Genomic DNA, 57671 nt, shown 5'->3' on the forward strand with positions numbered 1-57671 from the left:
CACTTTCACCGTTTACAACCACTTTCCTGCTTGCGTAGTGAGTAAAGCCTGCTGTTTGCTTATCTTTGCCTTAGCACGGTTTTTGGAACCTTTTTTGGTTCTTGACAAACGACGTTGAAGACGTTTAAGTGCTTTTTCTGATTTACGGAAGTGACGGGGGTTTTCAACAGTTGCACCATTTGAATCGGTGTAGAAGTGGGTCAACCCGACATCAATCCCAAGGGTTTTGCCTGTTGGTTCTCTTTTCTCTAATCGGTCTTGGTCAAGACAAAATTGTGCATAATAACCATCAGCGCGACGAACCACACGTACCCGTTTAATCTGCTTTAACTGATAGAAATGGAGGTCACGAGTTCCCCACATTTTAAAAGTTCCGGCTTTAAAACCATCAGTAAATGTGATGTGTCTTCTATCTTCAGATAACTTCCAACCCGTGGTTTTGTATTCAACAGAACCATGTGTTTGATGTTTTTTAAAGCGTGGATACCCTTTTTTACCCGGTATGCGCTTTTTACAGTTGTCGTAAAACCGGGCAATTGCAGACCATGCACGTTCGCCGGAAGCTTGACGTGCCATCGAGTTTAACGATCCTGCAAACTCAAACTGTTGTGCCAGTATTGCAGTGTATGCACTAATTTCGTTCTTCCCTACCCCACGGTTATCCATCCAGTATTTTAGGCATGAGTTACGAATAAACCTAGCTGTACGAATAGCTTCATCCAGCAAACTATATTGTTCGTTTGTTCCTTCTAACTTTGCCTCGAACACCAACATGGATAACCTCACCTCCTTTGTAAATCTTACTATGTCGAGTATAGTATAAACTTCATGTGTGCGCCTATTAATTCCGGAAAAAATCAATATGTACTTGCAGTATCACTGATGCCTAAAGGCATTCTGCTTGCTTTCATCCCCTGCCTAAAGGCTAGGGGCTTTCAGCTTTGCTTTGTTGTAAACCATTGGTTTACTAATTTTGTATTTCAATCCTAATAGAGGTTTGTATAACTTGCAACTAGCGCAACTGCGATCTCAAGGGCTAAGTGTTTCAATCCCTGATAGGGATTAGTATAAGTTGCCACCAGTGACAACTGGCATCTATTAGAAGGAGAAGTGGTGTTTCAATCCCTGATAGGGATTAGTATAAGTTGCCACTGGGCTTTGTAGATCAGTTCCTGCTGGTAGGCAGTGTTGTTTCAATCCCTGATAGGGATTAGTATAAGTTGCCACTTCGCAGAAGCTTGCAGAGAAGCTATCGCAAATCAAATGTTTCAATCCCTGATAGGGATTAGTATAAGTTGCCACTTCCGACTTTTATTGAAGTGAATTCTGGTACAAGAAGTTTCAATCCCTGATAGGGATTAGTATAAGTTGCCACCTCTTACGTCTTGCAGCAACCGTCCAAGTAAAGTTTCAATCCCTGATAGGGATTAGTATAAGTTGCCACCTGGTTGGTTTGTCTCCTGTTTGCTGGAGATGTTTTAAGTTTCAATCCCTGATAGGGATTAGTATAAGTTGCCACTCGTGTTCATAACCTCAGGTATCTCTCAAATTTTATTGTGTTTCAATCCCTGATAGGGATTAGTATAAGTTGCCACCCCTCCGCCTCCGCCACCTCAAGCGCTTGCTCGAGGTTTCAATCCCTGATAGGGATTAGTATAAGTTGCCACAGTACCCTTACCAATAGGATAGGCGATAGCGTATTCGTTTCAATCCCTGATAGGGATTAGTATAAGTTGCCACCTAGTTCTTCATCTCTTAGTGAATCTGGAGTGAATGTTTCAATCCCTGATAGGGATTAGTATAAGTTGCCACCGGGGGTCGCGATCGTAAGTGGATCTGCGACCTACAAGTTTCAATCCCTGATAGGGATTAGTATAAGTTGCCACTACCCTGACGCATGGAAAGTTTTTGATTTCGCCCGTTTCAATCCCTGATAGGGATTAGTATAAGTTGCCACCTTTTGGTACTTATGGATTTGAGAGTGAATTGTATGATGTTTCAATCCCTGATAGGGATTAGTATAAGTTGCCACGTTGTTGGAAACGACCATGATTTTGGCTTTGATGATGTTTCAATCCCTGATAGGGATTAGTATAAGTTGCCACGTTGATTTCAGTCGCAATATCAAAGCACTTAAGGTTTCAATCCCTGATAGGGATTAGTATAAGTTGCCACGAGCAACGTTAGCGGGGTCGAGGGTCGCGTACCATTCGTTTCAATCCCTGATAGGGATTAGTATAAGTTGCCACAAGCTAGCCGAAGCTGAATCTTCGCGTCAAATTAAGTTTCAATCCCTGATAGGGATTAGTATAAGTTGCCACCTTAATTTTCGATATCACTTATTTAAGAATGCTAGGGGTTTCAATCCCTGATAGGGATTAGTATAAGTTGCCACCACGAAATCCTCACTTATGCTCAGTTATTGTTTATTTCTGGTTTCAATCCCTGATAGGGATTAGTATAAGTTGCCACTTTCCTCTCTCTACCTGCGGTGAGAGTTCCGCTGTTTCAATCCCTGATAGGGATTAGTATAAGTTGCCACCCGTCGCCCTGTCCCCGCCAGCGATTATTAAGTATTGTTTCAATCCCTGATAGGGATTAGTATAAGTTGCCACGGCTGCCACTGGAGATGTTGAGCCTATGTAGTTTTCAAGGTACAGTAGCGCGGATGGCATTATCATATCACGATTCAGCGTAGTAGTAGCAAGAGAAAATGGCTGAAATCCTTACCAGGTAAGGAGCGCGGATGGTTTATTGTTAGAATGAGCTTGGAACCCTTATACACCAAGGACTTGAGGCACTTTTTCCAGTAACTTAATTTTAAACAGCCACCCATCCGCGCAAACAAGAAATTTTTCTTGTGGCATGGAAGTCTCGCCATCCTTACTTCAAAACAGAAAAGAGACTCATCCCACAAGAACTGCACTGCAGGCAACTGCAAAATCTAAGGCGTTCCTAGCGCCCCAGAATAAACTAAGCCGCGTTGTAAATCCATTGTCAAAATCGCGCCATCCCGAATAACTTGCGTTGCTTGTTTTACACCGACAATAACGGGAACACCGAGGCGCAAACCAATCACCGCTGCATGACTGGCGAGACTTTCATCTTCAGTAATAATTCCGGCAGCCTTACGTATTGCCTCCACATAATCAGCACTTGTGGTGGAAGCAACCAAGATATCTCCGTGATTGAAATTACTAACATCGGTGGGAGTGTGGGCAACTCGTGCGCGACCACTGACAGAACCTTGACCCAGTCCAATTCCCTGACCGAGAACCGCTGTCACAACTTCAACTTTGATCAAATCAGTTGAGCCAGAAACGCCTTGGAGAGTTCCAGCGCTCATAACTACCAAATCTCCCTCAGACAATAGTCCCCGTTCTTGAGCAACGTTCATAGCTGCTTGGAATGTCTGACCGGTGGAAGGGAGTTCCAACATCAACAAAGGATTGACTCCCCAAACAAGCTGTAACTGGCGTGCCACATTTACGTGAGGTGTAACGGCTAGGATAGGTGTCTGGGGACGGAATTTTGACACATTTCGCGCTGTTGCTCCTGTCTGTGTCAAGGTCATAATTGCTGCTGCGCCCAATTGTTCGGCGATTTGACCGACAGCTTGGCTAATGGCATTGGGAATGGAACGCTTGGGATCTCTGGTTTGGCGGGTATTGTTGTTTTGCGCCTCCTCTTGTTCAATACGTTCGGCAATTCGTGCCATCGTAGCAACAGCTTCCACTGGAAACTTCCCAACTGCGGTTTCATTTGAGAGCATAACCGCATCTGTACCATCTAAAATCGCATTTGCTACGTCTGAAACTTCAGCGCGAGTCGGACGGGGGTTACTTACCATGCTGTCCAACATTTGGGTAGCAGTGATGATGGGAATACCCAGACGATTGGCAGTAGCAATCAGTCGCTTTTGGAGGATTGGTACATCTTCGGCTGGTAGTTCTACGCCCAAGTCTCCTCTTGCTACCATCACTCCATCACACAACGCCAGAACTGCTTCCATTTGTTCGATGGCTTCGTGCTTTTCAATTTTGGCAATGACTGGGACTTGCTTACCGGTGGTGGAAATAAGCTCTTTAATCTCAATCATATCTTGGGGATTGCGGACAAAGGAAAGTGCTACCCAGTCCACACCCTGGTCGAGACCGAACATCAAGTCTTCCCGGTCTTTTTCGGTCATTGCCTTAATCGACAGGTAGACTCCGGGAAAGTTCACACCTTTATTATTTGAAAGTGTCCCGCCTACGGTGACTCGGCAATGCAAATCACCTTTATCTCGATTCACTTTCTCGACAAGCATTTCTACCCGCCCGTCATCAAGGAGGATTTTTGAACCTGCGGGTACTTCTTCTGCTAAATAATCGTAGGTCACGCAGCTGATGTCCTGCATGCCAACAACTGGGCGATTGGTCAAGGTGAAGGGATCGCCTTTTGCTAAAACTATAGATCCGTTTTCAAATTTTCCCAAACGAATCTTTGGGCCTTGCAAATCTTGCAGGATTGCTACTGGTTTATTGAGTTCAAAAGCAGTTTGCCGAATTAGGCGGATGTTGCGCTGATGGTCGGCATGGCTCCCATGGGAGAAGTTAAGCCGCAGCGTTGTTGCACCAGCTTCAATAATGGCTTTGAGCATTTCTGGGCTGCTGGTTGCGGGACCAATTGTGGCGACAATTTTTGTTCGGCGTAGGGAATCTTTTAGTTGCATAAAAGCTGAACTTAGGGAGCTACTCAGGCAATCATCCTAGATGAGGAAGCATCTTTTGTCTGTCGCTGCTGAGTCAATCGCGGATGCGAAAGCAGGGATAGCGTTGTCTGGAGTTAGTTAGAAGCTGAAAGCCTTGTCTGAAATCATATCGTTATTCTGTAGCTTATATATCAAAATCACAATAAATATTGCTATACAAAACTTTATGTTCTGCAATTTTGTCTCGCAAAACTTCACTTTTGCTTGGAGAAAAGTGGCATTATCTATATAATCGATTGACTAAATAAGGAGTTTACGATGCTGACGTCGGAGGCAACGAAGCCACTGACAGTCCCCCCAAAGGAATTTTTAGCGCCTCCGGGTGATTTCAATCCGACGCTGCTGATGTTTCTGGCTGCGGTGACAATCCTGGTATTATCTAATTTTGGTTATTGGGTTTGGGAATGGCAGCACTGGGTGTGCTTTACTGCAAACACTCTTGCTTTACACATGGCAGGTACAGTGATTCATGATGCTTGTCACCAGTCTGCCCATCGCAACCGCATCATTAACGCTATGTTGGGACATGGTAGTGCTCTGATGCTCGCTTTTGCCTTTCCTGTTTTTACACGGGTACACTTGCAGCATCACGCCCATGTCAATGACCCTAAAGATGACCCCGATCATTATGTCTCTACAGGTGGTCCGTTGTGGTTGATTGCTGTCCGGTTCTTATACCACGAGGTGTTTTTCTTCAAGCGGCAACTGTGGCGGAAGTACGAATTACTGGAATGGTTTATCAGTAGATTGATTGTAGTTTCAATCTTTTATATTTCCATTCAGTATCACTTTTTAGGCTACATTCTCAACTTCTGGTTTATTCCAGCCTTCATTGTTGGTATAGCACTGGGTCTGTTTTTTGATTATCTACCCCATCGTCCTTTTGTTGAGCGCGATCGCTGGAAAAATGCTCGCGTTTATCCCAACCCAATTTTAAATGTTCTCATTATGGGGCAAAATTACCACTTAATCCATCATTTGTGGCCTTCCATTCCCTGGTATAATTACCAGCCCACTTACTACCTTATGAAGCCTCTTTTAGATACAAAAGGTTGCTATCAGTCAACAGGGCTGCTTCAAAAGAAAGACTTTTTTGATTTTGTGTATGACATTTTTTTAGGAATTCGGTTTGGTCATCATAATTAAATAGCTATCAGCTATCAGCTATCAGCTATCAGCTATTAGCTGAGTGCTGAGTGCTGAGTGCTGAGTGCTTATCATCATCGCGATGGCTGTAGTGGCTGAGGTAGACTCCAGTCAGGACGTAAATTTTTGGCGTGACGCAGATAGATATGCTGTGTTGGTGTCGAAGCAGGAAGGTAGACGTGAACCAAAAACCGGATACAGCGCTCTAAACTACCATCAACGTGCATCTGCTGTACATCTAGCATGGGTACATTATCCCAATACGGACGCTCTCGTGCGATCGCAGCTGGAAAGGTAGCACTCAAATCGCTTGTTACAGAAAATGTCACGCTAATAATATCTGTTGGATGCAGTCGATTCCGTTGTTCGAGTTCATCCAGTATTTCCATTACAGCCTCTCGCATTGCTTTCACCGTATTTTCAGGAACGGTCGTTGCTCCGCGAATTGCCCGCATTCGCCACTCCACGTCGTCTTCCTCCTTAATTAGTCATTAGTCATTCATTAGTCATTAGTTATTAATCATTGTCTCAGACAAATGAGAAAGGACAAATGACGATTATTTAGTTAAGGTCTATATAACCATAAAGGTAGACCACTTGTCTTCATTTCAAATTCGACCCAATCCAGCCCAGCCCCCAGTCCTGGTGAAACTTGAAGATTGCCTTGTAAAAGACGGTTCAGCAGAGGTTTCCGTTCTTCTAGGGTGTATACCGGAGTTTTTTCGGGATCGAGATTAACCAATTCACAAGCCCAACGACGAGCATCTTCCTCTGTGCCCAGTCTGTCTACAATTCCCAGATCTAATGCTTGCTGTCCGGTAAAAATTCGACCATCAGCAAAACTTCTCACTTTTTCCACTGCTAGGGAACGCGCATCAGCTACAGTTTGCACGAACTGTTGGTAACTTGTGTCAATCAATTCTTGCAAAATGTTTTGTTCCGGTTCTGTCAGTTCCCGGTCAAAAGCCAAGATGTCTTTGTAGGGACCAGATTTAATGACTTTAAAGGAAACACCAACTTTTTGCAATAAGCGTTCCAAATTGTTACCACGCAAAATTACACCAATGCTACCTGTAATTGTTCCTGGATTAGCCATGATGTGTTCTGCTCCCATACCGATGTAAACACCACCAGAAGCAGAAATATTGCCAAAACTAGCTACTATTTTCACTTTTTCACGCAACCGTTTCAAGGCACTGTAGATTTCTTGCGAATCTCCTACCGTACCGCCAGGGCTGTCAATACGTAGCAGTAGTGCTGGAAACTTTTTTTCTTCTACTGTTTTGAGTGCTTCTAACACCCGCTTGCGAGTAGCACTGGCAATTGCACCAGTAATTTCAATCCGAGCAATTTGTTTGCGAAACTTGGGCTTAAAAGGCCAAACCATGAGTAGTTAAAAAACCTCGTAACATATCTAACATAAGATGCGAAGCGTACACGATGCCTGCTTTTCCATATTAAGAAAAACTAAGGGGTTTTGTGTTCTTCACAATTTTCATAAAACTTTTAGAATTATCTTATATTGTATGTAACTTTGTTTGTTATTATTTAACTCAGGAGTAACAAAACGCTAAATGAAGCCCTTAGCAGTAGATTTAGGTTAAGTCAAAAAAACCGAGCTTAACCCTGGAAAGCTTGAGGCAAAGGGTATACAAAGTCTAAATCTGGACAAGACAAGATGAGCCGCACCTGTGTTTGATAAAATAGGTCGAACAGTTATAAGAAGATTTTATTGTAAATAGATTTTTGTAAAGCTCTCACTGAGAAATGAGAAGGGAATAGAATAATTATACCTACCGCAATATTTGGCACCTGTAATAGACGTACATATCAAACAGTGCTCCAACAACACTAAAAGTTAAGCAAATCACAAAGAGACCGCCAAGAGGAGTACCGCTACCGAAAATAGTGAGAAATTCCATGATAGGGGTAGCGATCGCATCAGTGATTTCTTGCAAACCGGGAAGATAAGCGATCGCAGAGACAAGGAGCAAGAAACCCCCGATCAGAACCATCGGAGCAATAAAGCTGAAAATAATCGATAAAACTAGGGAGCGGAGAAAGTTGGTGAAAAGAGACATTTGAGGCAATTTTCCGTAACGAAAGGTCAAGAACGTAATTTATTGGTCATTATCTACGATAAGCGCGATTGCCTTGACTCAGGCAAGAGTTCAAAAATCTTAAGTTTACATTAAAATACATACACAATTTTTCTAAAATATGTATTCCAATCCCAAAGTAGAATAAACTCCTGCAATCCAATCAGGGTCTAACTTTGACTGCAAATTCCAGATTGCAGCTTGGGTAAGTGCGATACAAAAAGCCATTTTAATTTCTGAAACGAGCTTTAAACTTAGTTAACTTAAACCTATAGGATGCGGGGGACTGCGGGGACTGAGGAGATAAGGAAGAAAGACCAATGACCAAGGACAAATGACTTTTGACCAATAACTTTTGACCAATGACTAACAACTAACGACTCGTAATTCGCTATTATGACGGCAGTTAGTCAGTTAATTAGTTAATCAAATTGAGAGAGACTACATCCAAATTTAGTTTAGAACTATGGAGCCGACGGTTACTGGCTGCCATTTTCTTAGGTGGGCAAGTTACAGTTCATTTACTGAGGGGAAAAATCCATAAGCGGAACACTCTAGAGCAAATGGCAACCGTCGGACCAGATTCCCTATTCATTGCCCTGTTAACAGCTATCTTTGTAGGTGCGGTGTTCACCATTCAGGTAGCAAGAGAGTTCATTACCTTTGGTGCAGGCAATGTTGTTGGTGGAGTCCTAGCTGTAGCGTTGACAAGAGAACTCTCACCCGTATTAACAGCCGTGATTTTAGCGGGGCGAGTTGGTTCGGCATTTGCAGCAGAAATTGGGACGATGCGAGTCACCGAACAAATCGATGCTCTTTTGATGCTAAAAACAGATCCGATTGACTATCTTGTCATCCCTCGGGTAATTGCTTGCTGCATTATGCTGCCCATTCTCACACTTCTATCCTTGCTAACGGGAATGCTCGGGGGATTGCTTGTTGCAACAAATCTATATAAACTTTCAGATACAGTTTTTCTGGACTCAGCCCGTAATTTTCTTGCTACCTGGGACATTGTCAGTGCAATAATTAAAGCCTGTTGCTTTGGGATTTTAATAGCCGTTATTGGATGTAACTGGGGTTTGACGACAACGGGAGGAGCAAAAGGAGTAGGACAATCCACCACAACAGCAGTTGTAACTGCTTTATTAATTATATTTGTAAGCAACTTCTTTCTTTCTTGGATAATGTTCCAAGGCACTGGTATTGCATTAATGCAAGGGTTTTAGTCATTTGTCATTTGTCATTTGTCATTTGTTTTGCTCCTCGCCTTCAACCAAATATCCAATAATGCAGGAATGCTGCGCTACACTTCTGGTGGTAACTTTAAAATCCCAATGGTCATTCGCGGTCCCGGCGGCGTGGGAAGACAGTTAGGAGCAGAGCACTCTCAGCGTCTGGAGGCATACTTTCAAGCAGTTCCGGGTTTAAAGATAGTTGCTTGCTCTACACCATACAATGCCAAAGGTCTTTTAAAATCCGCAATTCGTGATGATAATCCTGTATTATTTTTTGAGCACGTCTTGCTATACAACTTGAAAGAAGACTTGCCCGAAAAGGAATATTTGCTGCCGTTGGATAAAGCAGAAGTGGTTCGTCGCGGAAAAGATGTTACAATTTTGACTTATTCGCGGATGCGCCATCATGTTATTCAAGCAGTAAAAACCATAGAGAAAAAGGGCTACGACCCAGAAGTCATTGATTTGATATCACTCAAACCGCTAGATTTTGATACTATTGGTGCGTCTGTAAGAAAAACCCATCGCGTGATTATTGTGGAAGAGTGCATGCGAACAGGAGGCATTGCAGCAGAACTTATCGCCTCAATTAACGAACGTTTGTTTGATGAATTAGATGCGCCTGTACTGCGGCTTTCTTCCCAGGATATTCCCACACCCTATAACGGTGCTTTGGAAAGACTGACAATCGTCCAACCAGAACAAATCGTTGAAGCAGTGGAAAAAATGATGGCTCTACAGGTGTAAGAAAAGGAACTAGGGATGGGGAATTCGTTTCTTGGAAGGGTGTCATATCCTCAGTATAATTTTACCCAATTCCAAATTCGGGATTCCGAATCCCTATTACCTATGAAACAGCGCTATCATAGCCTTTGTCGCAGCAATTGAGAGTATGCAAAGACAGCGATCGCTACTACTGTTGATATCTATTTTGGTTATTGCCGCCATTGCGGTGATAGCATCAATTCCCGTGCCTTTGGGGCTGGATTTACGCGGAGGTTCCCAGCTGACAATTGAGGTGAAAACAACACCAGAAATTCAGCAAATCACTGAAAGAGAGTTGGCAGCTGTAAAAAGTGTTGTTGAAGGTCGGATCAACGGTTTGGGAGTTTCCGAACCAATCATCCAAACTGTAGGTACAGATAAAATATTAGTGCAACTGCCTGGAGTTAATGACCCAGAACAAGCGGAACGAGTGCTGGGCGGTACAGCGGAGTTAGAATTTCGCACGCAAAAGCCCAATACAGAAGCACAATTGTTTGCTCTTCAATCTTCAAGATTGCAAATGAAGGCAAAACAGGAAGAACTTAGGAAGAGCCCAGATAAAGCTGCAATTGAGAAAAACCAAGCGGATTTAAAAAATAATGCCAGTGCCATTGCGGAATTATTTGAAAGCACAAATCCACCTTTAACTGGTAAATACCTTAAGGACGCCTACGGCGAACCAACTCAGGGAAATGACTGGAATGTTGCCATTCGCTTCGATGATAAGGGCGGTCTATTGTTTGCCGAACTGACAAAAAAACTAGCAGGTACCGGACGGAGTATAGGTATTTTCTTAGATAACGAACTCATTAGTGCTCCCACCGTAGGACCGGAATTTGCTACAGCTGGTATTACTGGTGGCGCAGCCGTGATTACAGGTCGTTTTACGCCGCAACAAGCCAATGATTTGGGTGTACAACTTCGTGGAGGCGCATTACCAGTACCAGTACAAATCGGTGAAATCCGGACAGTTGGGGCAACCTTGGGGAAAGATAGTATACAAAGCAGTATTTACGCGGGAATCGGTGGTTTAAGCTTAGTATTAATATTTATGGTGGTGTATTATAGGCTACCAGGAGCTATTGCTGATATATCACTATTGATATACTCTCTCCTTAGTTGGGCTTCTTTTGCTCTGTTAGGAGTTACACTCACATTACCAGGTATTGCCGGCTTCATCCTCAGTATCGGTATGGCAGTTGATGCTAACGTCCTGATTTTTGAGCGGACTCGAGAAGAATTGCGAGCTGGTAAATCTTTGTATCGTTCTGTAGAATCCGGTTTTTATCGCGCATTCTCCAGTATTTTAGATAGCAACGTCACAACATGGATTGCCTGTGCTGCACTGTTCTGGCTGGGTTCTGGCTTGGTCAAAGGCTTTGCCCTCACCTTAGCGTTGGGAGTGGCTGTAAGTCTGTTCACGGCAATCACCTGCAGTCGCACGTTCATGTTTTTGGCAATTTCTATCCCCTCGCTGCGGAAACCGGAACTTTTTTGTCCGAACCTGCCAGTGACAAATAAGGCAGAGGTGGCTCAACAATGAAACTCAGTATCAACAAATCAAGAGGGATTTGGTGGCTCGTTTCTTCCCTCGTTATTCTTGCCGGAATCATCTCAATGGTGATTTCTTGGCAGCAAATTGGTTCCCCCCTGCGTCCGAGTCTGGATTTTGTGGGTGGTACGCGCTTGCAGTTTGAACGGGATTGTTCTCAACCGGGTAACTGCGATCGGCCAATTGATATCAATGTGGTTCGAGACGTTGCAAAAGCCCAAGGGTTGGGTGATAGCAGTATCCAAGCGATCGCCGACAAGGACACGCGCAAAGAGAATGGTGTCTTGATTCGGACAAAGGCCCTAACTCCCGAACAGCGCACTCAGTTGCAAAACGCTATCAGTGAGAAAATTGGTGCTTTTGACCCGCAGAAAAATCAAATTGACACGGTAGGTCCTGCCATTGGGCAAGAACTGTTCAGATCCGGTATTATCGCTCTGGTAGTGTCCTTTGTAGGTATCGTTGTCTATATGGCTGTCCGCTTCCAATGGGATTATGCCTTATTTGCCATCGTTGCTCTCTTTCATGATGTGTTAATTACAATCGGGATTTTCTCGATTTTGGGCTTGGTTGCAGGTACGGAAGCGGATAGTCTTTTCATTGTTGCCCTACTAACAATTACGGGTTTTTCGGTCAACGATACTGTGGTTATTTACGATCGCATTCGCGAAACCCTGAAAACAAATCCCAACCGTTCTTTTGCCCAAATTGTAGATGATGCAGTCAATCAAACTCTGGCACGGTCAATTAACACAACACTGACCGTACTGCTGACATTGCTTGCTATCTTTCTATTTGGGGGAGAAACACTCAGAAATTTCGCTTTAGCATTAATCATTGGTTTCACAGCAGGGGCTTACTCAAGTATTTTTATTGCCAGTACTCTCCTGTGTCTGTGGCGAGAACGGAATGGAGAATCAGTAGTACCCAAACATGCCGATTCTGTAGATGCTTCAGCTGATAGTTAGTGATTTGTTAGTTGTCAACATTCTGAGGTCAATAATGAGTTATATTTATCAGTTGTTAAAAAGTACTTTTAAGCCACTAACAACTAACAATTAACCACTAACTCTCCTATGGATAAGCAACCATCAAAGCCCGACTGGGAAATTGATAACACCGACCCCCATTTTGCTCAACAAGTGCAAAGACTACACCAGCTTCAGGTAGGTGCTCGATGGTTGTTTGTTAGCTTTTTATGGTTGACTCTTGCCCCTATTTGTTTGTGGAATTTGCGTGAAGAAATTGTGCTGTGGCGGCAGTACTTTACTTGGGTGGCTGTACGATATGGGCTTTACTATCATCCATTGTCTACCCTTGGTCTCTCTTTTTGTGTTGGTATGCTCCTTGCTGTCTTGATTTGGCAAAGTCGGAATATCTTGTTTGGAGTACCGGATGCGGAAAAACAACGCCTCGAACAACAGGTTTTCCGGATTCGCCAGCAAGGACCAAGCCATCCTCTTTGGAAATGGGTTTGTGGTTAAAATAAAATTGTAAATTTTTTGAATATTAACAGCAGGGAAACTCTTAACAGGGAGGAAAAACCTGTTATCTGCTTCGTTCTAAATAAAATCCAGGGGTTTAAGCCTCCACCATATGCAGTCTCTCTTCCCTTTGACTCTGATACAATTTTGTCGCTATCCCTACGATCCAATCTAGGTTGGGGAGCCACTGCGTTGTGGGGGTTCCCCCCATTGAAGCAAGTGGCGTTTGAGGAACTCTACCCAACAAAATCGGTCTGAACCATATTGTCCTATAATGGGTTGAGTTAGTGAATATACACGTCTCTTCAGTAAAATTCATGAAACCCACTCAGATTCGATTTAGCGATCGCAAGTCTGAAGTTGACCTTTTCCAACTCCAGCAGCTCCTAAACATTTCGGCTTTCTGGGCACAAGGACGCAGTATTGAGGATTTGGGCATAGCCATTGAAAATAGTGACCCCGTCATTACTGTTTGGGATGGAGAACAGCTTGTTGGCTTTTCCAGAGCTACTTCTGATGGTATTTACCGCGCTACTATTTGGGATGTTGTCATGCACCCAGAATACCAGGGTATTGGACTCGGCAGTAAGTTGGTGGAAACCATTTTGAGCCATCCTCGAATGAACCGCGTTGAGCGTGTCTATGTAATGACTACTCACAAACAACGGTTCTATGAAAAGATTGGTTTCCAATCAAATTCTACGACGACAATGGTACTGTACAACAGTTCTAATTTTGCTTCGCTGCCTGCATCTGAAATTCATCTTCAGGAATCACTCGGGGGGTAGAAATTTGTATCCTTGTATACGTATCTGATTGTTCTTGATGTGCGGGAGAAGAAATGATTTCTAATTTTCCCGCCATCGCTTCTAGTAAAGTTTGATTGAGTAGTAACTTCATTCCTGGTGATAAAGAAGCTTTTACCCCAAGAGCCTCAGAAAATTTTTCTTCAGTAGCAACTAAATCTATGTTCTCTTTAAGCGGAACAGCATGAGTCGGAACATCCAGCCAAATATAAAGGTTATTCTGTTTGGGAGAAGCCCCAACAGAAATACGGATACTACCTTCCTCCATCTGATGGATACAAGTGTCTACCAAGCTGACCAACACATAACGCAGCCAATAGGGGTCTGCCAAAACATAAATTTCTGGATCTGGTGGTAATACTTGAAAAGGATAATTGCGATTTTCCGCCAGCATATACGTGACGTCATGAACGTGCTGTAAAATATCAGCTATTGATATGGGCTGGATGTTTAATTTGTTAGTACCGTATTCTGCCCTGGCAATATTGAGAATTTCATCTATTAGTTTTAAAAGCTTCAATGCTCGCTCATGAGCTTGGGAGATAAATTCTCGCTCTTCTTCTGGATTTTCACATAAATTGGATAATATTAACTGGTGTAGCCCTATTAAACCATTAAGGGGCGATCGCAGCACATGGGTTGTTCGCGCCAGAAACCCTGCCTTAAACTGGCTAGTTTCCAGCGCCATATGGTACGCCCACTGCGTTTGCTTCATTTCTTGTAGAAGCGCCGCCTGATTTTGCCCATCTACGGGTGACACAACAGAGGAGCTAGATGGTACTTTCCGCCCTGGCAGTAAACCGCGAATACCGATCCCCAGTGCTAACCCTGCTCCTAGATATACCCAGTTGCTCCAATTCATAAATCTGCAATTTTAAACTTATTAATTGACCTTAAAGGTACAAAATAAAGTTCCGGAGTTCCCAAGTTTGAGTTGAAAAGAATTCTCCAGTCGTGAGTTTTCTAGCTGCAAGAGGCACCCGCTCATTTTGACTTTAAATTTCTAACTTTATAGCACCTTGTCGCAAAATCTGCCAATTTTTCCCAGTCCATTTGGCAACAGTAGAAGGTAGACCCGTACCCTGTACTTCGCTATCATATTCTGTTTCTGCCAGATTTAGAACATCGGGAAACTGTGCTTCAATTTCCGCGAGCGTGAGTAAGGGAGGCTGACCTGATAAATTGGCACTTGTGGTGGCTAGTGGCCCTGTTTGTGCTAAAATCTTGCGTGCGATCGCACTCTTGGGTACTCGTATTCCAACTGTCAAAGGGATATCAGATTGCTGTGCTTGTTGGTTTAAATTTTCATCATCAGTGGGGATCATCTCTTTTGGTACTTGTGATGAAGCTGGTAAGACCAAAGTGAGGGCTCCCGGCCAGTACTTCGTTGCTATTTCATGCCAAATTTTATACTCTTCCTTGCTGCCTTGGACAAAAGACCAAACTTCGTCCGCGCTAGATGCCATCAATATCAAAGGTTTGTCCCGACTGCGTTGCTTTGCTGTGTAGATCGATGTCCCTTTTTCTGGTAACGAGGCCAACGCAGGAACTGTATCTGTAGGAAAGCTAACTAATTTTCCGGCACGTGCGCCAGCTATCAGGGCATCTAGAAAAACAAACATGAATTCAGGGGGTAAGAGTGAAGCTAATTAATAATTCGCAGTCAGAATCGCAACTACGAACTATTAATTATTTTATGTAGGCAAGGGCAAATCTGTGAATACCAGCCAGATCGGCGTGAATTTGGATGTTGCAATAGCTACCGTGAGTTTGCAACATATCTCGTACTGTATCTGCTTGCCCTGCCATCATCTCAATTAGCCACACTCCACCCGGTTGCAAATAGGTAGGGGAAACTTCTACTAAATGGCGGATGCAGTCTAAGCCGTCAGCGCCACCATCTAAAGCTAGATGTGGTTCGTGGTCAACAACTTCTCTTTGCAGAGTCGGTATAATACTTGTAGGTATATAGGGTGGATTTGATACCATTCCACTAAACTGACCCTTAAGAGATTCCAAGGGACTCCACCAAGAACCTTGATAAAACCGAATCCGGTCTTCAAAACCCATGCTTCGAGCATTTGCCATTGCAACTTCTAGCGCATCGTAACTGGAATCAACAGCATGAATTGTAGCGGTTGTAAATGCATCTGCCAGTCCTAGTGCGATAGCGCCACTACCAGTCCCCAAATCAGCCCAATGTGCTTGTTGTGAGGGTAATAGGGAGGCAGCAGCCATCACAGCCAAATCTATTAAGTATTCTGTTTCTGGTCTTGGAATTAAAACCGCCTTTGACACTGCTAGTTTAAACTTTCTCCAAGGAGTTACTTTAGCAATGTACTGCACTGGCAGGCGTTCCTTTAATCGCTTTTGCCACAGTTTGTCTAAATCTTCCAGTGGTAACTCCAGTTGAATTTGTGGTTTATCTTTGAAGGATTCCAAAAGCAGTGACAAGCGATCTAATCCGGCTATCTCTTGTAGCAACCAATCTACTTCAGCAGCCGGGACATGACTGGCGTTAGCAGCTATCATCGCCGCATTACGCCACTGCCAAAGTTGTAAACCAGTGACGACTGAGTGTCTGTCCGCCATCCCTTAACCTATGACAAAACCCGTTGTTATTTTTTCGGTGCAGGTGCTGCAGCAGGCTTAGCATTACCTCGCTTGCTAACAACATACTGCATAGTTTCTGTAGAGGGCACTATGGCAACTTGATTAAGCCATGCATCATTTTTCTCGCGTAGAGTTTTAATGACGTTGTCTATATCCACGACTTGAATATCAGCTTTGGGAACTTGTGTCTTCACCTGCTGTAATAAAGCCTGTGCATCTTTTTTACTTAAAAACAGAGGGATAACTTCCTTATTGTCAGTTTTGCGTTTTACTGATACATACCCTTTGTCTGGTGATCTCACAATGAAAACTGGTACGCTGGCAATTTCCTTCACATCTTTACCAGTTTGGCGCAATAATGTCATTGCCCCTTGAACTTCTTGCTTTGCAGGTTCAAAGACAAATAGCGGGCGGTCTGGTTTATTAGCACTTTCCTGGAGTCTCTGATAAATCATACCCAATGGTACTGGTGTCACCTGCAGGTCTTTTACAACCTCAGCCAACTTCGGGTCTTTCTTTTTTGCATCAGACAACTGGTTGACAATTGTTTGAGCTTCTTGCCCGTTCATAAAAACGTTAATAACCGACACAGTTTTTGGCGTGTTTTGCCCATTTTGCCCGTTCTGAGCATTAGTAGGTAAAGTACGAGTTAAGGGTATACCTTTGTTGTTAGTAATCAAAAACACTGGCACTTGATCTAATTTTTCTTTAATTTGCTGCTCTGTCAATGCCAGCACTGAAGCATTTCCGCCAAAAATTGTTGCCAGCAGGGTACTTCCTACTAAACTGACCGTTGTACCCCAACGAACAAATGATTTCATAACTTCTCCTCGCACTAAACGTTGCCTCAATCAAGTTTGATAAGCTGTTAGACTAACACAGTCCTAACTACTAGTTTTAGTTATAGTATCTACTTTCCCAATTGACCGTGCTGTTTTTTGTATGTCAATAGCGCTTTTTGCTGGAATTGCGCTTGGACTGTAGATGCATTCGTGTATGTTAACAAGAGTGGCGAAAGATTACCTCTTGGGTAAGGTGCCAAATGTCATTTTATTGGACTTTCCTAAAAATAGGTGACGCTGATAAATAGTGAATCGTTCCTATTGCAGAAGCGTAAAAATGTCTCAATGCTTACACAATATCTATAACTTTTCAAGTATGTCTTGCTGCAATTGAGTTTATCCAATCGCAATTAAATAGCAGAACAGTAAAATTGCTGTACTCCGCAAAAATAGGTAAACTAATGTAGGTCAATTTACACAAATAAGCAATAAGTTCAGCACATCCAAATTTTGATTTCTCAGGAATTAAACAAAAAACCCTAGTTCGAGAAAAAGAACTAGGGTTTTATGGTTATTTTTGTATAAGTCGGGATGACAGGATTTGAACCTGCGGCATCCTGCTCCCAAAGCAGGCGCGCTACCAAGCTGCGCTACATCCCGACATCCTAGCAAATAACAGCTTTTCCATGTAACCTTGGAGTCGCTGTTGCTTAACCTTTATCATTATAGATAAGTTTGCTGGATTTGGCTACTTCTTTTTTAAAAATTTAGTGAGGATACCAAAACATACCTTTAATGCCTTCCGGATCTGACATAAAACCCAAATGCCGATAGAAATCTACAACATGAGGGTCGGCAAAAAGAGTAACATTGCTAATTTCTTCACTCCTCAATTTTTTGAGGACGTACTTCATTAATGCTTTGCCGAATCCTTTGCCTTGAAATTCCGGATGAACTACCACATCCCAAATCGTAGCGTTAAACGCATGGTCTGAGGTAGCACGGGCAAAACCAATGAGCCTCCTTTTGTTTCCTTTGACTTGCCACATAGAGGCAACAAGAAAACTGTGCTCAATTGCTTTTTTGACTTTTCTTAGGGGGCGACGCGACCAACCGACAGCATCACAGAGTTCCTCTAGTTCATACAGGTCGATGTCTCGCTCCGTACTAAATACTATACGTGGCTCCTGGGAAGGAGATCCGCTAACACCGCTGGAACCGGAGTTACCCGTAGTGTCGGTGCTTATCTCCTCAAAGGGGCTTGTTTTTGCTGTTGCGGTTGTATCTGATGTACTAAACCAAGTTTTCCAAAAACCCATGCCGCAAGAATCCAAGCAACGTGGGCTAATGCGGTAGTTCGACCGACTCCCCCTTTAAAAGAATAAAATGTTACTGTTCTCGGCATACGCGGTTCGCGCAATGAAGTTTGAGATTGATTTTGAGGATTTGCTGCTTGTAGAGCTAAATCTTGCCAAGTATATACCGAGGGAACTTTAACAACCTGCGGGGACGAGAGATTAAGAGATTCAGCTTCCTGAAGTGTATGGAGGGAGAGGAAACCAGGAGAGAAATGAGGAACTTGCGCTTGGTTGAGGAAATTCAAGACCTGCTCTTTGCGTTCAGGTATAGATAGACCTGCAAAGCGATCGCTTACAATGGTTAAGTTCAACAAGCCCGAGGTGGAAAAATTAACGTCAACCCACTCTCGTGAATTTTGCACGTACTCGTTTGTCATCCGCTGCTTGAGCGTTCCTTGCCAAGTCTCCTGCATTTTCATTCTCCCTAAAGTTGAGTGGCTTGCTTTTGTAACCACCCTCTAAGCCTATGGTATGTTTCCAGCCAACGTTTATAACTTGCATCATCAGGCTCACTGCAAGAATAGCCCATATTTATGAAATGTTGGCTTGGATTTTCAACTTCATTGAGCCATTTCATCACCTCCGGAAACTTTTGGATTCTGGATTGGAGGCGATTGTGCCGTTTTAGTGCCTCAATATAGCTATGTCCTGGATTAGTGATGGTATGTCCGGGATTATTAAACTCTGTCTTCCATTCCTGAGTTGCACCTTTTGGCAAAGCAGCGAAAATCATTGATTTTAAGTAAACATTCAATGGTGATACCACCAAAATGCATGGCACCTATTTTTCTTTTAGCATTACATAAGGTTTCAGTATCCATATGCCGCTGTATGAATGCTGCCTGGTAATCTTCCATAGTTAGTTAAAATAACGTCATTTATTTTAAATTTCAGTATAGAAGTATAGTATTTTTTTGGTTGGATAGTCATACTGGTAATCTATAAGTGTTTGCTGGTGAAAATCTAAAGAGGAATGAAACAATTCGATTCAATGTTGGGCTTCAACTAAATCAATGTTGGGTTTTGTTCCGCAATTGAATGAATGTTGGGTTTTGTTCCGCAATTGAATGAATGTTGGGTTTCGTTCCTCAACCCAACATACGTCTAACTCCCTTCCAGACGTATAGCTACACTACCGCCATGAGCGGGCAAACCCTCAGCTTCTGCTAATATTACGGCTGCTTTGCCTATGGTTTGCAATGCCTGTTCGCTGCATTCTAAATAGGTGATTCGCTTGAGAAAATCGTAAACACTTAAACCGGAAGCATAGCGGGCAGAACGTGCGGTAGGCAATACGTGATTGGGTCCACCTACATAATCGCCAATGGCTTCTGGTGTGTGGCGTCCTAAAAATAAACTGCCAGCACAAGTAATTTTACTAGCAAGCGATCGCGGTTCATCTACACATAATTCCACATGCTCTGGTGCGAGTTGGTTGAGTAGGGGAATCCCTTGCTCTATGTTCTCAACCAAAATCACAGCACCGTGCTTTTCCCAACTTGCACTTGCAACTTCTTTAGTAGATAAGGTTGCGAGAACTTGCTCAACAGCATTGATAACTTTTTGAGCGAAGGTTTCAGAATCAGTAATCAGAATAGATTGAGCGCTTGGATCGTGTTCGGCTTGTGACAACAAATCCCATGCAATCCAGTCTGGATTGTTTTTGCTATCTGCTACAACTAAAATTTCTGACGGACCTGCAACACTGTCAATCCCAACAGTACCAAATACTTGTCGTTTTGCTTCGGCAACATAGGCATTACCCGGACCAACAATTTTATCCACGGGGGTAATCGTTTCTGTTCCATAAGCAAGGGCAGCGATCGCTTGTGCCCCACCAATACAGTATATTTCAGAGACACCAGCAATTTGGGCAGCTGCGAGCACTGCTGGATTAATCTCCCCCTTTGGCATTGGCACTGTCATGACTATCCGATGCACGCCAGCAATTTTAGCAGGCAGGGCATTCATTAACATCGAACTTGGATAACTAGCTCGTCCTCCGGGTACGTAGATTCCCACCTGAGACAAAGCAAACCAATTTAATCCCAGTCTGACACCTGCTGCATCTGTATAGACAAAGCCTTGCGGTAGCTGCTTTTGATGAAAAGCAGTAATGCGTGAAGCCGCCAGTTCCAGTGCTTCCCTAACAGATGCAGGGCATTGGGCTGCTTTTTCGTGAATAAAAGAATCGCTCAGGCGTAATGATTGCGGGCTATATCGGTCAAAGCGAGTCGTATACTCCTTCACTGCAGCATCACCGCGCATTTTGACATCACTGATAATTTCCCGAACTGTCCCACTGACATCAACGGTTGCTTCTCTTCTCTCGTTGACTAATATCCTGAATTTGTCAGCGAAATCGTTATCGGTTGCTTTCAGTACCTGCATGGACGGTCTCTCAATTCGTCAGTTGATGTCAAACTTAATTTTTGCACTAAACCTGGAGCTAAAGAAAGAGGCAGGCAACTTCTGCATAGCTACCTTCTCTTTACTACCGCCACCCATTGCAGAATGCTACAATTTCAACTACTGCTATAAATCTTTTTAAAATTATTAATAATACTTGAAACTTCCATCATGACCTGATTTACAGCACTTGAGGTTTGCGTTTGATTTTCTAGGTCTTGTGTAATTTCCCCTAATAAGAGGTCTATTTTAGTATCGATAGTAGCAACTCGGTCAAGTTTTTCCTGAGTGGTCTCTACCAATTGAGTTCCGGCAGTGAGTTCCTCTGTAACCATCCCAATAACCTCAAACACCTCCTGGATTTCTAACTGAATTTTCGCTACAAGACCTTCGGTTTCTTCAATGTTTCCTTTCAACTGCCGCGTCATAACGAGAACTTTATCTGCCAGAGCAACACGCTCTTGCTCGGTGCTGCCTCGGGTTACCTTAAGCGCTACGTTCATTGCTTGTAAATTCAGTTCGGACACAGCATTACTGACAAGCAGCACTGTTGAGGAAAGGTTTTGAGATATCCCGTTTAAAAGTTCCAGCTTTTCGGCAGCATTCAAAATCACTTGTTGGATTGTAACAATGTTGGTTGTGACCTGCTCTATCTTCTCTTGACCCGTTTGTACTTCCCGATCCACTTGTTGCCGTTGGAGTTTCAATTGTTGAAGAGTTGCATCCATACCCCGAACAACGTTAGCCATTGCTTGAATGCGATCGTATCCAGTTTGGAGAGACTCCATCTGTCTTGATGCTTCAACTTCTATCGTTTGGATAACTGTTTCTCGCTCTCTCAAGAGTTCTAATACTTGGTGCTCCAGCACGTCTTTTTGTTGGTACAGGTCAATAGAAGCGGTTTCAGCAGCTTGGTAGGCTTGCTCTATCTGATTCACAAGTCGGGCATGGTCGAGAGCAAATCCCACTTGTGCAGCCACTTGGGCAAATAAATCAATTTCTACCTGTTGCCAGTTACGAGGTTCAGAGCATTGATGGGCAATCAATAAACCAAATAACTTATCATCTTTAAGTATGGGGGCAACTAAATTCGCTTTAACCGCAAAGGGTTCCAGTTGACCGATATGACAGGGGCTCAAACCAGCTTCATAGACATTGTTGGTGGCTCGAACCCGTCCTGCTTGATACTGGTCTACGTAGCCCTCTGCAAAACAGGGGTCTTTAATGTTAGCTCGCAACGCCTTTGGAAAACCTGGAAGCACAGCTTCTGCAAGAACAGTTCCATACCAATCTTCGTCAAAGCCAAAAACAATCACTCTGTCGGTTCTAAGTTCCTTGCGAGTTTCTTCCACTGTCGTTTTCAGGATATCTTCTTCATGCAGGGACGCACGTATCCGTCGGGTAATATCGATAAAGACTTGACGTCGATCCGCTTTCTCATCCACCTGTTCTAGCAACTTAGCATGGTCAAGGGCAAACCCCACTTGAGCACCTAACTGAGCAAATAAATCAATTTCAATCTGCTGCCACAATCGAGGACTAGAGCACTGGTGGGCAATGAATAAACCGTATAGCTGGTTATTTGTGATAATCGGAGCAATCAGATTCGCTTTAACAGCAAATCGCTCTAACAACCCAATGTGACAATCATTCAGACCAGCTTGGTAAATATTGTCAATCGCACGAACGCGCCCCTGAAGATATTTTTCCACATAATCTGAAGCAAAACAGGGCTCGTTGATTGTAGACCACAAAGCTTTTGGCCAACCGGGTGCTACTGATTCTTCTACAAAGGTTCCATTCCAGTCGGCGTCGAAGCGGAAAACGGCTACGCGGTCAGTTTTAAAAACTTGGCGAACTTCTTCAACAGCAGTTCTGAGGACATCTTCTTCAGAACGTGCTCCCCAAATGCGGTGACTGACGCTTATCAATACTTGAGAGAGTTCCGCAGATGCTTCGTGTTTCCATAGCAATTCTGGAAGCTGCTCTTCTATTAATTTGAGATTTGCTTCTAAAGCCACCAGTTCATCTTTTCCACCTGAGCGATCGCGAGTACTTATTTCTTCCCGATACAATCTATTCACTACAGTTGTCGAAGTTGCAGTCGCATTAAGCACTTGACGAAGGGCACGATTCATTACAAAAGCAGCAATTGCACCTACCGATACTGCTGTTATGAGAGTGCTAATTAACAGAAATTCCCCTTGTTTTTGTAGGGCAAGTTTTGTTGCTGCTTCATTTTTCGCCTGTTGTGTCATTTGCTGCTGAGCCAACTGACTACCAAAATAGGTAGCTGTACCCATTGTCAGTACGGGAAGCACACTGACAGCCAGTGCTAAAGCCGTTGCTTTATACTTCAAACTCCATTGCTGCCCTTTTTTTCCTGAAGGAAGACTTGGTAGCTTGCTAATATTAGTAGCGTTGGAATCATAACTTGTGGGAACAGTTTTGCCCGGTCGGGGTTCAGGGGATGGGGGTTGAGTCATGAACGAATCTTCCGATTATGTCACTGGCTAGCCAAAACTGTAGATGCCCAAGATTTAGATACCAAAATATTGGTAAGCTATTTCGTATGTAAATTTATTTACCATACTGTGTTAGATATTCACAGTATTTACTGTCTGTTCAGGATAAAAGAGAAAGGGTGAAGGATGAAATCTAAGTTGATAGATACTTGCCCTTAAATTGCTTGATGAATTTTACTTCATACTTTATACTTTTGTAATTTATACTTTATACTTCATCCTTCATACTTTACATTGAATCTAACCGCTGACGTAGCTTGCTACTTAAAGCATCAATCACCGTAACAACAACTGATAATATCAAAATCATCGTAGTAGCTTTGGTGTACTCAAACCCATCAATATAACTCTTCAATTCAAAACCAAAACCACCTGCGCCGACTGCGCCAAGAACTGATGCTGCCCGAATGTTATACTCGAACATCCACAAAGTGTAACCCAATATCAAAGGCAGCACTTGAGGTAATATACCGTACTGAACAATTTGCAAGCTAGATGCACCAGCAACTTGTAAAGATTCTATAGAACGGGGATCGACCGCTTCAATCGCTTGTTGATAAAATTTTGCTAGATAGCCAATAGTGTAAATGCCTAAAGCTAAAGTTCCTGCAACTGGACCCAGCCCGGTTGCGGCTACAAATAACAATCCAAGAATAATCGAAGGAACAGAACGAACGGCATTTTGCAGAAAATTAGCCAGCCATTGCAGCCAGAGAGGGGCTATATTACGAGCGCTAGCAATAGCAATCGGTAGAGACAGCAATGCTCCAATCGTGGTTCCCAAAACAGACATTTGTACAGTTTCTACCAGTGCTTTAGCTGTTTTTTGCAGAATATCCCAACTAGTATTTGGGGGAAACAACCGCGAAATAAAGTCAATAATGTGGAACCAGCTATCCTTTAAGAGTTGAAAATCTACTTTCAGACCTTGCAACGCCCAACCATAAACCGTAACAACAATAAGCAGAATGAGTAGGCGACTCACCCAAGAAAAGCGTTTCCAAAGACGAAAAAGATTTTTCATACAATTTACTATTGAGGCTAAATACTGAGGATTGGGAATGAAAAATTAAACCCAGTTCCCCTGTTTTCGCCCCCGGTTTTCTAAATTTAGTAAGCAAATTGGGCTTGCAGGTTTTTGTCACAACACCCGTCATAAATCACGCGTCCAGCATCCAGAATAATCGCTCGTTGTGCGTACTCTGCGGCTATTCCTAAATCGTGCAAAACTGTGACAATTGTCATACCGTGTTGAGAGTGGAGTTGAGCTAAAGTTTCCATCACCTGTTTGGATGCTATTATGTCCAAGCCCGTAATGGGTTCATCAGCAAGGAGAATCTCTGGGGATTGAATTAATGCACGGGCTATTGCTACCCGTTGCTGCTGTCCTCCACTGAGATTACCAGTTTTCTGATAAGCGTGCTCACTCAAACCTAACCGCTCTAACAATTCTAAAGCTTGACGGCGATCGCTTTTAGGAAATCCAAACAGTGTTTGCCAAGTTGTCCTGACACCAAAGCGCCCGCACAAAACATTTTCGATGGCTGGTAACTGACGAATCAACCCGCCGCCCTGAAATAACATCCCAACATTACGTCGAATTTCAGGAAGGGTGCGTCCGTTCATTGGCATGCCATTCACCTGAATCGATCCCCTTACCAATGGAACTAACCCGACAAGCGATCGCAACAGGGTAGACTTACCTGCACCGTTTAGACCTAACAAAACGACAAATTCACCTCGATTAATCTCACAATTAATCTGATTTAAAATCGGACGGTTCAAAGCCTTGGAATAAGCTGTCTCTACGTCCTGACACTGAATTACTGGATGAGTCATAAGTAGGTCGGGACAAATTAACGTCACTGGTAAGGGTCGTCCTCAGCCATTTGTTATTGGTCACAAAGGACAAATGACTATTATGGATCTACTCCAGCATTCTTAAGGGCTTCACGAACTGGCCCCAAATGAGTATTATGGTCAACTTTTACCAGTTCTGTGGAGTTGTAAAGGTTTTTCAGCAGCTGGTTGTTTTGCGGCTGATTGAGCTTGAGCATAGCGTTGATAATCTTTTCACGTGTAGGTGCGGGAACATCATCATCAATAGCTACACCGTGTGCTGGAACTCCAGAGATTTTATAAAGAACCCGTAATTGATTTTTTTCAGCTGCTGTAATGTATGGTGGGTTCAAAGCATATTCTGATACTGCAGCGACATCTGCTTGACCGCGTAAAACTGCTTGCAATGCCTTGCTGTAATTACCACCATAGCTTACTTGACCGAAGAAACTGTCAAGGCGATCGCGATTTTTTACTAGTTCTTGCTTAACCAACTCACTTGTGGGGAAAATAAACCCCGAACCTGAAGTCGGCGAGGTAAACGCCATTCTCTTACCGCGCAGTTGTTCCAAAGTTGCTTTACCGGAATTCAAAGTTTTAAGGGCGCTGGCTTTGGGAACCACAAACACTGAGTTATATGTATATTTTCCAGAATAAGTGGGGCGTACCTCAGCAAGATACAAGCGAGAATTTGCTAATTGTTCGGCTTTCAAAGCTGGACGGCTGCTTAAGAAAGCGACATCAGCTTTGTTTGCTCTCAAAGCTTCCACAGCTGCAGTATCATCACCTACTTGAGCTTGAACCGGCATTCCTAATTCTTTGGACAAAAATGCTGCCACTGCATTAGCTTTATTTTGCAAGTCGGTAGAATCAGACCTGCTCGGAAAAATAATTGTTAAAGATTTTTGTTCCCCTTGGGCGAGTAAAGTTGCTTGCTTGTGACCGGGTTTTGAATTAGCGACTGCTTGTAAACTACCAAAGCTACCTGCAACTAGACCAGTCAGAGCTAGGAAGGCTGCACTAGCTCCTAGCAAACTCTTCTGCCTCACACTCATTTGCCGCTCTCCGTTAAAAAACTTTCTTATTAATTTTGCAATTCTATCTCAATAAGATGCTTATTAAGAAAGACTAGTATTAAAATTCAAGCTTTTTTATTAAAAAGTCAATAAAAACTTCTGATGCAAGTCTTCAAGTATTTGACTATTCAAGCATCTTGACTAAAGAACTTTTTTATGGATTAAACCTGATAATAATTTTCAATAAATCATGATATCATGAGGTGTTGCCCAAACACCCAGACACAGATGTAGACGTAGGGCGGGCACCACCTACCACCAGCTAACCGTAGACGTAGGGTGGGCGCTGCCCACCACTAGCTAACCGTGGACAGAGACATTGGAAGGGCTATGCCGCACAGCAGTTCACAAAAATTGGTAATTTGAGAACGGAAAAGAAGTAACTCAATAGGAATTGCTATCAGCACCAGTTAATGGTGGGCAGTGCCCACCCTAAAACTACAACAATTGGTAACTTTTGATGAAAGTGCTACAAAAATTAGTAACTTTACCACTATTTTTAGTGAAACAACTTTAAATTACCGCAATACATTCAATCTCTACCAAAACATCCTTAGGCAAACGCGATACTTCAACACAAGCACGGGCTGGGGCTGAGTCTTCCGAGAAATACTTGGAATAAACCGCGTTCATTGCACCGAAATTATTGAGATCGGATAGAAATACAGTAGTTTTCACCACGTTTTGGAAAGTAGCACCTGCTGCTGTCAGAATGGCTTCAATATTCGCCATCACCTGCTCGGTCTGCTTTGCCACATCATCAGTATAAAGAACATCACCCAGTCTGGGATCGATTGGAATTTGCCCAGCAACAAAAATCATTTGACCGGAGGCAACAATTGCTTGATTGTACGGTCCTACTGGTGCGGGTGCTTTATCAGTGCGAATTACTTGACGATTCATACGATATTACTTTTTCCGAAATATGTTCTGCGCTAACTTTCCCATCTGGCATTATCGCACCTGTTAGGTTCGCGTTTTTAAAGCTGATTCCGTAGATATTTGCTTCAGTTAAGTCAGCCTTTAAGTTGCTTGCCCTCCCCTATTCTTTCTTCGCGCCCTTTGCGTCTTAGCGGTTCAAACCTAACCTAACCTCGGACGTATCCCATAATGCCGATAACGCCAATAATCACGCAGAATCTTATCGTGGTCAAAACATAAGTCTTTAGGTATTTCCCAAGGCTCAAAAATCCCTATACCCTTAGCATCATCCCCCGCTAGGGGTTCACCAGTTGCCGTTGCCAAAAACACAACACTGAGAGTGTGCTTGCGAGGATCGCGACTGGGATCGGAATAAACGTGAAATTGCTCGACCAACTCCACTTGCACGCCCGTCTCTTCTAAAGCCTCGCGTTGCGCCGCATTTTCAACAGATTCACCGTAATCTACAAAACCACCGGGGATAGCCCAACCTAAAGGTGGATTGTGTCGCTCAGAAATCCAGATGCAGTTTCTGGAGGAAGCGAATGATTATCTCAATACCCTGGAAGGGGTATTGTTAGAACTGAACGGAAGCAATCGCATTTCTCCAGAAAAAATTAATGCTGCACTTAGGGCTGCCCATTCCATTAAAGGCGGCGCAGGGATGATGGGATTTCGGTCTCTAAGTGATTTAGCTCACCGTTTAGAAGATTCATTTAAAGTTTTAAAAACTAGGAAAAACTCCTTAGAGATTGATACGGAGTTGCAAAGTTTGCTGTTAACAGCAGTAGATTGGCTGCGCCAGATAGTGGAATTGCTATCACAAGGCGGTGAGGTAGACGAGCAATGGTTGGGTACCTTCTGTTACCCAGTCTTTGATGAGTTGCACCAACGCTTGGGAGACCCAACTCCTGAAGATGCCGCAACCATGCTGTCTCCAGAAGATGGGCAAGACATCATACCTTTGCTATTTGAAACGGAAGTGGAAGGGTGTTTGCAGCGCCTTGAATCCGTTCTGGCAGATAGCGAACAGCCCTGTCTGAAAGAAGAAGTTGCTATCATGGCAGCGGAATTGGGCGGGTTGGGGGAAATGCTTCAACTGCAGGCATTTTCTCAACTGTGTATGTCAATAGCAAATTACGTGGAAGTGGCTGAGCCCCCACAGGTGGAAACAGTGGCTCGTGCAGCATTGGAAGCATGGCGGCGATCGCAAGCTTTGGTGCTGACAAACCAACTGGAAAACCTGCCCACAGAATTACACCTTGATGACATGGCAGTTGAAACAGCAGCCCATGCCCCAACAGAACTGCTCGCAGTAGAACCAGTCCCAACGAACGAACTAGAAACAGAATCTATAGAAGCAGGAATTCTGCAACCAGAAGAAACTGAAGAATCATGGCTGGATCGAGAAATCATTGCAGCCGATTTTGAAGCGTTGGAAGCAGCTTTTGCTGAAGAAATTAACGCTCCAGTTGAAGAACCAGAACCAGCTACAGTACCTTCTAGAGAAATTCCTACACCAAATTACAAATTTACCGAACGCAAAGCCGAACAAACTGTTGGTAGCAGTAAGAGCGAAACTCAGGAAAACACAGTCCGAGTTCCCAGCAGGCAACTAGAGCAAATTAACGATTTATTTGGAGAACTCATTATTCAGCGCAACGGGATGAATTTGCAACTCGAAAGGTTACGCAAACTCATTCGCAGTCTTAACCAACGAGTACAAATCCTGGAGCGAGAAAACCAACAACTCCGTACAGCCTACGATAAAATAGCAACTCAAAGTGTAGTGCCATCTGGAGTTCCATTCATAGCCTTACCACCTGCCGATACGCTAGAACAACCCCCTGCATCTTCGGATGATAACGACCAAGCAAATGGTGTGGAAGGTGGGTTTGATTCCCTAGAAATGGATAGCTATAATGAACTCAACCTGCTATCCCAGGAAGTGATGGAAACTATCGTTCAAGTGCAAGAGGTCACCACTGACATTCAACTTGGCATTGACGATACAGACCAATTTGCCCGCAAACTTACCAAAACATCCAAGCAACTGCAGAGAAAGCTCACGCAAATCAGGATGCGACCGCTATCCGATATTGTGGATCGCTTTCCCAGAGCTTTGCGCGACTTGTGCGTGGAATACGGCAAAAACGTACAGTTGAAAATTGAAGGCGCTAGCACCTTAATTGAACGCAGCATCTTGGAAGCTTTGAACGAGCCTTTGATGCACTTAGTCAGGAACGCCTTCGACCACGGTATTGAAGACCCAGCAACACGCCGTGCTTCAGGTAAACCCGAACAAGGGTTGATAGAAATTGCAGCAACCCACCAAGGGAACCGTACAATTATCACTATCCGAGATGATGGGCGCGGCATTTCCCTAGAGAAAATTCGCTCCCGTGCCATTGCGATGGGGCTAGAACCTACTTTATTGGCGCAAGCAACAGATGAAGAACTGCTATCGCTGATTTTTGAACCGGGGTTTAGTACCTCCGATCAAGTCACAACCCTCTCTGGTCGTGGCGTGGGCATGGATGTTGTGCGTAACAACCTCAAATTAGTCCGGGGCGATGTTAAAGTTGATACTAACCTGGGAATGGGAACCACATTTACCCTGTCAGTACCATTCACCCTCTCAGTAGCACGAGTTCTGCTGGTAGAAACCAATCGCATGCTTTTGGCATTCCCCACAGATGTGGTATCCGAGATATTCCTGCTTAATGAAGAGCATATCTTCCCAATGGCTACCAGCGAAGTCCTGAATTGGCAGGGTACCATGCTTCCCTTGGTTCGCTTGGGTCGTCACCTGGAGTTTAATTGTCCCCGATACGATAATCCAACCCTAGAAACTCCCCCTGCAATCAACGCTTCCAGCATTCTCATTGTCAGTCAGGGCAATCAGCCAGTCGCCGTGCAAGTGGATAGGTGTTGGGGTGAGCAAGAAGTCGCTATCCGTCGGGTAGAAGGAAATATTCCTTTACCCAGTGGTTTCAGCAACTGTACGATTTTGGGTGATGGTCGGGTCGTACCCTTAGTAAATGCCAGCGAAATGCTCTATTGGATTGCTACCAATGAGCGGGTACCCAGAACTTCACAACTTCCATCAGCCAAGTTAAAGACTGTTTTCCTTGCACCAACCGATGACAAACAAGCAGCGCTTCCCGGTCATCACAAAGGCACAATTTTGATTGTGGATGACTCAATTAATGTCCGGCGCTTCCTAGCATTAACTCTTGAAAAGGGAGGATATCAAGTTGAACAAGCCAAAGATGGTCAAGATGCTTTGGAAAAACTTCAAAGTGGTTTGAAGGTTCAGGCTGTGATTTGCGATATTGAAATGCCTCGCATTGATGGTTATGGTTTCTTGGGTCGTGTTAAATCAAATACCGACTTTAAAGATATACCAATCGCCATGCTTACCTCTCGCAGTAGCGATAAACATCGCCAACTTGCAATGCAATTGGGTGCGCGAGCTTATTTCTCTAAACCTTACAACGAGCAAGAATTGTTGCGAACTTTAGATGACATTATCTTTCCTTTCGCAGGGGCAGCGAAATGAAAGGATAAAGGATAAAGGGTAAAGGATGAAAAATTGGTTGATAGATACACGCAAACCCCTCAATTTATTGATGGGGTTTACGGCTTGCTGAATTTTGCAGTTGACATAATTTATTGAAGAAATCTTGGAAAAGATCCAGTTATTCTGTGAGCGAAAGAAATTTCTATCCTACCGAATATTTCTGATTTTTATTTTTAATAATCACCTTTTACACAGCTTGCGATCGCAGGCTTTTTTTATTATGCGAATCAACCCAACATTACCAAAATTTGACAAGCGCCTTTAAATAAACCGCGAAGACGCTCACGTAGGTTGGGTTGAGGCACGAAACCCAACATTACCAAAATCTTTAAATAAACCGCGAAGACGCAAAGAACACGAAGAAAGTAGGGTGGGCACTGCCCACCGTGCCACCATTGTGCGGCAGCTTACGACAGTCTTCACAGTTTTAGCCAATGCAAAATGCGTGCGATCGCTATTTTGGTAATTGCTGATTCTTGTGCCATATCCTTATCGGGGGAAGGTTCTTTGGCTTGCACTCAACCCAACCTACAACTCTCGTTAACAAAACAGTGTTGTTTTACAGACCCCTCTACTTACTCTTTGCACTGGGGTCTCATTATGTTTGGCAATGCGATCGCATTTTTGTGATAAGGAATGAAAATTGCTGTGAAAATTAAAAGTTTCCTCGGTCCTTCTAAGATTTCAGAGTTCTATAAAGCACTAGGGCAATTTATTGCATATCGAGCAGCTTTACGAGTACAAGAATCAGAGCGGGTTTTGTATCTAGCTGTATCGAGTGATATTTATGAGCGTTTCTTTACTAATCCATTTATTCAAGACCTTGTTGGATAAAACCAACTTTACTTACTGACATACAATATTGATTTGGAGGTAATTGAGCGATGGCTACCGTCGATGAATACCGTCGATACATCCAACACTTGTTAAGCGAACATGCGAAACTGACTTGGGATAATCGCATCCAAGCACAAACTATTTTTGACACCGAACGAGACCACTACCAACTCGTTTATGTTGGTTGGCGGGGATCGAAGCGACTCTATGGTACTGTCCTTCACCTTGACAATCATTAATAACATCACTGTAAATGTGGATAGCAGTGGTAATGCGACTGCTGAAGGGAATGGAGACCGATTGAGTAAGCAGTTGAAGAACGCAATTGTTTCGACTATTATTACTGAACGTAGACCAGGCGGAAGCTTGTATAACGTTTAATCCCTTTTTGTTGCTCGGAACCATCGCTTAGATGGTTTCCCTCCCTCTCCCTTCTCAATGCGGCACTCAAGCCCAAATTGTAGATATTCTTCGGGCGACAATTTTCTAAACCCCTCCCACCCCAGTAAGCGACTGGCTTCAATATATTTTTACTAATTTAATAGGAATATGGTATCTATTCGTCAAATTGATTTTACCAAAATCTCAGATATAGGTTTTGACATCTATTTATTGATAGGTCAGTCAAACGCTCAAGGTTGGGGCAATACATTAGATGCCAACTTTGATTTTACCAGCGATCGCATTTATCAATATCCTAGCTCTGGAACATATCTAAATAAAATAATTCAAGCAAAAGAACCTTTGTTTCATAGTGAACAAATGTCAAACCAGATTGGTTTTTGTATGTCTTTCGCCAGAGAAGTATTATTAGTTACGCCAAACTATAGAAAAATTCTTGTAGTTCCGTGTGCTGTGGCAGGCACAGGGTTCTCTGATAATAGATGGAATCCTGGAAACGATTTGTATAATTTTGCAGTACAACAATGTAACGCAGCTAAAGCTTTAAATTCTAATAATAGGTTAAAAGCTATATTATGGCATCAAGGCGAGCAAGATGTAGAAATGACCAAAACGGCTTATTCTGCTGCTTTAGATGCAATGATTACATCTTTAAGAAATGCATTGAATGCTGACACAGTTCCGTTTATATTAGGTGAATTAGTAAGGGAATGGGTAGGTTCAACACAAGCAAGAATTAATATTTTACAAGCAATTCAAGAAGCTCCTACTAGGTTAAGTAATGTAAAAGTTGCTTCCAGTTTAGGATTGGCAGGTAATTCAGGGGATAATGTTCATTTTTCAGCAGATAGTCAAAGAATACTGGGTCAAAGATATTTTGATAAATACTTAGACTTTCTTAATGGTGCTGTCGGTTCTAATACAGCATTTTATGTATAATGAATTACACTTGTAGGGGCGAACGGTTGTTCGCCCTTACAATTAGGTGTACCTCATGCATATAAAAACCGCTGTATCTTGAGGGCGGGCGAGGACGCCCACCCCACAAGAGTTTGTGTTTAATTCAGTTGTAGATTGCTATGTTTAGCAGTTGTTTGGAAAGTGCCTGAGTTCATTCAGTTACAGTTCCATCAAGATTGTGGCTACTTAATTGCACTACCAACTTGCTTTTGTTCTGCACTGGCTGCTTGATAAGACTTTTCCAGACGCATGATTTGTTTTGCTTGGATGGATAAGGAACTAGCATCCAGCCAGTTGGCAATCAAGGCATCAGTGGAGAACAGACCTGCACCGTTGATGGTGAAGAAGAGAAAGCAAGCCGCATAAATTGAAGATAGCTCTAGGTAAGAAAGGTTGAAGCCAGCAGCTAGGATGTGATGGTAGATGGCAACGCACATCGTCGCGAATAAACCCAAAGATGCTGGACGAGTCAGAAAACCAATTGCTAGCAGTGGTGAACCAATTAATTCGGTTAAAGCCGCTACGTAGCTAAAAAATATCGGAAACGGTAGACCAATAAACTCGACATAGGCTTGGGAAAAGCTTTCGATGTTAGCTAGTTTGTCCAAGCCGTTGTGAATCATTACGATACCAACGATAAATCGTAGGGTTGCCCAAGCTGTTTGCGACCAGAAGTTGGGGCTGACATTGGGTTTGAAGATGTTGGTCAGAAAGGCTGTAGTCGTCATGCTTTCAGCTTTGCTATGAGTTATTTTAGGATTGCATATTAAAATAATTAACATTTATATTAATTTATGTAAATAATCTTAATTTACAAATACAGTATTTTTTTAGAAATGCACTGGTCTTGTGTCCCCAAACTTACCTGGATTGCATGCAAGGGAGAGGCGCTAGATTCCCGCCTGTTTACCAATGCAAAGATTCAGTGTCAGTGAAAACCCCTGTATAAGCAGAAACTACTAGATACTTTTTCCGTATTTATATCGTGGCAGAATTTATAGAAAATATATTTATTATTGTGAAGCTAAGTAGGTCGGCAGAATTAAATATGACTGTGTTGTCTGTCATTATTCATTAGTTATTTGTCCTTTGGTCAAGACAAATGAATAATGGCTGAGGACTACTCTCACCGCTTAACTGGGTTTGTACTGATTTGCTAGGTGTAAATTAATGCAAAAATAATTTGTTTTTTGTCTTCATAAGGTCTTCATAATTTCTTGTAAAAATTCCTATTTGGTTAGGTAAGGTTTATCCGTTGCCTAAATAAATATGATTTTTTGTATTTTTGCATTTACCAAATCGAGGTGTTTTGTTTATGCTTAATAAATTTAATAGTAATAACAAAGTTGTGATTTCAGGCTTACAGAATTCTAAATCTAAATCTCAGGTCAAAAAGTCACAATTAGTTCAATTTAATGAGCAAAAAAACAAAGCATCTTTAATACAAAACTTTTATAATTTACCTATTAGTAGCAAACAGTTGATTGGTCTCATAAGCTGTGAGTTAGTATCTGTTGTGGGAATAGGTGTTGGCGGTATACTAATTCTTAATCAAGGGCTGCAAAATCAATTATTAGAACAAGTTAAGTCGGAATTGGCGGTTACAAACAATAATTACGAGACTCAAATCAATCAAATTAGTTCTATATTTCAAGAAAAGGCAATCGATTCTGGAATTATTAATGCTGCGATCGCTCATAACTCCGGTCAAATCTTAAGTACCAGTTTAAAAAATAATGTCAAAAAGACTCTGGAACACGAAGCCCAAAATAGAAAAATTGAGTATGCAACGTTAGTTGGGAAAGATTTTAAGATTATTGCCAATGCTAACAATGACCGCCAAGGTGAGATTTTCAACCCCGATAACCTGGTAAGTGAGGCAATTGAAAAATCTCAAGAAATTAAAGCCACTAGCGTCATCACATGGTCGGAATTAAACCAAGAGTCACCTTCTTTGCCAGAAGGTTTTAAACATCAAGATGCTCTGATTAACTATACAGTCACACCTGTTAGAGATGAAAAAAACCAAACCGTTGTGGGTGCTCTCATATCAGGAGAGATTGTGAATGGAAAAGATGCGATCGCCAAACAAACTTTAGCAACTCTTGAAAGTGGTTACAGTGCTGTTTATTACCGCAAACTTAATGGAGAGTTTGCCCTTGCCACCTCATTATACCATGAGAACTTAACTCAATCCAAACAGAACCTGCCATTACCTAAAGAAGGGTTATCTTTACTGAATACAATAGTCAAGAAATCTGCAGAAAAAACAGTCACTCAACGCCTAGTTTTAGGTAATAAAGCACATGCAATAGCAGCAAAGGCTATTCCTAACAAAATTATTGAAGATGGCAATGGCAATCAAACTGTCTCTGGGGAACAACCGGTTGCTATTTTGGTTCGGGGGACTCCGGAAACTGGTTTAAATGATTTACTAAGATACAGTTGGCAAAGACAAGCGCTTGTTATTGTTGTGGGATTGCTGCTAATTTCAATTTGGACATTGATTGTTGCACGAGCAATTCTCAGACCAATAAAAAACCTACAGCAAACAGCGCAAAAATTTACTGCAGGTCAGGCTTCCTCTCGTTCTCGTGTTTTTGCAACGGATGAGGTCGGGCAATTAGCTATGAGTTTTAACTCAATGGCAGATAGTCTTACAGAACAAGCCCACCGTCAGGCAAACCAAGCAAAACTAGCATTTCAACTTAACGATATTACGACTCGCATCCGGTCCGTATTGATTCCCGATAAACTCTTGAAGACGTTAGTATCAACGACCAAAGAAGCGATACAAGCAGATAGAGTTGTTTTCTACCGTTTGGATAATCACTGGCAAGGTAAGATTGTTGCTGAGTCTGTTGATTCCTCTTGGTCACCAGCTTTAGGTACAATCGTTGCTAAACCTTACCAAGCCCAAGAAGATTTTCGAGCATATGAAATAGGGAGTGTCAAGGCAGTTGATAATGTTCAACAAGCTTCTTTGAGTCAGTCTTGCCTGGAACAACTCGAACCTTTGGGTGTCAAAGCATATCTCATCTCGCCTCTATATGTTAATAAAAAGCCATACGGTATATTAGTAGCTCATCAATGCGCCAATCCTCGCAACTGGCAAGATACAGAAATTGACTTGTTTAGACAAGTCGCAGTTCAAGCAGGCTACGCTCTAGAGCAAGCAGAACTTTTGCAACACGTACAAGGTGGCGCGATCGCTTCTTTTCAGGAACAGCAACAACAAGAAACTTTGCAAACACAACTGTCAGAACTGCTAGATAACATTGAATGTGCAGCTCGTGGTGATTTAACAGTGCGTGCTGAGGTGACTGCAGGGGAAATCGGTACCGTCGCTGACTTTTTCAACTCCATCGTTGAAAGTCTGCGGGCTATTGTGACGAAAGTCAAAGAATCGGCATTGCAGGTGAATCAGGCGATAGGGTCAAATGAGGGTGCGGTTCGTCATCTTGCTGAGGAAGCACTCGCTCAAGCCCAAGAGATCAACCGCACTCTTGATGCTGTTGATAACATGACCCGATCCATTCAAGCGGTAGCAGCAACTGCCCATCAAGCAGCCGCAGTTGCTCATAGTGCTGCAGACACTGCTAAAAAGAGTGGTGTAGCAATGGACATAACAGTACAAAACATCTTGCGCTTGCGTGAGACAGTAGGCGACACTGCTAAAAAAGTGAAACGCTTGGGAGAATCAACTCAACATATTTCCCGTGTGGTAGCTTTGATTAACCAGATTTCCATGCAAACCAACCTACTTGCTATTAATGCTGGGATTGAAGCATCCCGTGCTGGTGAAGAAGGTCAGGGTTTTGCGATCGTTGCTGAGGAAGTCGGAGAATTAGCAGTTCAGACTGTGGCTGCAACTCAAGAAATTGAACAAATTGTCGAGAATATCCAACGGGAAACAACTGACGTGGTTCAGGCGATGGAGGTAGGAACTACTCAAGTGACGGAAGGTACGTACATTGTTGAAGATGCCAAGCAAAATCTAAGCCAGATTTTGGAAATTTCGCGACAAATTGATTTATTGGTGCAGTCGATTTCTCAAGCGACAGCGTGGGAGAGGGAGGGGAGTGGGGCAGGGGCAGGTGTAATTCCAACAGTGGAAGCCGATCCTCTGCCATTTTGCTGGGCTGTTGGTTGAACAGTGATATTCGCCGAGGGTAACAGCCCCAATAATGTCACCTCCAACCACAGGCGTGGCTGGGTGGTGTTTTTCAGCTGCACTTCAGTACTACGCAAGAGTTGCTGACCTGCCAAAATTGTTCCTATCTCAAACTTTTGGGCAAAACCAATCAGGGAATCCCAAGTCTGAGGGGTACAAGCAACTAAATCGTTGCGGCTTGGCGCTGTTTTTGCTATCAGCAAATCGCGGTAGAAGCCAGCAAGATTTTGGAGAATAATTAACGGTTCCCGACCTCTATCTAGGATTTGACGGGTATAATCTAAAACAGCTTCGGGGTTGTTAGAGGTAATAGCACCTAGTAAATACAGCAAGTCTCTTTCGCTAACTGAACCGACCAAATCCCAAACGCGGTCTGGCGTGATTTCACTAGATAACAAACTTAACTGGTCGAGGAGACTTTCCGCATCCCGCAGCCCTCCCTGAGAAACTTGAGCTATTAACGTTATGGCTTCGAGGGTAATGCTGATGTTTTCTTTGTAGGCGATATGGTTCAAATGCTTTTCCATCGCCTCTAAATTTATTCTGCGAAAATCAAACCTCTGACACCGGGAAATGATGGTTGGCAATACCCGTTGCGGGTCGGTTGTGGCTAGGACAAAGACAACGTGTTTCGGTGGTTCTTCGAGGGTCTTAAGTAACGAATTGAACGCAGCATTGCTAAGCATGTGACAGTTATGTACTAACAGCCCATTAGCTATAAAGTTATGGTTGTCCGCCACTTCTATGTCATACACTCGTTCTACTCCACCGAGGTGAACAGATTCGACCGTTTTCACATTTGTAGTCCATTGCTGGAATGGAATACTCTTTACACTTACATTTACAGGGGATAGTATCCTCATTCCTGCTTTTATGTCTCTTGCTGGTATCCATCCTCGGTCAGTCCTAATTAAATGATTGCCAGTACATCTAATTTCACGATTCGTCGTTTTTAGAACCAGTGTTTGGCGTTCACCCCGATTTAACCACCTGAGAACTTTTTTGAATTGCCATTCTCCTGTGCAGTCGTTATAACTGAGAACCCGCTTTCCCTTAATGTTGGGGTTATCAATTCTGACAAGACCTTCGCTAGTGACAACCAGCGAATCCCCAGTTAAACACTCGTCTATAACGTAGACCTTATAACGGCACTGAACTGGAGCGAATTGTGCCTTTTCTATAATGTCTCTGACATTTTCGACACCAGTGTTGCTGGCAGCGTCGATTTCAATAACGTCTAAGGAGTATCCTTTGGTGATGCCTTGGCAAACACCACATACGCCACAGGGTTCGGATGTGGGTTTGTCGCTGTTGAGACAATTGAGAGATTTTGCCAGAATACGGGCGCTGGAAGTTTTTCCAGTTCCTCTAGGCCCAGTGAACAGGTAGGCTGGGGCAATTTTAGCTGCACGAATAGCATTGGTAAGGGTGGTGGCTATTGCTTCTTGCCCTACCAATTCAGCAAAACTCTTTGGGCGGTACTTATGGTGCAGCGGTTCGTAGGACATGGATTTGCGATTTCTATGTCTTTATTTTTTCTGAGACGAGTAACACCCAATTGAATTTGGGAGTCGCTAATTCGGTAGAAGCCTCACTCTACCTCACATTAAAGGGGGTAGGTGTGTGGAGCCGTCACAACATTTTAAATGTATAAACTGAAGTTAGGAAGTAAAAGTTTTACTTATATAAGTACAAATATACCATAGGAGGGAAAGAGCGAAAAGAAAAGACGTGTAAATATTTTTAGTTTAAGAAGAGTTAATATTCTACTTGATAGAGGAAAAATTTGTGTTCATACATTTTATTAAATGAGATAGCGCAAACAGCAGTGCAGTCGCTCGACGCGTAGCTGCTTTCTCCATACATCGCTACAATCTTAGGGTAAACACCAACACTTAATGGGTGCGGGAGATGTTCAATCGGCTAGTTCAGTGGCTCAAAACGTTTTTTCAACGCTTATTTGGCAGGAAACAGAAACCAGCCGAAGTAGAAACCCATGTTCAAAAACAGCCACCTCCGCCCCTAACTGATACAGACTTAGAATTTCTCTTTACCCAACTTTTAGAAGGTGTGCATCAAGCACGAGGGCAAGCATGGGCGCAGAAGTGGCTGCATAATATTGAACACAGGGTGCCAACTGAACGTTGGATTGACTGGTTAAGGCGCTTCGGTGACAAACTCCTTGCATCACCTTCACCCAACAATGAGTTAGCTTCCCGATTGGTACAACTTGGAAAGTTAGAAGTTGGAGAAGTGGGCGATGTTGCTTACGATATTGGGATGAAGTTATTAACGCGCAACTCGGGCGAGCCAATATGGGAATATGAAGGACCGGATGTTGCTAGGCAAAACCTGCCAGTATCTACACAAACCTCAAGTGAACAAGAGCACGTCTCTGAGGAGGGAGAAAATTTTCCAGAAGGTGAGTATCAAGAGGTTACATTAGACCAGCTGCTAGAAATGCTACAACAGGATGAAAATCTACGGCAACAAATTGCCCAACAGTTAGGAACTCAAACAGACGATCCAGAAATTCTTATCCAAGAATTGCTCAATCAACTTCAGGCTGCCAATCAATCTAATACAAATCAAGCAGAAGCATAATTTCATACCAAAGTTTATAGCAACATCTGATGCACTATTATCTAATGGAGAGCCACAGCAGTGGAGCCAAAACAAACATATTTGTTGCTTGCTTAACAATAAACTGCTGTAAATGGCGTAAGATTATATGCTCGTGGTAGTGCTATATAATGATAGCTTTGTGCTACTAGGATCGGGTTAGCATCTCAAAAGAACGCTAAAAATTTATGAGAATTCAAGGGGTTTTTACCTAACTCAGAACTCTTTTAACACTGTGATAAGTGTACAATGAACAACATCCAAGAGTCCCCGAAATGCTCAAGTGGCTGATCAAGTGGTTTAATAAAATTTTTCACTTCCCCTTTGCTAAAAAGCAGGCTCGTTCTACTCAACCAATAGGGGAAAACACTGTGCTGCAACCGCCACCTGAACTGACTAATGCCGATTTGGAATTTTTGTTTACCCAGCTGCTTGAAGGTGTACATCAAGCCAGAGGGCAACAGTGGGCAATCAAGTATCTCCAAAGGATGGAAAATCGCATTTCTCTAGAACGCTGGATTGATTGGCTGTTGGATTTTGGAGAGCGATTGTTAACGTCAAGCGCACCAAATATTCAGTTAGCGGAACGGATGGTACAGCTTGGAGAACTTGGTATTGGCACAATTGGAGAACTTTCCTACGATATTGGAATACGGGTATTGACACGCAATCTGGGTGACCCGTACTGGGATACGGAACGGCAAGAAACCGATCCGGCGATCGCTACAGCCCGCTTAACTCCTGTAGAAGAGTTATATCAAAATCAACAAGAGTGGTATTTAGACGACGAAGCGCAACAACAAACCGAAACAGCTACACCCGCAACTAGGTCAAATGCTCTACAGCAAACAGCAGCAAATAATGATGAAATCGTTTGGGAGTACACAAAACCAGATACAAAAATTACAACAGAGGCAAACCACCAGGGAATAATTAATACAAGCAGTCCAGAGAAGATAGCGCAAAGCTTGGAACCAGTCTCTACACAAGAGACAGAAGATGGATCTTTAGCTTCTTTAGAGCCAACTGTAGCCGTAACCCTAGATGAATTGTTGGTTAGATTGGAGCAAAGCACCAGCTTAGTACAACAGCTAGCCTCAGATTTGGGAATTCAGTCCACCGATTCATCAGTTAACAAGAACTCGCCAACCGAAAGACCGCTCAATACTAAGGACAAAGCACAGACATTGTTTTACCAGGGTCTTGCAGCAGCTAAGAACGGCAATTTATCTGAGGCAATTGAACTTTACAATAAAGCTATCGAGATGAGCCCGGAATCTCATGAATATTGGTTTAACCGGGGGTTGACACTTTTTTACATGGGGTATTTTACAGAGGCAATTGCATCTTACGATCGCGCAATTGCACTCAAACCAGATTTTTATAAATGCTGGTACTATCGAGGCGGAACTCTTGGTGAATTGGGACACTATGATGATGCGATCGCCTGCTTCGACAAAGCTATAGAAATTAAGTTCGATTATCCGGAAGCTTGGTCGAGCAAAGGAACAGCATTATTAAAATCAGGGGATCAAATGGAAGCAGTTGCTAGCTTCGATAAAGCCCTGCTACTAGAACCAGAAGACCAAGAAAATTGGTACTACCGAGGAATAGCGCTGGCTCAGGGCGAACGAAGAAATGATGCGATCGCTTCTTACGACCGAGCGATAGAAATTCAACCGGATTTTTATGAAGCTTGGTACAACAGGGGTATAGAACTGTCTAATTTAGAGCGGTATGAAGATGCGGTTGACAGTTTGGTGCAAGCAACTGAAATTCAACCGGATTTTTATGATGCATGGTATGCCTTGGGAAGTGCCCTCGAAAAATTAGGGGAACATGAAAAGGCAATGGCATCATACGACCGAGCGACAGAACTTAAACCCGATTCCTACGAAGTTTGGATAGACCGAGGTGTTCTACTGGCAAGTCTGGGACATTGGGATGAAGCCATTTCATCTTGGGAACAAGCCCTAGAAATTCAACCCGAATTTTACTTAGCTTGGTTTAACCGCGCTGTCGCTTTAGAAAACTTGGAACGCCGTGAAGAAGCCATAGCATCTTATGAAAAAGCTTTAGAAATTAACCCCAACTTTTATTTAGCCTGGTATAATCGAGCTGTGGCACTATTTTACGTGGGTAGATTTGAAGAAGCGATCGCCTCATATGACAACGCTTTAGAAATCCAAATAGATTACTGGGAAGCTTGGATTGGTAGGGGTGCTGCTGCAGGAAGTGCAGTTCGTGACGACGCTCACATGACTTTTATGACTAACATAGCAGCAGCCAATCCATCTCTGTACGCACGAGGTTATGAAGGAAAACTGGCAAGCTATCTTGAAGGGCTGAAATATGTTTTTCAACACACGCAACCAGAAGGTTGGGGCAGACTGCATCTAGTGCTTGGGAATGCTCATTACGAGCAAGGAAGGCGATATCCCGAACCTCATTCTTATTGGCACCAAGCTGTTATTGAATACAATGAAGCACTCAAAACTTTGACAGCAGAAACATTTCCTCAATTGCATTTGGAAGTAGTGCAAAACCTTGTAAAAACATACATAGCCCTAGAGCAAACTGCTGAAGCACAAGAATGGAACCAATATGCGATCGCATTACTGCAACGATTGCTAAGTGAACCTACCCGCTCAAATGACAGTAAAAAACAACTGGTTCTGAGAAATGCAGGTTTTTGGCAATTAGCAGTTGACACAGCCGTACAGTCCGGTGAAATAGCACAAGCACTTGAAATTACCGAATACAGCAAAAATGCTTGCATAACCGGGCTGCTGTCTGGTTGGACAGATGAAATTATTTCACCTAACTACCGCTCATTTCACGAACTGCTCAATCCAACAACTGCTATTATCTATTGGCATATCAGCCCTTGTACCTTGCGTACATTCATCATCAAATATAAATCTCCAGAACCAATTCCCATTTTTACACCCGTACTTAACGTAGAAGCATATGAGGAAATGCCTCTACCTGAATCAGTGAAGCGCCTGGTTGAATTTGAAGATTGGTTAGAAGATTGGAATCAACACGAAGGAGAATATCGCAATCCCATTGCCAATCCACAGAATGAAAGCCATAATTCTTGGCTAGCAGATATGGAAAAGAGACTATTAAAGCTAAAAAGTATTCTGAACATCTCTGCAATTGTCAACGAATTAGAAGACATCACCCATCTAATATTAATTCCTCATCGTGACTTATACAGATTTCCCCTGCACGCCCTTTTTAAACTCTCTTCTCTTGGAGATTCTCAGCAAACACGGTCTGATTTCCAATTTACATATTTGCCCAGCGTGCAAATAGGATTGTCTCTCAAATCTCAACCTTTATGGCGGGTACAAAATTCACCACTCCTGAGCGTAGAACATTCAGATAGCGCAAATACAAGCGCACTGACATTTGCCAAACTTGAATCTGAAGTTATTAGTCAAATGTTTCACCGACGCAAACGCATTCAAGGAGAACAAGCGACTAAAAACCAAGTAGAAAAAGCTTTATCTGGTGATTACAACATACTTCATTTTACCGGATATGTAACTGATAATTTCAGTCAGCCCCAAGAATCTGAATTCTTCTTAGCAGGTGAAGACAGATTAACCATAGCAGAAATTTGTCAAAAGCCGATAGCAAAATATAACCTCATTACCCTCTCGGCTTCCGAAACAGCGATGGTAAATCATTCAGCGATCGCCACTGAATATGTAGGTTTAGCTAGTACTTTTCTCAGCAAAGGAGTTGATTATATAGTCAGCACTCTGTGGACTGTAGAATCATCTGCTAGTGCCTTAGTTATGATAGAGTTTTATAAAAGACTGATGCGCGATTTACCACCAGCAACAGCATTGGCAGAAGCAACACAATGGCTCAAGGAACTCACCGCTGGTGAACTAAAACAATGGTACGATGAAACCCTCAATGCTTTATCTTACGAAGGAACCAGAATAAGAGCAAATTTAGCAACAGAGTTGTATAGAAGCAGTAAATTGCCTGCAGATAGTAAGCTTTACGACCACCCTTTCTATTGGGCAGCTTTTATAATATCTGGTAAGTTTTATTTTTGATTGTAGAAATAGGGTGTGTGAGTGAGTCAGTTATCCGATGAGGAAATTTACCAGTCAGTTGGTAAAATAGTTGCAAATTTTGAACTGTATCAATGTGAAGAATGCGCTATTGCTGTAATGCAATGGTTAAGAGAAAATAGGATATCCGGAAGACTTATTAAAATTCAAACGCGTAATGGTGAGGATTATATAATTAGTACACGTCTAGAAAGGCTCTTAATAAACGATTCAATTACATTGAATGGAATTCATTATGGTGTGGATCTGAAAGAAAGAGTATTTGATAATTTATCAACTGAAGGATTGACTCTTAGTGATTGGCTCAATGATTTTGACTGCCCCAGTGGAGAATTTTTGGTTGACTATTTGGATGAGATTTAGAACTAAATAATTAGAGAAATTTAGTCAGGGAGGATCGAGGAATAAATGAGCAAATTATTTGAAATTTTGTCAAAAATTCAAACGAAGCCAGGGATGTATATTGGACGTGCTTCCGTTAGCGATTTATTTCATTTCATAGTAGGTTTTAAAACGGCTTTTAGAGAATTAGGGGTAGAAGCAACGGCAGAAGAAATGGATTTTTATCGGGAGTTTCAACCTTGGGTACAAAAAAAATATCATGTATCAACTTCTAATTCTTGGGCTAAGATAATTATGCTAAATTGTGGAACCGAACAAGAAGGGTTTAATGCTTTCTACAGGTTGTTGTCTGAGTTTCAAAATAGGAAGAAAAGTTTAGAAGGGGATAAGTTAGGTGAAATAGCTTCTGAGGAGAATAGACCATCAAGTATCAAGGATGAAAAAATAAGTCCGCGTAGGTTGGGTTGAGTCACGAAACCCAACACACAATTCATCATTTCTTAGGAGCAACTTCTACAATACCTTGACACCGGGCATACAACCTTAATTTGCCACCAATGCTTGACGGTGGATGAAATCAAAGTTAAAGTTTCTTACCAGCAGACTGAGTTACCCTTAAGTTATCGCTAACTAAGTTTCATGAGAATTGAGGGCTTATGTTCAACTATAATCCACTAGACTGCCTACCCTCATCGGCAGAATTACCCGATTCTGATGATACACCTGTAGATAACGAACTGCAAATACTAATTCCCAGCTTATTGTTAGCTGTCTTGTCTGCAATTTGGCAAGCCAGAGATGATTGGTTTTTTGGTATTAATATGGGGATTTATTATGCACCCAGTCAACCTGCCATTGTTCCCGATGGTTTTTTGAGTTTAGGTGTAGAACGTTTTGTTGGCGAAAACGGACGTTCCAGCTATGTTCTTTGGGAAGAAGATGGAATTCCTCCGATTTTAGCTTTAGAAGTGGTTTCTCAAACTTACAACGGTGAATACGAACAGAAAAAACTAGATTATGCCCAATTAGGCATTTTGTATTATGTCATTTATGCGCCTACGCGACTGCGTCGTAAGCGTCAACGTTTAGAAGTTTATCGCTTAGTTGAAGGTCAATACGTTTTACAACCAGGAGATAAAGTCTGGATGCCTGAAATCGGTTTAGGTATTGGACGGGAAGAAGGAACTTATCAAGGACGAACACGAGAATGGTTGTTTTGGTATGACGAAAGTGGTAACAGATATCAGACGCTAGAAGAGATAAACGCAGAACAGCAAAAACAACTAGAACAAACTCAACAACAGCTTCAAGAACTTTTAGCCAGATTACAAAAACAAAAAATTGATCTGAAAAGTATGAAGGATGAAGAGTGACTTCATCCTTTAGTGAATATGCCACAAAGTCTACAGACGATTAAAACCACCACAAATATTAATTTTTCTTGAGGGAGGGAGTAGTAACAATTAATATTTTAAGATTTATAAATATAGGTTAAAATTCCTAAATTAGGATAAAGCACTTTACAAGAATTGTGTTCTAGAATTGACACAAGTACTACTGTTTTCAACAAGGCTTTTGGATTATCTCTATACCATCAGGTTAAACCACTATAATTTGAATTTTTTATTACAATGAAAATTTTAGTAGTAGAGGATGACCAGCTTGTTGCCCATGCACTTGCTGCCGTTCTAACTAACCAAAACTATGTTGTTGAAGTTGCTGCGGATGGGGAAGCAGCGTGGGATTTGGTTGAGTCTTTTGATTATGACTTGATATTATTAGACGTTGTTCTGCCAAAAATTGATGGTATCAGCCTTTGCCGTCAAATTCGGTCTAAAGGTTTCCGAATGCCGATTCTATTGTTGACGGGATGCGATAGCAGCCACGAAAAGGCGATTGGGCTGGATGCAGGAGCAGATGATTACCTTGTTAAACCCTTTGATGAAGAAGAACTAGTTGCGCGGATACGAGCGCTCTTGCGTCGCGGTAGTGTAGCAACACAACCCATACTGGCGTGCGGTGATTTGCGGCTTGACCCGACAAGTTGCGAAGTGACCTATGCTGGAGAGCATCTGGCGTTGACTCCAAAAGAATACGGGCTTCTAGAGCTTTTTATGCGAAACAACCGTCGCGTATTTAGCTGTGGCATGATTTTGGAACATCTTTGGTCCAGGAATACTTACCTGCGAGAATAGCTTCAACAACCTGGTCAAACTGTTCGGGATTGATAGCCTTATCTAAATTGCTACTGCTAGACATTTCGTGGTTCATAGTGTTCATGGTTTTGATAGAAATAAACGAGTCTGTTGTCTTTGGTTGTTTGTAGTTGAATTGGGTGCTGTAAGTTGCCTTTACCTTTGAAGCAGATGCTTGATTGGATAGAGCAACATATCAGTTCAGTAATAAGCGGGGCTGTAAAGGAGTTAGTGCAGTGGCTGTTTAATCAACTTTCAATTTGATACTTCGTTTGTTATCTGTAATATAGTTTACAGCCAATGCAACTTTAACTCGATATACCTAACCTAATTTCTTAATAGGTTTAGCATTGGGCACCCTCGACATAGTTCTCTTTGAAATGCTGCGAGAATCTTGGTTGAGATCGGCACCTAGTTCAATTTGCTTATCTTTGTCTTGCTTGATAAAATCTGCTTTTTCCTCAAGAGTAGTTGCCCTTAAAGTGAGAGGTATATTTTGGGGATGATGAGCACTTGTAGAAACGTTTACTTGCTCGCGTTCTAAGTCATTTTTTTGAGCCACCCGAGTAGCAATATCCTCTAGCGTTTTGATTGCAGCACGAGTACGAGCTAGCAAATTCTCTTTGTTTAGAGAACCTTTCCGTTGATGAAAGTTCATTTGGTCGCTGAGTAACTTTTGCTGTTGGTCTTCAATTTCATTCGTCAAGAATTCCCTGTCCAATTCCGCGACGACTTGGACTAGTTTCCACTCTTGACCTGAGTTAACAGCCAGATTAATAACTTTGCCCAAATGAGTTGGCTGCATTTGAGCTTGTTCTCCCAATGCTACAAATTTACTTCGGACTTGACTGACTTGTTCAATCCTTCCTGTCCATGCCCAAACTACAACTGCTGTAAAAAAAGCGATGCTTCTGATTGTAGCTGCAAAAGAGAAGGTTGTAGTTAATTCATTAAGTAACTCCTCAACAGAGATCGACCTATTTTCTGTATTCTTAATTGCTGCTTGAGGGCTTCCAAGTGCAGTGGCGTGACTATTTATAGTTGCTTCTAGTGAAGCACCTGTTTCTAAAGAGGCAAAATTATCCTCATCAATAAATGCCATGTCAGATACTAAATCAATCTCAGGATGCGATTTATAGAAATAAGTCCTTGAGGTATCTGATGGGCTTGAGGTTTCGACTGCATTTGACCTGATGATTCTGTTCATGATCTGTCCTGATGATCGGAAACCTGACTTTTTATTCAAGTCTTTTTACTGCTAAGCCGGAATGTGTTAATTCCCCCTGAAATTTAGTTATCAGTATGTAAGAAGGCAACACCTACACAAAAGACACTATGCAAGTAAGGTGAGTAGATTCTGCACGCTTTTTTGGATACCTATACACGGATAGTGACTTTTCGGTTCTGTTTTGCTTAGCAGTGCCGCAGGCAATTGTTTACCGTTTTTCATGTCACATACATGGCATGAAAAAGTCTCCGTTTGGCTCTTGGTAGATGCAGTTTTGACCTCTTCAAATTTTGCTCATTCCTAATTCCATTTTTTCTCATGGTAAGACTATGTACTTATTTTATACCAAAGGATTAGGAGATAAGTAAAATCGCATACTTTTTAGGGGCGTAGAGAAAATTGTTTCATCCCTAAGCGTTAAGAGTAACATTCGTATTTATACTATTTTTTTGCACAAATGTCATCTGCTAATCTGGGATTTTATCAATAAAATTTACCGAACAGGCTTTGATGTTTGCTTATAGATGCTTTTACTTACCTTTCATTTCTTATTTGTTAGTTATTGGGGGGTGAGACCCCTCATTCATCATCAGTTTAGGACTTCCTCTTTCCCAGCAATTTTGGGATTTTTTACCATTACTATGGTTCCTAACCTTTTAAAAATATAACAGCAAAAGTAGCATTTAGACAATCTTTACTTGTCATGAGCCGCGATCGCAATTTTTACAATTTCTGAAAAATCTCTCATTGCCGTTCCGATAATTATTTTTTCTTTAGATAAAAATCTGTAGTTGAACATACGATTGCAAATTTATCATCAAACTTTTGTAAATCATGCACAAAAATTTCATGTTTTAGTAAAGATGTGAACCTATGAGATGGCAGCTTTATGGTATAATTTCTCAACCACAAACGGTAACACGCGAAAGTTGTACGATCTCGCAAAAAACGTTGCCACAAGATATCTCTACCGTGCATTCTCGATCCAACGCGATGCAAATATTTATCCTGCTTGGGATCTTTATAACAGCAAACCTTTGCATCTATATGACCGAGCTAAGACCGTTAAGAAGTCATTTATAAAGTCAAGATGAAATTTCTGAAGTGTGCATTACTTAAGATTGATTTTATAAATTAGCTTTAAAAGTACAGATTGACTTTCAATTTAAAAAATTGATTTTACTTTTCCTATATACTTGCATAGGTCACTTATAGAGCTCGGGGTGAGACCCTCTATTAAGAACCAGTTATCAGTAAACAGCGATCGATAACTGAAATCTGATAACCGGTCATAAATTCAAAGCTACAAGTTCAATTGCTGCTGAACTAAGTTGTAGTAAAGACCACACGTTGCCATTAATTCATCATGGGTCCCTTGCTCGACAAGAAGACCCCGATCTAAAACAAGGATGCTGTCAGCGTGTCGAATTGTAAAGAGACTATGGGCAATGATAAAGGTAGTGGGGACTTGTCTTTTTGAAGCAACACTGATATAGGTATGGCGAGTTAAATTCTCCAGAAACCGATTTTCAGATTCGACATCTAGGTGGTTAGTTGCTTCGTCTAAAATCAGAATGTGAGGGTTTCTTAAAAGCGCTCGGGCAATGGCAATTTTCTGTCGCTGTCCACTAGAAAGCATCATTCCTCCTTCCCCCACTTGAGCGTTATATCCCAAGGGCAAGGTCTGAATAAAAGAGTGTGCATCAGCCATCTTTGCTGCTGTGATGACTTGCTCTAATGTCCACTGGGAATTGTACAGCGTGATGTTTTCTAAGATGGTTCCTGAAAATAGAAAGCATTCTTGCGATACTATGCTAAGTTGACTTCGCAGCGATCGCAAAGAAACACGAGCAGTATCATGTCCATCAATGAAAATGCGTCCGGTTTGGGGACGATATAAACCAGCAAGCAGATGCATCAAAGTGCTTTTACCGGAACCACTGCAACCCACAATAGCAACCGTCTGTCCTGCTTTTACCCTAAAGGAAATATTTTGCAGGGTATTGCGTTCCTCATAATAATTGAAACGAAAAGTGACATTCTCAAAACGGACATCGCCACGAATTGGGGGCAACACCAATAGAGGTTTTTGAGAGATCTCTTCTGGTGGAGATGTTAAAACATCATTAAGCCGCTCAATGGAAATGACAATTTCTTGAAATTCATCCCACAGTTCTACCAAAGCAAAAACAGGCTTGACAGCAGAACCAATAAGCATATTGAAAGCGACAAATTGACCAAGTGTCATGGAATCCTGAATTACCAGAGTAGCTCCGTACCACAGCACAGCTGTACTACCAAGGCGCTCTATAGAATTATTGGCTAGTTGCAAAATATTAGCTAGCCTGTGACCGCGAAACCGCAGTTTCAATGCGTCGGAGAAGCGTTCCTGCCAACGCGAATATATTGCTTGCTCGGATACCGCAGTTTTTACAGTAGCAACTCCAGTTATGATTTCTACTAACAGAGAATTTTGCTCTGCCCACTTCTTCTGAAATTCTCGCGACGCTGTTTTGAGTTTGGGACTAGCACTAAATATTAGGAGCGCGATCGGCACTATTGAACACACAACCAAGAGAGTCAGTTGCCAATTGTAATAAGCCATCAATCCCAAGTAAGCAACTGCCATCACAGCATCCAATGTGGTATTGACGATTTTACGGGTAAAAAATACTTGGATCTTGTGGTTCTCCTGAAAGCGAGAAATGATATCCCCTACCTGACGAGCAGCAAAAAATTGCAATGGCAACCGCAGTAAGTGGTCTATAAAATTTCCAGCCAAAGTACCATCTATGAGACTGGAAAAACAGTCCAGCAGATATTGACGCACTCCTGTCAGAAGGATTCGCCAAATACCCAGTAAGACTAAGCCGATAGCAAAGACATTCAGTGTAGTTAGACTTTTCTGTGGGATCGCTTGGTCAACAGCCATTTGGGCAATGAGCGGTGTCACCACCCCAAATACTGACAGCAACAACGCAGCAAGAATAATTTGACCTAAAAGCTTGCGATGAGGTAAAAAAGCTTGCCTCAGACCGCTCAAAGAGATTTTTTCGTCTTTAGCAGCGTTAAAACGGTCAGTAGGGGATAAAAGGAGCGCGTATTCTGTCCAGTTCTTTTCAAACTCTTGACGTGTTAGCTCGCGCTGTCCTGTCGCAGGATCGCCAATTAATACGCGCTCCCCTTTCACTTTCCACACAACTACATAGTGAATACCCCCTTGCCAGTGAGCGATCCACGGGTTTGTTTGCAACTCCAACCTACTTAAAGAAGCCCTAACCGATAGGGGTTCGTAGCCCAAATTTTGGGCAGCATCTGATAAAGCAGCTAAAGATGCTCCCATACGATCCGTCTGAGCCAGGTTGCGTAACGTGTTTAGGCTAAAACGTTTGCCCCAATAGCGACTAATCATTGCCAAACACGCTGCACCACAATCAGATGAGCTTTGTTGTTGAACAAAGGGATAACGACGCCATAGACGCGGGAGGGAGGGGGGGAGGGAGGGAGTGTCTGTCTGTCTGAGGGAGTGTCTGTCTGAGGGAGTGTCTGAGGGAGTGTCTGAGGGAGTGTCTGTCTGAGGGAGTGCGGGAGGGAGGGGGGTAAAATTCTTTTCGGTCTCTTGGTCTGGTTGTTTGTCGAGATCCTCCGCATCTTCTTGTTTCCAGCTAGGAAACTCAGAACCTATGCTCATTGCGGATTCCCAATGTTTAGCAGGGAGGTGGTAAATCAGTAAATCTGTTTCAGCAACCCAGGAGAGTTGCTCGGTATTAGGATATCCCCAGCTTTCCCCTACAACTGGCGGCTGAGTGGTGACCTTTTGCGTGTTGATTTTTCCGCTGAAAAGCCAAAAACGCCCATCTCTTGTAGGAACTTTTTCCTCTAAGAGGGAACCGGCGTCTATCTTTTTTTGCTCCAAATAAGGTAGCAATTGCTGTAAATGATGGCTTTTCTGAGAACGTAACTCAGTACAAGTTTTGAAAAAAATCAATGCTTGACGCTCATAGGTTGTCTTTTCTAAATCATTTTGCAGACTGGGTAAGTGTTGCAACCACCCCATGAGTTCAGAAACTTTGACTTGCGCTACAAAACCAGCGCTGGCTGCGACTGCTCGATACGGTAAAGGTTGATGGAAGAATAAATGGTCTGCTCCAAAAGTTTGTTTCGTTAACAGTAACTGAGTTGATACTGAGCGTTGGAGAGTGGTGTCGAATCCAAGCAGACGCACTCGACCTTGACAAACTAAGTATAGAAAATTGCTGGTGTTTTCAGACTCTGTATCCGGGCTGTTACTAACTAAATCGTCACCTAGCTGAAATTCCCGAACAACCCAAAATTGACTAAACTCTGATACTAGATTTGTGTCTCCTGCAACTCGCCTCAAACAGTTGAGCATAGCCGCACGCGATGGGGGAGATTGCTGTCTAGTAAGATAATTTATTTCTCCATGCACTCTTAACGACGAAAAAGAGTTCATCGTTTAATCTCTGATGTCTGGTTAAGCTTGTTAATTTGTATCGGAACTTGTATTTGCATCATAAAAAGCTTTGTCAGTCTTTCACTGATTGGATTTTACAGGGCTCTACAATTTATGAAAAACAAGATTGGTGTATTTTCAATCACTTACTCACTGCCAACTCTTTTTTAGCTGCTATTCATACAGTGAAAGAAGTTTTGAATGTGACATATTGCTAGCCAAACCCACTCTCATTTTCTCTGATGACAGTCATCACCTTCTGTTGCATTCTTATAAAATTTCTCTCAGTTACGTCAAGAATTTATTTGTACTTTATCAAAAGTTTACTGATGCTTTCATTCCTATCGATCCATGTCATGACTCTCTACTAGTATGAATAATCCCATTTATTGAAATGTCAAAACCTTTAAGGCAGAGGTGGAAAAAATAAAATTTTTATAAAATTTGAAAGGGAACTTGTGTATTTCCAGTTATTTTGCCTTGACAAAGGTTGATAAGTTAAATATGAGTAGTTCATGAACATTCCCTTTTTGTGACCATTTCTCTATAGGGGTGAGAGATACAAACATTCCACTAGCAAAAAAGATCTTTGTCCCCGAGTTTCTATAACTTGGGACTGAGAATCTGTATTACATGACCTCTACGAAAACTTTTTTCAGAGGTAAATAGTGGAATTCCGGAAAAATAATTAATCTGTGAAAAAAATATTATACGACAGGTGAAATAAGATTAGCTAGAGGTTAAGAAAATTTTTCGTCTAAAGAGCAAATAAACTTGGCGATAGGAAGGCAGAAGTCAGGGCGCAGGACAAATGACTAATGACCGATGACTAGATAAATACCCCAAATAGCCATAGCCCGTAAATAAGTACTAGCACGGAAAGTCCCAACAGCGGTGATGGCTTCTGGAGTGCGAAACTGTAGCCCGTTATCGTAAATTTGTCTCACTACAGCTTGTGTTAGGTCAAAGGCTTCATCTTTCATTCCCATTTGTACAAGAAGTGCTGCTAACCCAAAATTTATTCCCGTCCAAACTTCCAAAGGATGAGTCGCTTGAGGATTTTCTGGTGAACCATCAGGGCGAACACCGTTAGCAGCGCCAAATTGACCGTGATGAAACTTGAGGAAGCAGGCATCATATACAGTTTTCAAGGCGGAAAAAGCGCAATCAACTGGTACTATATCTGGCAAGCCAAGCAGGCGAGCGTAAAATTGTCCGCAAAGTTGGTCTGCCATGACTACATCAGAACCGCTTTCACTATCTAGCCGATAGTATTGCCCATTCCAAAGTTTTTCTTGGTAAACGGGGCGAGATTGTTCTAACCAAGCTTGATAGATCGATTTTTGAACTGCTACATTGTCAGGATTGTTCTTTGGGTTATTGTGTTTGTAGTCTGTTAAAACCTCACAAATGGCGATCGCTGCTTCTAGCGCAGCCAACCACAACCCACCACAGTAAGCACTGACGCCTTGCAACCGCCAGTCATCAAAAGTTTGGTCTGGCGCACCGGAATTTTCCGGAATACCATCTCCATCTATGTCAAAGGTCTTGAGATAATCCAAAGTTTGGACAACAGCACTCCAACAATCTGCTAAAAATTCCACATCAGAAGCACCTGTTAGGAGAAAGTCTCGGTACACCTGCAAAACAAAATCACAGCCTAAATCCTTCCACAAATTGCAATCTTGGTAACTTGTGTAATTTGTTTTTTCCCAGACGTGTTCATTTGGTGCTCCCAAATCGTGGGGTGTTGCACCTTTAACTTTGCGGACTGCGATTGGACTTTCCGCACCTATTGTATAATAGTATCCAATAACACGAGGAGTTTCATCGCTCTTTGGAATTGCCCGTGCAAAAGCCCTAATCACTGCCTTCTCAAGTTCTGGAAACAGTATTAATAAAGCAAAAGAACCGTAAAGCCTTACGTCTAAGCTTTCATACCACCGATAATCCAAGCATTCAAGTACGGCAAATTGGCCGATAGGATCGCGTTTTGATGCTGCACTCCAGAGAGTTCCACCACTTGTCAGGTCGTAAAGCTCATTGAATAGAGCCATTTTGAACCAATCGGGCAAGTCTTGGCGATCGACAATCGGAATTTGCCAAGACTGAATTTGCGCCTGCCAAGTTTGATATTCTACCAAAGCTGTCGATGCGATCGCCCAAGCATTCTGACCGTTGCAACCAAAAAAATCAGTATACCTCCGGTCATAGGTAACCCCAGCTGCAAATTCTGTCACGGGAAAATCCCAAGCTAGAACAACAGGAAGGTTGAAAGTTTCCCCCGGTTGAAGAGTAAATCGAAGGGCAAGTGCCGCACCAAGCTGCTTGCCCTCAGTCACTGGGGTTTCATCTGTGTTATTTGGCAAAGAACCATCTTGGGAAAATCTTTGCCATATTTCCTCACCTGTGCCTGCTGGGTTCCATCGAGTTTGATAATGTGCTTCTACCTTGGGATGTTTCTGAGTTGCAATACACCACTGTCCATCACCCTCTTGCACTCGTTCATTTTTTCCCACCCGACTCATCAAACAACCAATGACACCGGCAGATTCGACGAGTTTGTTAAAGTTCCCTTGGCTCTGATTCAGACACGGTTGGTACTCGTAGACTGGGCTACCATCATCTCGCAATTTTACCTCAGGAGATTTCAGGGCATTAGTAAACCAGCCCACCATGTTTTGCCAAGTTAACATTATGCTGAGTGCGATCGGTGCATTTGTGGGATTACTTGCAGTCCACACAAACACTGCCACAGGGTAGCTTGATTCTTTGTAATTGCCCGACCAAATAGGAGAGAATTGCTCACAAGTTATTTGTGCTTGAAATACCCCTTCATAGACAAACCAACTCCGGGGATATAGAGCGTAATAGGTTCCCGTGTTTCCGTGTCCTTCCCTACTTGCTGGATACCACTGCCAAGCCGATAGACTACCATCTTCTGGTGCTTCCGTACACAAAGCATACGCCCGTGAAGACGCTCCATCTGATTCAAACAAGCTAAATTGACAGGCTGGTATGTTTTTGAATACGTGTTCGCCACCATCAACGTGCCACAGATTAAAATCTCCCCGTGGCGAGCGACCGATACAACCCGCACCAAAGCCGCCAAGAGGCATTCCATGCCAAGGTCCATCATCGATATTACTGGCGTAGCGCACGGTATACGGTTTGTCCCAACCCAACCCGATGGGACGGCTCCAAGCGCAAGAGGGAATTACCGAGAAAGGGTGATTGCTCATGGCTCAATTATACGGCGTTTGGTGCAGATGGTGAAACAATGATTTAGCGATTCCCTCGACTTTGGATACCCAGTTTACAGAAGAGGCGAGCGACTGCATATATTACAATCCCAGCCGATTTAGGGTGTAGAGATTGAAAAATATCTTTTTGGAGTGGGTGTAGAACCGGATCTACATCCAATTGTTATGAGGCTGGGGAATTTCTCAAGCAGATAGATTCAAAACTTTCCCGCTCGAATCAGGTAAATTCCATGTGTAGCGATTACCTATCCTCGACGCCCAAGACCGAACATCCTTAATATCATGTCCGGGTAAAGACTTATCATTAAGGCAGATGGGGAGATGGGGAGAGGGGGAGATGGGGAGAGGGTTTCCCCCACTTCAAATATGCATGAAGAATTTACACCCCTTTCCTTTTCATGTGTCTTTGGGGTAGTTGCGAGTTTATTTGATTTACAGCTTTATAAAAGTCGTAAAAAAATCAAGAACTACGTTGTTTCACAATAGATATCGATAAACCATTTTCCTAAATTTGGGAAATCTTCGTCTGTAGAATTGGTAAGACGTTTAATTTGTTTTTCTATTGTCAACATAGCTTGTTTTGTCAGCTTAATTCCATTTTTATAAGTTTGAGTTACTAACTTAACAACTGGATGTTGACCTTTCCATGTCATGTTTTGAGCAAAATTTAAAGCCGTCTCTACTTCATCTAAGATACTTCCATTCCAATAGTTTTCTAAAACTGCCCAAGTGCGTTCAATTGGATTATATTTACTATGATATGGAGGATAGTAAGCCAAACGTATATTTAGTTTATGCTCTTGAGAAAACTCAACTATACGCTTCATAAATTGAGTCCTACGAGAATTATTCTCTCCTCCATTATCTTGATTAATAACTAAAGTTTTTATTTTGGGGAAGCGCCAGCTTTCTAACAACCAAAAATCTGATAAAACATCTACGATAAAATCACTTGTTACTTTTGATTCTGTAAAATACAAAAATAGTTCGTCAAGCTCCGGAAGAAAGACACCGTATGGAGTTACGGTGGTTTTTGGGTGAAAATCGTGGTCATCAGTTTCCGTCGGCACTCGATTTCTACCACCACGGTCAAATGAGCCAATGTTCACACGGGCTTTTGCATCTAGACTTAAGCGTAAAATGCTTGGAGCGTCTGAAGCTTCTTGATTAACTATAGCTAACTGCTCAAAGATTGCGTCCGTTTCGGGAATTTTTTTTGAGGCTGGACTTTCGCAACTCGTTTGAGCTTATACCCCAAATCATTCAATTTTATACGAATTGTTTCTGAAGTTGGTAATTCTTCATTACTATAACCAACTTTCTCAATTAATAGCTTTCTTACTTCACTAGCACTCAGACGAAGCGGAGATGAAACCTGTCGATATTCATGAAGGAATTGAGAGTACTTTACTGATTTTAAAAAACGCCTTGAAAGAAACATCAGCACATACAGAAATTGAAGTTATCAAAGAATATAGAAAGTTACCATCCATCGAATGCTATGCCGGACAGTTAAATCAAGTGTTTATGAATATCTTGACAAATGCCATTGATGCTTTGCGCCAGCAGGAAGCTGAATGGTTACAACTGAAGAATGAAAAACACCCCAGTCGCGTTACTATCGGGACACATCTCGAACAGAATTCCCATGTCACGATTCGCATTAAAGACAATGGTCCGGGAATGCCACCTGAGGTGAAAACCCGATTGTTCGATCCTTTCTTCACGACAAAACCTGTCGGAAAGGGAACTGGTTTGGGGTTATCAATTTGCTATCAAATCATTGTAGAGAAGCATGGCGGTAAATTGGAGTGCTTATCTCAACCAGGACAAGGCACAGAGTTTGTGATTGAAATTCCCATTCAACAGTAACCAGTTATCAATGACAAAATAACTGCTTCTTAAAGGTAATTGTGCTTGCACGAAAGTTATACATAACCAATTTATAACTCCTGGTTTTTCAATGCCATAATTTGCCAAAGTGAATGCAACTAACAGCGGTATTATACAACAAGACTGAAAACTAAACGACATTTACTAAAATCTAACGAAAAGCTAACAGACGTATTTCAACTTTCATTCATGAAAATTATTTCTAAAAAATGTAATGTTTTTGCCTCGATCGCTT

General features: G+C 42.4%; 37 protein-coding genes, 1 tRNA gene, 8 pseudogenes and 1 CRISPR repeat array. Of the genes and pseudogenes, 19 read left to right on the forward strand and 27 right to left on the reverse strand.

Annotated elements, in window-relative coordinates; all coding sequences use genetic code 11:
* Positions 1–69 precede the first annotated feature (69 nt).
* Together ACYRY3_RS12830 and pyk are read right to left on the reverse strand one after the other, a co-directional pair.
* Positions 70–774, reverse strand: a pseudogene (locus ACYRY3_RS12830) (RNA-guided endonuclease InsQ/TnpB family protein); the annotation flags it as partial.
* Between the two features lie 268 nt (positions 775–1042).
* Positions 1043–2615: direct repeats of the CRISPR family, unit length 37 nt; unit sequence GTTTCAATCCCTGATAGGGATTAGTATAAGTTGCCAC.
* A gap of 329 nt (positions 2616–2944) precedes the next feature.
* Positions 2945–4714, reverse strand: coding sequence for a pyruvate kinase (gene pyk / locus ACYRY3_RS12835; RefSeq protein WP_460202047.1), 1770 nt, complete (start codon positions 4712–4714; stop codon positions 2945–2947).
* Positions 4715–5011: 297 nt separating this feature from the next.
* On the opposite strand from pyk, the gene crtR reads away from it, so the two are divergent.
* Complete coding sequence (gene crtR, locus ACYRY3_RS12840) at positions 5012–5899, forward strand: beta-carotene hydroxylase (RefSeq protein ID WP_460202048.1); 888 nt, start codon at positions 5012–5014, stop codon at positions 5897–5899.
* Positions 5900–5973: 74 nt separating this feature from the next.
* Here crtR and aroH read toward each other — a convergent pair whose 3' ends face one another.
* The 3 genes from aroH to ACYRY3_RS12855 all read right to left on the reverse strand — a co-directional run bounded on the left by aroH (position 5974) and on the right by ACYRY3_RS12855 (position 7980).
* Positions 5974–6354 (reverse strand): chorismate mutase, encoded by a 381-nt coding sequence (gene aroH / locus ACYRY3_RS12845; protein ID WP_460202111.1) that lies wholly within the window; start codon positions 6352–6354, stop codon positions 5974–5976.
* A gap of 110 nt (positions 6355–6464) precedes the next feature.
* Positions 6465–7286, reverse strand: coding sequence for a signal peptide peptidase SppA (sppA, locus tag ACYRY3_RS12850; protein ID WP_460202049.1), 822 nt, complete (start codon positions 7284–7286; stop codon positions 6465–6467).
* A gap of 406 nt (positions 7287–7692) precedes the next feature.
* Positions 7693–7980, reverse strand: coding sequence for a hypothetical protein (locus ACYRY3_RS12855; RefSeq protein ID WP_460202050.1), 288 nt, complete (start codon positions 7978–7980; stop codon positions 7693–7695).
* A gap of 449 nt (positions 7981–8429) precedes the next feature.
* Here ACYRY3_RS12855 and ACYRY3_RS12860 point away from each other — a divergent pair, with 449 nt between their 5' ends.
* The 6 genes and pseudogenes from ACYRY3_RS12860 to ACYRY3_RS12885 all read left to right on the forward strand — a co-directional run bounded on the left by ACYRY3_RS12860 (position 8430) and on the right by ACYRY3_RS12885 (position 13825).
* Positions 8430–9227, forward strand: coding sequence for an MlaE family lipid ABC transporter permease subunit (locus ACYRY3_RS12860; RefSeq protein ID WP_460202051.1), 798 nt, complete (start codon positions 8430–8432; stop codon positions 9225–9227).
* A gap of 30 nt (positions 9228–9257) precedes the next feature.
* Positions 9258–9983: pseudogene (locus tag ACYRY3_RS12865) on the forward strand (transketolase C-terminal domain-containing protein); the annotation flags it as partial.
* A gap of 145 nt (positions 9984–10128) precedes the next feature.
* Entirely contained in the window at positions 10129–11544 is a 1416-nt protein-coding gene (secD, locus tag ACYRY3_RS12870) for a protein translocase subunit SecD (protein ID WP_460202052.1), read from the forward strand.
* A complete protein-coding gene (secF, locus tag ACYRY3_RS12875) occupies positions 11541–12521 on the forward strand; it encodes a protein translocase subunit SecF (RefSeq protein WP_460202054.1) in 981 nt (326 codons plus the stop codon). Before secD ends, secF begins: the two co-directional genes overlap by 4 nt.
* Before the next feature lie 108 nt (positions 12522–12629).
* Positions 12630–13037, forward strand: a complete 408-nt coding sequence (locus tag ACYRY3_RS12880; protein ID WP_460202055.1) for a hypothetical protein — start codon at positions 12630–12632, stop codon at positions 13035–13037.
* 317 nt (positions 13038–13354) lie between these two features.
* Entirely contained in the window at positions 13355–13825 is a 471-nt protein-coding gene (locus tag ACYRY3_RS12885) for a GNAT family N-acetyltransferase (RefSeq protein ID WP_460202057.1), read from the forward strand.
* On the opposite strand, the gene ACYRY3_RS12890 is transcribed toward ACYRY3_RS12885, so the two are convergent.
* The 15 genes and pseudogenes from ACYRY3_RS12890 to ACYRY3_RS12960 all read right to left on the reverse strand — a co-directional run.
* A complete protein-coding gene (locus ACYRY3_RS12890) occupies positions 13767–14705 on the reverse strand; it encodes a sensor histidine kinase (protein ID WP_460202058.1) in 939 nt (312 codons plus the stop codon). The genes ACYRY3_RS12885 and ACYRY3_RS12890 overlap by 59 nt on opposite strands.
* 133 nt (positions 14706–14838) lie before the next feature.
* The gene (locus ACYRY3_RS12895) at positions 14839–15465 is read right to left on the reverse strand and encodes an L-threonylcarbamoyladenylate synthase (RefSeq protein WP_460202059.1); all 627 of its coding nucleotides are present in this window, start codon (positions 15463–15465) and stop codon (positions 14839–14841) included.
* Positions 15466–15532: 67 nt separating this feature from the next.
* Positions 15533–16435 (reverse strand): peptide chain release factor N(5)-glutamine methyltransferase, encoded by a 903-nt coding sequence (gene prmC, locus ACYRY3_RS12900; protein WP_460202060.1) that lies wholly within the window; start codon positions 16433–16435, stop codon positions 15533–15535.
* 26 nt (positions 16436–16461) lie between these two features.
* Positions 16462–17277 carry a Tic22 family protein gene (locus tag ACYRY3_RS12905; protein ID WP_460202061.1) on the reverse strand — a complete coding sequence of 272 codons (816 nt, stop codon included), beginning with the start codon at positions 17275–17277 and terminating at the stop codon, positions 16462–16464.
* Positions 17278–17824: 547 nt separating this feature from the next.
* Positions 17825–17898, reverse strand: a tRNA-Pro gene (locus tag ACYRY3_RS12910).
* Between the two features lie 107 nt (positions 17899–18005).
* The gene (locus ACYRY3_RS12915) at positions 18006–18557 is read right to left on the reverse strand and encodes a GNAT family N-acetyltransferase (RefSeq protein WP_460202062.1); all 552 of its coding nucleotides are present in this window, start codon (positions 18555–18557) and stop codon (positions 18006–18008) included.
* A complete protein-coding gene (locus tag ACYRY3_RS12920) occupies positions 18482–19009 on the reverse strand; it encodes a ParA family protein (protein WP_460202063.1) in 528 nt (175 codons plus the stop codon). Before ACYRY3_RS12920 ends, ACYRY3_RS12915 begins: the two co-directional genes overlap by 76 nt.
* 11 nt (positions 19010–19020) lie before the next feature.
* Positions 19021–19329: a hypothetical protein gene (locus tag ACYRY3_RS12925; RefSeq protein WP_460202064.1), complete on the reverse strand. Its 309-nt coding sequence runs from the start codon at positions 19327–19329 to the stop codon at positions 19021–19023.
* Between the two features lie 371 nt (positions 19330–19700).
* Complete coding sequence (gene hisD, locus ACYRY3_RS12930) at positions 19701–20987, reverse strand: histidinol dehydrogenase (protein WP_460202065.1); 1287 nt, start codon at positions 20985–20987, stop codon at positions 19701–19703.
* Between the two features lie 134 nt (positions 20988–21121).
* Entirely contained in the window at positions 21122–23491 is a 2370-nt protein-coding gene (locus ACYRY3_RS12935; protein ID WP_460202066.1) for a GAF domain-containing protein, read from the reverse strand.
* Positions 23492–23759: 268 nt separating this feature from the next.
* Positions 23760–24554: a phosphonate ABC transporter, permease protein PhnE gene (phnE, locus tag ACYRY3_RS12940; RefSeq protein ID WP_460202067.1), complete on the reverse strand. Its 795-nt coding sequence runs from the start codon at positions 24552–24554 to the stop codon at positions 23760–23762.
* An 86-nt stretch (positions 24555–24640) separates the two neighbouring features.
* On the reverse strand, positions 24641–25369 hold the full coding sequence (locus ACYRY3_RS12945; protein WP_460202068.1) for a phosphonate ABC transporter ATP-binding protein: 729 nt from the start codon (positions 25367–25369) through the stop codon (positions 24641–24643).
* Positions 25370–25449: 80 nt separating this feature from the next.
* Positions 25450–26424, reverse strand: coding sequence for a phosphate/phosphite/phosphonate ABC transporter substrate-binding protein (locus tag ACYRY3_RS12950; protein ID WP_460202069.1), 975 nt, complete (start codon positions 26422–26424; stop codon positions 25450–25452).
* 534 nt (positions 26425–26958) lie between these two features.
* Positions 26959–27469 (reverse strand): annotated as a pseudogene (locus ACYRY3_RS12955) (RidA family protein); the annotation flags it as partial.
* Positions 27470–27528: 59 nt separating this feature from the next.
* Positions 27529–27891: pseudogene (locus tag ACYRY3_RS12960) on the reverse strand (NUDIX domain-containing protein); the annotation flags it as partial.
* Here ACYRY3_RS12960 and ACYRY3_RS12965 point away from each other — a divergent pair.
* The 4 genes from ACYRY3_RS12965 to ACYRY3_RS12980 all read left to right on the forward strand — a co-directional run bounded on the left by ACYRY3_RS12965 (position 27890) and on the right by ACYRY3_RS12980 (position 33127).
* Positions 27890–30928, forward strand: a complete 3039-nt coding sequence (locus tag ACYRY3_RS12965; protein ID WP_460202070.1) for a hybrid sensor histidine kinase/response regulator — start codon at positions 27890–27892, stop codon at positions 30926–30928. The pseudogene ACYRY3_RS12960 and the gene ACYRY3_RS12965 sit on opposite strands and share 2 nt — an antisense overlap.
* Positions 30929–31585: 657 nt before the next feature.
* Positions 31586–31783, forward strand: a complete 198-nt coding sequence (locus ACYRY3_RS12970; RefSeq protein WP_460202071.1) for an element excision factor XisH family protein — start codon at positions 31586–31588, stop codon at positions 31781–31783.
* Between the two features lie 50 nt (positions 31784–31833).
* Positions 31834–32025, forward strand: coding sequence for an element excision factor XisI family protein (locus ACYRY3_RS12975; RefSeq protein ID WP_460202072.1), 192 nt, complete (start codon positions 31834–31836; stop codon positions 32023–32025).
* Between the two features lie 310 nt (positions 32026–32335).
* Entirely contained in the window at positions 32336–33127 is a 792-nt protein-coding gene (locus tag ACYRY3_RS12980; RefSeq protein WP_460202073.1) for a sialate O-acetylesterase, read from the forward strand.
* Positions 33128–33330: 203 nt separating this feature from the next.
* Here the strand turns inward: ACYRY3_RS12980 and ACYRY3_RS12985 are convergent, their stop codons facing one another.
* Positions 33331–33876 carry a DoxX family protein gene (locus tag ACYRY3_RS12985; RefSeq protein ID WP_460202074.1) on the reverse strand — a complete coding sequence of 182 codons (546 nt, stop codon included), beginning with the start codon at positions 33874–33876 and terminating at the stop codon, positions 33331–33333.
* Between the two features lie 587 nt (positions 33877–34463).
* Between ACYRY3_RS12985 and ACYRY3_RS12990 the strand changes: the two genes are divergently transcribed.
* Positions 34464–37301 (forward strand): methyl-accepting chemotaxis protein, encoded by a 2838-nt coding sequence (locus ACYRY3_RS12990; RefSeq protein ID WP_460202075.1) that lies wholly within the window; start codon positions 34464–34466, stop codon positions 37299–37301.
* Here the strand turns inward: ACYRY3_RS12990 and dnaX are convergent.
* On the reverse strand, positions 37202–38830 hold the full coding sequence (gene dnaX, locus ACYRY3_RS12995) for a DNA polymerase III subunit gamma/tau (protein WP_460202076.1): 1629 nt from the start codon (positions 38828–38830) through the stop codon (positions 37202–37204). The two genes, ACYRY3_RS12990 and dnaX, sit on opposite strands and share 100 nt — an antisense overlap.
* A 403-nt stretch (positions 38831–39233) precedes the next feature.
* On the opposite strand from dnaX, the gene ACYRY3_RS13000 reads away from it, so the two are divergent.
* The 6 genes and pseudogenes from ACYRY3_RS13000 to ACYRY3_RS13025 all read left to right on the forward strand — a co-directional run.
* The gene (locus tag ACYRY3_RS13000) at positions 39234–39926 is read left to right on the forward strand and encodes a hypothetical protein (protein ID WP_460202077.1); all 693 of its coding nucleotides are present in this window, start codon (positions 39234–39236) and stop codon (positions 39924–39926) included.
* A gap of 293 nt (positions 39927–40219) precedes the next feature.
* Positions 40220–44023: a CHAT domain-containing protein gene (locus tag ACYRY3_RS13005; protein WP_460202078.1), complete on the forward strand. Its 3804-nt coding sequence runs from the start codon at positions 40220–40222 to the stop codon at positions 44021–44023.
* A gap of 21 nt (positions 44024–44044) precedes the next feature.
* Positions 44045–44404 (forward strand): papain fold toxin domain-containing protein, encoded by a 360-nt coding sequence (locus ACYRY3_RS13010; RefSeq protein WP_460202079.1) that lies wholly within the window; start codon positions 44045–44047, stop codon positions 44402–44404.
* A gap of 45 nt (positions 44405–44449) precedes the next feature.
* Positions 44450–44851 (forward strand): hypothetical protein, encoded by a 402-nt coding sequence (locus tag ACYRY3_RS13015; RefSeq protein WP_460202080.1) that lies wholly within the window; start codon positions 44450–44452, stop codon positions 44849–44851.
* A 188-nt stretch (positions 44852–45039) separates the two neighbouring features.
* Positions 45040–45756 (forward strand): Uma2 family endonuclease, encoded by a 717-nt coding sequence (locus tag ACYRY3_RS13020; RefSeq protein ID WP_460202081.1) that lies wholly within the window; start codon positions 45040–45042, stop codon positions 45754–45756.
* A gap of 258 nt (positions 45757–46014) precedes the next feature.
* Positions 46015–46554: pseudogene (locus tag ACYRY3_RS13025) on the forward strand (response regulator transcription factor); the annotation flags it as partial.
* Here ACYRY3_RS13025 and ACYRY3_RS13030 read toward each other — a convergent pair.
* The 5 genes and pseudogenes from ACYRY3_RS13030 to ACYRY3_RS13050 form a co-directional block, all read right to left on the reverse strand.
* A pseudogene (locus tag ACYRY3_RS13030) lies at positions 46553–46654 on the reverse strand (HetP family heterocyst commitment protein); the annotation flags it as partial. The pseudogenes ACYRY3_RS13025 and ACYRY3_RS13030 sit on opposite strands and share 2 nt — an antisense overlap.
* Before the next feature lie 246 nt (positions 46655–46900).
* The gene (locus ACYRY3_RS13035; protein WP_460202082.1) at positions 46901–47785 is read right to left on the reverse strand and encodes a hypothetical protein; all 885 of its coding nucleotides are present in this window, start codon (positions 47783–47785) and stop codon (positions 46901–46903) included.
* A gap of 1324 nt (positions 47786–49109) precedes the next feature.
* Positions 49110–52280: an ABC transporter transmembrane domain-containing protein gene (locus ACYRY3_RS13040; protein WP_460202083.1), complete on the reverse strand. Its 3171-nt coding sequence runs from the start codon at positions 52278–52280 to the stop codon at positions 49110–49112.
* Between the two features lie 815 nt (positions 52281–53095).
* Positions 53096–55522: a GH116 family glycosyl hydrolase gene (locus ACYRY3_RS13045; RefSeq protein WP_460202084.1), complete on the reverse strand. Its 2427-nt coding sequence runs from the start codon at positions 55520–55522 to the stop codon at positions 53096–53098.
* A 488-nt stretch (positions 55523–56010) separates the two neighbouring features.
* Positions 56011–56906, reverse strand: a pseudogene (locus tag ACYRY3_RS13050) (ISAzo13 family transposase); the annotation flags it as partial.
* Here ACYRY3_RS13050 and ACYRY3_RS13055 point away from each other — a divergent pair.
* Positions 56900–57415, forward strand: a pseudogene (locus ACYRY3_RS13055) (sensor histidine kinase); the annotation flags it as partial. The pseudogenes ACYRY3_RS13050 and ACYRY3_RS13055 sit on opposite strands and share 7 nt — an antisense overlap.
* Positions 57416–57671 lie beyond the last annotated feature (256 nt).

It is taken from the genome of Scytonema sp. NUACC21, from assembly GCF_054684315.1.

Coding starts and splice junctions, on each gene's coding strand:
- dnaX (WP_460202076.1), bottom strand. CDS start 38,830: ATGTCCTACGAACCGCTGCACCATAAGTACCGCCCAAAGAGTTTTGCT.
- ACYRY3_RS12975 (WP_460202072.1), top strand. CDS start 31,834: ATGGCTACCGTCGATGAATACCGTCGATACATCCAACACTTGTTAAGC.
- ACYRY3_RS12970 (WP_460202071.1), top strand. CDS start 31,586: ATGAAAATTGCTGTGAAAATTAAAAGTTTCCTCGGTCCTTCTAAGATT.
- ACYRY3_RS13020 (WP_460202081.1), top strand. CDS start 45,040: ATGTTCAACTATAATCCACTAGACTGCCTACCCTCATCGGCAGAATTA.
- ACYRY3_RS13035 (WP_460202082.1), bottom strand. CDS start 47,785: ATGAACAGAATCATCAGGTCAAATGCAGTCGAAACCTCAAGCCCATCA.
- ACYRY3_RS12895 (WP_460202059.1), bottom strand. CDS start 15,465: ATGTTTGTTTTTCTAGATGCCCTGATAGCTGGCGCACGTGCCGGAAAA.
- ACYRY3_RS12965 (WP_460202070.1), top strand. CDS start 27,890: ATGCAGTTTCTGGAGGAAGCGAATGATTATCTCAATACCCTGGAAGGG.
- ACYRY3_RS13045 (WP_460202084.1), bottom strand. CDS start 55,522: ATGAGCAATCACCCTTTCTCGGTAATTCCCTCTTGCGCTTGGAGCCGT.
- ACYRY3_RS13015 (WP_460202080.1), top strand. CDS start 44,450: ATGAGCAAATTATTTGAAATTTTGTCAAAAATTCAAACGAAGCCAGGG.
- ACYRY3_RS13000 (WP_460202077.1), top strand. CDS start 39,234: ATGTTCAATCGGCTAGTTCAGTGGCTCAAAACGTTTTTTCAACGCTTA.
- ACYRY3_RS12915 (WP_460202062.1), bottom strand. CDS start 18,557: ATGGGTTTTTGGAAAACTTGGTTTAGTACATCAGATACAACCGCAACA.
- ACYRY3_RS12905 (WP_460202061.1), bottom strand. CDS start 17,277: ATGAAATCATTTGTTCGTTGGGGTACAACGGTCAGTTTAGTAGGAAGT.
- ACYRY3_RS12945 (WP_460202068.1), bottom strand. CDS start 25,369: ATGACTCATCCAGTAATTCAGTGTCAGGACGTAGAGACAGCTTATTCC.
- ACYRY3_RS13040 (WP_460202083.1), bottom strand. CDS start 52,280: ATGAACTCTTTTTCGTCGTTAAGAGTGCATGGAGAAATAAATTATCTT.
- ACYRY3_RS12920 (WP_460202063.1), bottom strand. CDS start 19,009: ATGCAGGAGACTTGGCAAGGAACGCTCAAGCAGCGGATGACAAACGAG.
- secF (WP_460202054.1), top strand. CDS start 11,541: ATGAAACTCAGTATCAACAAATCAAGAGGGATTTGGTGGCTCGTTTCT.
- ACYRY3_RS12980 (WP_460202073.1), top strand. CDS start 32,336: ATGGTATCTATTCGTCAAATTGATTTTACCAAAATCTCAGATATAGGT.
- sppA (WP_460202049.1), bottom strand. CDS start 7,286: ATGGTTTGGCCTTTTAAGCCCAAGTTTCGCAAACAAATTGCTCGGATT.
- ACYRY3_RS12950 (WP_460202069.1), bottom strand. CDS start 26,424: ATGAGTGTGAGGCAGAAGAGTTTGCTAGGAGCTAGTGCAGCCTTCCTA.
- ACYRY3_RS13005 (WP_460202078.1), top strand. CDS start 40,220: ATGCTCAAGTGGCTGATCAAGTGGTTTAATAAAATTTTTCACTTCCCC.
- ACYRY3_RS12925 (WP_460202064.1), bottom strand. CDS start 19,329: ATGATTTTCGCTGCTTTGCCAAAAGGTGCAACTCAGGAATGGAAGACA.
- ACYRY3_RS12885 (WP_460202057.1), top strand. CDS start 13,355: ATGAAACCCACTCAGATTCGATTTAGCGATCGCAAGTCTGAAGTTGAC.
- ACYRY3_RS12890 (WP_460202058.1), bottom strand. CDS start 14,705: ATGAATTGGAGCAACTGGGTATATCTAGGAGCAGGGTTAGCACTGGGG.
- pyk (WP_460202047.1), bottom strand. CDS start 4,714: ATGCAACTAAAAGATTCCCTACGCCGAACAAAAATTGTCGCCACAATT.
- prmC (WP_460202060.1), bottom strand. CDS start 16,435: ATGGCGGACAGACACTCAGTCGTCACTGGTTTACAACTTTGGCAGTGG.
- ACYRY3_RS12855 (WP_460202050.1), bottom strand. CDS start 7,980: ATGTCTCTTTTCACCAACTTTCTCCGCTCCCTAGTTTTATCGATTATT.
- aroH (WP_460202111.1), bottom strand. CDS start 6,354: ATGCGGGCAATTCGCGGAGCAACGACCGTTCCTGAAAATACGGTGAAA.
- hisD (WP_460202065.1), bottom strand. CDS start 20,987: ATGCAGGTACTGAAAGCAACCGATAACGATTTCGCTGACAAATTCAGG.
- secD (WP_460202052.1), top strand. CDS start 10,129: ATGCAAAGACAGCGATCGCTACTACTGTTGATATCTATTTTGGTTATT.
- ACYRY3_RS12880 (WP_460202055.1), top strand. CDS start 12,630: ATGGATAAGCAACCATCAAAGCCCGACTGGGAAATTGATAACACCGAC.
- ACYRY3_RS12935 (WP_460202066.1), bottom strand. CDS start 23,491: ATGACTCAACCCCCATCCCCTGAACCCCGACCGGGCAAAACTGTTCCC.
- crtR (WP_460202048.1), top strand. CDS start 5,012: ATGCTGACGTCGGAGGCAACGAAGCCACTGACAGTCCCCCCAAAGGAA.
- ACYRY3_RS12985 (WP_460202074.1), bottom strand. CDS start 33,876: ATGACGACTACAGCCTTTCTGACCAACATCTTCAAACCCAATGTCAGC.
- ACYRY3_RS12990 (WP_460202075.1), top strand. CDS start 34,464: ATGCTTAATAAATTTAATAGTAATAACAAAGTTGTGATTTCAGGCTTA.
- phnE (WP_460202067.1), bottom strand. CDS start 24,554: ATGAAAAATCTTTTTCGTCTTTGGAAACGCTTTTCTTGGGTGAGTCGC.